Source organism: Polaromonas sp. JS666 (genome assembly GCF_000013865.1).
Classification (GTDB): Bacteria; Pseudomonadota; Gammaproteobacteria; order Burkholderiales; family Burkholderiaceae_C; genus Polaromonas.
Map to the genome: position 1 here is coordinate 4,237,971 of NC_007948.1, position 57,019 is coordinate 4,294,989.

50 protein-coding genes (2 of these 50 only partly in view) are annotated in these 57,019 nt (G+C 62.9%); 27 read left to right on the plus strand and 23 right to left on the minus strand.

All coding sequences use genetic code 11. From position 1 onward, the window contains the following. From BPRO_RS20155 to BPRO_RS28735, 5 genes are all read left to right on the plus strand, one after another. On the plus strand, nt 1-427 hold the end of the coding sequence (locus BPRO_RS20155; protein ID WP_041388971.1) for a CaiB/BaiF CoA transferase family protein. 809 nt of this gene lie to the left of the window's left edge; the window shows 427 of its 1,236 coding nt (coding positions 810-1,236); the start codon falls outside the window, past its left edge; the stop codon is at nt 425-427. Continuing rightward, nucleotides 424-1,365, plus strand: coding sequence for a hydroxymethylglutaryl-CoA lyase (locus BPRO_RS20160; RefSeq protein WP_011484921.1), 942 nt, complete (start codon nt 424-426; stop codon nt 1,363-1,365). The genes BPRO_RS20155 and BPRO_RS20160 overlap by 4 nt, the downstream gene beginning before the upstream one ends. After that, complete coding sequence (locus BPRO_RS20165; protein ID WP_011484922.1) at nt 1,362-1,754, plus strand: VOC family protein; 393 nt, start codon at nt 1,362-1,364, stop codon at nt 1,752-1,754. The genes BPRO_RS20160 and BPRO_RS20165 overlap by 4 nt, the downstream gene beginning before the upstream one ends. A gap of 31 nt (nt 1,755-1,785) precedes the next feature. Beyond that, nucleotides 1,786-2,760 carry a Bug family tripartite tricarboxylate transporter substrate binding protein gene (locus BPRO_RS20170; protein ID WP_011484923.1) on the plus strand — a complete coding sequence of 325 codons (975 nt, stop codon included), beginning with the start codon at nt 1,786-1,788 and terminating at the stop codon, nt 2,758-2,760. 268 nt (nt 2,761-3,028) lie between these two features. Beyond that, nucleotides 3,029-3,896, plus strand: a protein-coding gene (locus BPRO_RS28735; RefSeq protein ID WP_086003100.1) for an IS5 family transposase whose coding sequence is annotated in 2 segments (ribosomal slippage) — nt 3,029-3,450 and nt 3,449-3,896 — 870 coding nt in all. Because the reading frame shifts where the segments join, the coding sequence is not laid out codon by codon here. A gap of 202 nt (nt 3,897-4,098) precedes the next feature. Here the strand turns inward: BPRO_RS28735 and BPRO_RS20185 are convergent. After that, nucleotides 4,099-4,353, minus strand: coding sequence for an acyl-CoA-binding protein (locus BPRO_RS20185; RefSeq protein WP_011484924.1), 255 nt, complete (start codon nt 4,351-4,353; stop codon nt 4,099-4,101). A 211-nt stretch (nt 4,354-4,564) separates the two neighbouring features. Here BPRO_RS20185 and BPRO_RS20190 point away from each other — a divergent pair, with 211 nt between their 5' ends. After that, the gene (locus tag BPRO_RS20190) at nt 4,565-6,193 is read left to right on the plus strand and encodes a wax ester/triacylglycerol synthase family O-acyltransferase (protein ID WP_041390088.1); all 1,629 of its coding nucleotides are present in this window, start codon (nt 4,565-4,567) and stop codon (nt 6,191-6,193) included. A gap of 173 nt (nt 6,194-6,366) precedes the next feature. Further along, on the plus strand, nt 6,367-7,224 hold the full coding sequence (locus BPRO_RS20195; RefSeq protein WP_011484926.1) for a HEAT repeat domain-containing protein: 858 nt from the start codon (nt 6,367-6,369) through the stop codon (nt 7,222-7,224). A 51-nt stretch (nt 7,225-7,275) separates the two neighbouring features. Here the strand turns inward: BPRO_RS20195 and BPRO_RS20200 are convergent, their stop codons facing one another. Both BPRO_RS20200 and BPRO_RS20205 read right to left on the minus strand, forming a co-directional pair. Next, nucleotides 7,276-8,043, minus strand: a complete 768-nt coding sequence (locus tag BPRO_RS20200) for a type III pantothenate kinase (RefSeq protein ID WP_011484927.1) — start codon at nt 8,041-8,043, stop codon at nt 7,276-7,278. Between the two features lie 264 nt (nt 8,044-8,307). Further along, nucleotides 8,308-8,976 carry a helix-turn-helix transcriptional regulator gene (locus BPRO_RS20205; RefSeq protein WP_041388973.1) on the minus strand — a complete coding sequence of 223 codons (669 nt, stop codon included), beginning with the start codon at nt 8,974-8,976 and terminating at the stop codon, nt 8,308-8,310. 90 nt (nt 8,977-9,066) lie between these two features. Between BPRO_RS20205 and BPRO_RS20210 the strand changes: the two genes are divergently transcribed. Together BPRO_RS20210 and BPRO_RS20215 are read left to right on the plus strand one after the other, a co-directional pair. After that, nucleotides 9,067-10,371 (plus strand): sensor histidine kinase, encoded by a 1,305-nt coding sequence (locus BPRO_RS20210; protein ID WP_011484929.1) that lies wholly within the window; start codon nt 9,067-9,069, stop codon nt 10,369-10,371. A 40-nt stretch (nt 10,372-10,411) separates the two neighbouring features. Then, nucleotides 10,412-11,398: a response regulator gene (locus BPRO_RS20215; RefSeq protein ID WP_041388974.1), complete on the plus strand. Its 987-nt coding sequence runs from the start codon at nt 10,412-10,414 to the stop codon at nt 11,396-11,398. A 159-nt stretch (nt 11,399-11,557) separates the two neighbouring features. On the opposite strand, the gene cqsA is transcribed toward BPRO_RS20215, so the two are convergent. Continuing rightward, nucleotides 11,558-12,811, minus strand: a complete 1,254-nt coding sequence (gene cqsA / locus BPRO_RS20220; RefSeq protein WP_011484931.1) for an alpha-hydroxyketone-type quorum-sensing autoinducer synthase — start codon at nt 12,809-12,811, stop codon at nt 11,558-11,560. A gap of 272 nt (nt 12,812-13,083) precedes the next feature. Further along, nucleotides 13,084-13,527, minus strand: a complete 444-nt coding sequence (locus BPRO_RS20225; RefSeq protein ID WP_011484932.1) for a rhodanese-like domain-containing protein — start codon at nt 13,525-13,527, stop codon at nt 13,084-13,086. A 194-nt stretch (nt 13,528-13,721) separates the two neighbouring features. On the opposite strand from BPRO_RS20225, the gene BPRO_RS20230 reads away from it, so the two are divergent. From BPRO_RS20230 to icmF, 5 genes are all read left to right on the plus strand, one after another. Continuing rightward, nucleotides 13,722-14,666: a PPK2 family polyphosphate kinase gene (locus BPRO_RS20230; RefSeq protein ID WP_011484933.1), complete on the plus strand. Its 945-nt coding sequence runs from the start codon at nt 13,722-13,724 to the stop codon at nt 14,664-14,666. 114 nt (nt 14,667-14,780) lie between these two features. Then, nucleotides 14,781-15,902: a TRAP transporter substrate-binding protein gene (locus BPRO_RS20235; RefSeq protein WP_011484934.1), complete on the plus strand. Its 1,122-nt coding sequence runs from the start codon at nt 14,781-14,783 to the stop codon at nt 15,900-15,902. Between the two features lie 82 nt (nt 15,903-15,984). After that, nucleotides 15,985-16,605 carry a TRAP transporter small permease subunit gene (locus BPRO_RS20240; protein ID WP_011484935.1) on the plus strand — a complete coding sequence of 207 codons (621 nt, stop codon included), beginning with the start codon at nt 15,985-15,987 and terminating at the stop codon, nt 16,603-16,605. Then, a complete protein-coding gene (locus tag BPRO_RS20245; protein WP_011484936.1) occupies nt 16,602-18,554 on the plus strand; it encodes a TRAP transporter large permease in 1,953 nt (650 codons plus the stop codon). The genes BPRO_RS20240 and BPRO_RS20245 overlap by 4 nt, the downstream gene beginning before the upstream one ends. Before the next feature lie 146 nt (nt 18,555-18,700). Continuing rightward, a complete protein-coding gene (gene icmF, locus BPRO_RS20250) occupies nt 18,701-22,090 on the plus strand; it encodes a fused isobutyryl-CoA mutase/GTPase IcmF (RefSeq protein ID WP_041388975.1) in 3,390 nt (1,129 codons plus the stop codon). A 257-nt stretch (nt 22,091-22,347) separates the two neighbouring features. Here the strand turns inward: icmF and BPRO_RS30175 are convergent, their stop codons facing one another. The 3 genes from BPRO_RS30175 to BPRO_RS29755 form a co-directional block, all read right to left on the minus strand. Continuing rightward, nucleotides 22,348-22,512 (minus strand): hypothetical protein, encoded by a 165-nt coding sequence (locus BPRO_RS30175; RefSeq protein ID WP_198140952.1) that lies wholly within the window; start codon nt 22,510-22,512, stop codon nt 22,348-22,350. A 271-nt stretch (nt 22,513-22,783) separates the two neighbouring features. Next, nucleotides 22,784-23,617 (minus strand): aldo/keto reductase, encoded by an 834-nt coding sequence (locus BPRO_RS20255; RefSeq protein WP_041390090.1) that lies wholly within the window; start codon nt 23,615-23,617, stop codon nt 22,784-22,786. Then, complete coding sequence (locus BPRO_RS29755) at nt 23,614-23,826, minus strand: hypothetical protein (RefSeq protein WP_157045840.1); 213 nt, start codon at nt 23,824-23,826, stop codon at nt 23,614-23,616. The genes BPRO_RS20255 and BPRO_RS29755 overlap by 4 nt, the downstream gene beginning before the upstream one ends. Between BPRO_RS29755 and BPRO_RS20260 the strand changes: the two genes are divergently transcribed. Then, nucleotides 23,825-24,136, plus strand: coding sequence for a cupin domain-containing protein (locus tag BPRO_RS20260; RefSeq protein ID WP_011484939.1), 312 nt, complete (start codon nt 23,825-23,827; stop codon nt 24,134-24,136). The two genes, BPRO_RS29755 and BPRO_RS20260, sit on opposite strands and share 2 nt — an antisense overlap. Before the next feature lie 30 nt (nt 24,137-24,166). On the opposite strand, the gene BPRO_RS20265 is transcribed toward BPRO_RS20260, so the two are convergent. The 12 genes from BPRO_RS20265 to BPRO_RS20320 all read right to left on the minus strand — a co-directional run bounded on the left by BPRO_RS20265 (nt 24,167) and on the right by BPRO_RS20320 (nt 39,995). Continuing rightward, nucleotides 24,167-25,237 (minus strand): DUF6352 family protein, encoded by a 1,071-nt coding sequence (locus BPRO_RS20265; protein WP_011484940.1) that lies wholly within the window; start codon nt 25,235-25,237, stop codon nt 24,167-24,169. A 180-nt stretch (nt 25,238-25,417) separates the two neighbouring features. Next, entirely contained in the window at nt 25,418-29,065 is a 3,648-nt protein-coding gene (locus tag BPRO_RS20270) for a molybdopterin cofactor-binding domain-containing protein (RefSeq protein WP_011484941.1), read from the minus strand. Continuing rightward, on the minus strand, nt 29,062-29,559 hold the full coding sequence (locus tag BPRO_RS20275) for a (2Fe-2S)-binding protein (protein ID WP_011484942.1): 498 nt from the start codon (nt 29,557-29,559) through the stop codon (nt 29,062-29,064). Before BPRO_RS20275 ends, BPRO_RS20270 begins: the two co-directional genes overlap by 4 nt. Further along, nucleotides 29,556-30,710: an ABC transporter substrate-binding protein gene (locus BPRO_RS20280; RefSeq protein ID WP_011484943.1), complete on the minus strand. Its 1,155-nt coding sequence runs from the start codon at nt 30,708-30,710 to the stop codon at nt 29,556-29,558. The genes BPRO_RS20275 and BPRO_RS20280 overlap by 4 nt, the downstream gene beginning before the upstream one ends. A gap of 255 nt (nt 30,711-30,965) precedes the next feature. After that, nucleotides 30,966-31,724 carry an ABC transporter ATP-binding protein gene (locus BPRO_RS20285; RefSeq protein WP_011484944.1) on the minus strand — a complete coding sequence of 253 codons (759 nt, stop codon included), beginning with the start codon at nt 31,722-31,724 and terminating at the stop codon, nt 30,966-30,968. After that, nucleotides 31,724-32,503 carry an ABC transporter ATP-binding protein gene (locus tag BPRO_RS20290; protein ID WP_011484945.1) on the minus strand — a complete coding sequence of 260 codons (780 nt, stop codon included), beginning with the start codon at nt 32,501-32,503 and terminating at the stop codon, nt 31,724-31,726. The genes BPRO_RS20285 and BPRO_RS20290 overlap by 1 nt, the downstream gene beginning before the upstream one ends. Then, nucleotides 32,500-34,398: an ABC transporter permease gene (locus tag BPRO_RS20295; RefSeq protein WP_011484946.1), complete on the minus strand. Its 1,899-nt coding sequence runs from the start codon at nt 34,396-34,398 to the stop codon at nt 32,500-32,502. Before BPRO_RS20295 ends, BPRO_RS20290 begins: the two co-directional genes overlap by 4 nt. A gap of 152 nt (nt 34,399-34,550) precedes the next feature. Further along, nucleotides 34,551-35,750, minus strand: coding sequence for an ABC transporter substrate-binding protein (locus BPRO_RS20300; protein WP_369794715.1), 1,200 nt, complete (start codon nt 35,748-35,750; stop codon nt 34,551-34,553). Nucleotides 35,751-35,818: 68 nt separating this feature from the next. Continuing rightward, the gene (locus BPRO_RS20305) at nt 35,819-36,403 is read right to left on the minus strand and encodes an amino acid synthesis family protein (RefSeq protein WP_011484948.1); all 585 of its coding nucleotides are present in this window, start codon (nt 36,401-36,403) and stop codon (nt 35,819-35,821) included. Nucleotides 36,404-36,766: 363 nt separating this feature from the next. Then, the gene (locus tag BPRO_RS20310; protein WP_011484949.1) at nt 36,767-37,408 is read right to left on the minus strand and encodes an amino acid synthesis family protein; all 642 of its coding nucleotides are present in this window, start codon (nt 37,406-37,408) and stop codon (nt 36,767-36,769) included. A 22-nt stretch (nt 37,409-37,430) separates the two neighbouring features. After that, nucleotides 37,431-38,339 carry a UPF0280 family protein gene (locus BPRO_RS20315; RefSeq protein ID WP_011484950.1) on the minus strand — a complete coding sequence of 303 codons (909 nt, stop codon included), beginning with the start codon at nt 38,337-38,339 and terminating at the stop codon, nt 37,431-37,433. A 12-nt stretch (nt 38,340-38,351) separates the two neighbouring features. Further along, nucleotides 38,352-39,995, minus strand: a complete 1,644-nt coding sequence (locus BPRO_RS20320; protein ID WP_041388976.1) for a hypothetical protein — start codon at nt 39,993-39,995, stop codon at nt 38,352-38,354. 268 nt (nt 39,996-40,263) lie between these two features. Here BPRO_RS20320 and fdxA point away from each other — a divergent pair, with 268 nt between their 5' ends. From fdxA to BPRO_RS20375, 10 genes are all read left to right on the plus strand, one after another. Then, nucleotides 40,264-40,593, plus strand: a complete 330-nt coding sequence (gene fdxA, locus BPRO_RS20325) for a ferredoxin FdxA (RefSeq protein ID WP_011484952.1) — start codon at nt 40,264-40,266, stop codon at nt 40,591-40,593. Between the two features lie 34 nt (nt 40,594-40,627). Then, nucleotides 40,628-41,401, plus strand: a complete 774-nt coding sequence (locus BPRO_RS20330; RefSeq protein WP_011484953.1) for a ferredoxin--NADP reductase — start codon at nt 40,628-40,630, stop codon at nt 41,399-41,401. Nucleotides 41,402-41,612: 211 nt separating this feature from the next. After that, nucleotides 41,613-42,320 (plus strand): TetR/AcrR family transcriptional regulator, encoded by a 708-nt coding sequence (locus BPRO_RS20335; RefSeq protein ID WP_011484954.1) that lies wholly within the window; start codon nt 41,613-41,615, stop codon nt 42,318-42,320. Between the two features lie 67 nt (nt 42,321-42,387). Beyond that, on the plus strand, nt 42,388-43,593 hold the full coding sequence (locus BPRO_RS20340; RefSeq protein WP_011484955.1) for an amidohydrolase family protein: 1,206 nt from the start codon (nt 42,388-42,390) through the stop codon (nt 43,591-43,593). 544 nt (nt 43,594-44,137) lie between these two features. Next, nucleotides 44,138-46,666, plus strand: coding sequence for a DUF6600 domain-containing protein (locus BPRO_RS20345; protein WP_011484957.1), 2,529 nt, complete (start codon nt 44,138-44,140; stop codon nt 46,664-46,666). 417 nt (nt 46,667-47,083) lie between these two features. Continuing rightward, on the plus strand, nt 47,084-47,890 hold the full coding sequence (locus tag BPRO_RS20350) for an ABC transporter ATP-binding protein (RefSeq protein ID WP_011484958.1): 807 nt from the start codon (nt 47,084-47,086) through the stop codon (nt 47,888-47,890). A gap of 200 nt (nt 47,891-48,090) precedes the next feature. Beyond that, entirely contained in the window at nt 48,091-48,795 is a 705-nt protein-coding gene (locus BPRO_RS20360; protein WP_011484959.1) for an ABC transporter ATP-binding protein, read from the plus strand. Between the two features lie 101 nt (nt 48,796-48,896). Beyond that, nucleotides 48,897-50,090 carry an ABC transporter substrate-binding protein gene (locus tag BPRO_RS20365; RefSeq protein WP_011484960.1) on the plus strand — a complete coding sequence of 398 codons (1,194 nt, stop codon included), beginning with the start codon at nt 48,897-48,899 and terminating at the stop codon, nt 50,088-50,090. Between the two features lie 196 nt (nt 50,091-50,286). Next, nucleotides 50,287-51,171, plus strand: coding sequence for a branched-chain amino acid ABC transporter permease (locus BPRO_RS20370; RefSeq protein ID WP_011484961.1), 885 nt, complete (start codon nt 50,287-50,289; stop codon nt 51,169-51,171). Between the two features lie 306 nt (nt 51,172-51,477). Continuing rightward, nucleotides 51,478-52,449, plus strand: a complete 972-nt coding sequence (locus tag BPRO_RS20375) for a branched-chain amino acid ABC transporter permease (protein ID WP_011484962.1) — start codon at nt 51,478-51,480, stop codon at nt 52,447-52,449. A 104-nt stretch (nt 52,450-52,553) separates the two neighbouring features. Here BPRO_RS20375 and BPRO_RS20380 read toward each other — a convergent pair whose 3' ends face one another. Then, the gene (locus tag BPRO_RS20380) at nt 52,554-53,600 is read right to left on the minus strand and encodes a GlxA family transcriptional regulator (protein WP_011484963.1); all 1,047 of its coding nucleotides are present in this window, start codon (nt 53,598-53,600) and stop codon (nt 52,554-52,556) included. A 109-nt stretch (nt 53,601-53,709) separates the two neighbouring features. Between BPRO_RS20380 and BPRO_RS20385 the strand changes: the two genes are divergently transcribed. After that, the gene (locus tag BPRO_RS20385) at nt 53,710-54,348 is read left to right on the plus strand and encodes a cysteine hydrolase family protein (protein ID WP_041388979.1); all 639 of its coding nucleotides are present in this window, start codon (nt 53,710-53,712) and stop codon (nt 54,346-54,348) included. Nucleotides 54,349-54,503: 155 nt separating this feature from the next. Here BPRO_RS20385 and BPRO_RS20390 read toward each other — a convergent pair whose 3' ends face one another. Further along, nucleotides 54,504-55,346, minus strand: a complete 843-nt coding sequence (locus tag BPRO_RS20390; RefSeq protein ID WP_011484965.1) for a class II aldolase/adducin family protein — start codon at nt 55,344-55,346, stop codon at nt 54,504-54,506. A gap of 225 nt (nt 55,347-55,571) precedes the next feature. Here BPRO_RS20390 and BPRO_RS20395 point away from each other — a divergent pair, with 225 nt between their 5' ends. Beyond that, the gene (locus BPRO_RS20395) at nt 55,572-56,489 is read left to right on the plus strand and encodes a LysR substrate-binding domain-containing protein (protein WP_041388980.1); all 918 of its coding nucleotides are present in this window, start codon (nt 55,572-55,574) and stop codon (nt 56,487-56,489) included. 71 nt (nt 56,490-56,560) lie between these two features. On the opposite strand, the gene BPRO_RS20400 is transcribed toward BPRO_RS20395, so the two are convergent. After that, nucleotides 56,561-57,019 carry the 3' portion of an ROK family protein gene (locus tag BPRO_RS20400; RefSeq protein WP_011484967.1) on the minus strand. Its footprint extends 513 nt past the window's final position, so the window shows 459 of its 972 coding nt (coding positions 514-972); the start codon falls outside the window, past its right edge; its stop codon occupies nt 56,561-56,563.

Below are 57,019 nucleotides of genomic sequence, written 5' to 3' on the forward strand. Positions count from 1 at the left end.
CCGCGACGACCTGGGAGCCGACCCTCTGCTTTCCGACAACGCCGGCCGGGTAGCACGCGTCGCCGAAATCGACGAAGCCATCGGCCAATGGGCCGCGCAGCGCACGGTCGATGAGGTGCTGGCGGCGCTCGACAAGGCCTCGGTGCCGGCAGGCCGCATCTACACGGTGGCTGACATTGCCGCCGACCCGCACTACCAGGCGCGCGGCATGCTGGACAGCGTGCAGATGGCCGACGGCAGCACGCTGGCCGTGCCCGGCATCACGCCCAAGCTGTCGCTCACACCCGGCGGTCACCGGCGCAACGCGCCCGTGCTGGGCCAGGACACCGACGCCGTGCTGCATGAACTCGGCCTCACGCCTGAACAGATTCAGGGCCTCAAGGACAAAGGTATCGTTTCATGCACTGCTACAGGAGCCCAATCATGACAACACGGATCTTCTTCAATGAAGTCGCCACGCGCGACGGCTTCCAGATCGAGCCGACCTTCATCCCGACCGATACCAAGGTGGCGCTGGTCGATGCCCTGAGTGAATGCGGCTACGCCAAGATCGAGGTCACTTCGTTCACCTCGCCCAAGGCGATCCCGATGCTGCGCGACGCCGAAGAAGTCATGGGCCGCATCCGCCGCGTGCCGGGCGTAGAGTACACGGTGCTGGTGCCCAACCTGCGCGGGGCCGAGCGTGCGCTGGAGTCACGGGCCGATGAGCTTAACCTGGTCATGTCGACCTCCGAGACGCACAACCTGGCCAACCTGCGCATGCCGATGGCGCGCAGTTTTGCGGCGCTGTCGGACGTGATTGCGCATGTCGATGGCCGCACCCCCATCAACGTCTCGCTGTCCTGCTGCTTTGGCTGCCCGATGGAAGGGGATGTGCCGCAGGAGAGGGTACTGGACTGGGCTGCGCGCTTTGCCGACCTGGGCGTGCGCGGCATCACGATTTGCGACACCACCGGCATGGCGCACCCCGCGCAGGTCAGCCGCATGGTGGAGGCCTTGCAAGAACGTTTTGAGCAGTTGCAACTCACCCTGCACTTCCACAACACGCGCGGCATGGGTCTGGCCAATGTGCTGGCCGCGGTACAAGGCGGCATCACCCGCTTCGACGGCTCACTCGGCGGCCTGGGCGGCTGCCCCTACGCGCCCGGCGCCAGCGGCAACATCAGCAGCGAAGATGCCATCCACATGCTGGCCGCCATGGGCTACGACACCGGCATCGATTTGCCCAGATTGCTGGCAGTGGCGCGGCAGATGCCGCAGATCGTCGGCCACGAGGTACCGGGCCAGGTGGCCAAGGCGGGGCGCATTGAAGACCTGCATCCGGCGCCGGAATTTGTGGCGGCCCTGCGGGAGCAGTTCGCGTGACCGATCATCTGGATCATCTGGTACTGACCACGTCCAACGAAACCGCCTGCGTCGATTTTTATACCCGGGTGCTGGGCATGACGCTGGAAAGTTTTGTGGGTGGTACGCCCCCGGTAGAGCGCCGCGCATTCAAGTTCGGCCAGCAGAAAATCAACCTGCACATCAGAGGCGCCGAGTTCGAGCCCAAAACGCATCTGCCGGTGCCCGGTGCACTGGACTTGTGTTTCATCGCCAGCGTGCCCCTGCAGCAGGTGATGGAGCGGCTGGAGCGCGAACGCTGGCCGATTATCGAAGGGCCCGTTGTACGCACCGGCGCCACGCAAAAAATCCGCTCGGTCTATGTGCGCAACCCCGACCTCAACCTGATCGAGATTTCCGAGCTGGCCTGAACCGGCATCCATCACCATTCCAGGAGACAAAATGACTTTCATTTCCCGCAGAACCCTTGTAACCGTTGCCGGCCTTGCCGCTGCCTCATGGCTGAACCCGGTGCGCGCGCAGCTCGCAGGCAAGCCGGTCACCCTGATCGTTCCCGCGGCGGCCGGCGGCACCACGGACATCGCGGCGCGCATGCTGGCCGAACCGCTGGGGCGGATTTTGCAGACCTCGGTCGTCGTGGACAACCGGGGCGGCGGCAACGGCAACATTGCCGGCCAGACCGTCGCGCGCGGACCGGCCGACGGTACCAGCCTGCTGGTGCAGTATTCAGGTTACCAGTGCATCACACCGCTGATCCAGCCGGTGGCCGGCTTTGACCCGGCCACCAACCTCAAGCCGCTGGGCCATCTAATCGACGCGCCACAATTGATGGTGGTACGCGCTAATTTCCCGGCCGACAACTTCGCGGATTTTCTCAAACACGTCAAAGCCAATCCCGGCAAGGTCAACTACGCGTCCAGCGGCAACGGATCACTGCAGCATGTCACGACCGAGCTGCTGAAGGACCTGACCAAAACCTTCATGGTGCACATCCCTTACCGCGGCACGGGCCCGGCACTGAACGACCTGCTGGCCGGCACGGTGGACTGCACCATCACCACGCCGCCGCCACTGCTGCCACACATCCGTGCCGGCAAGCTGAAAGCGCTGATGGTGACCGGTCGCACGCGACTGGCCGCACTGCCCAATGTGCAGACCGCGACCGAAATGAGAGTGCCGCTGGTGGCGTCTTCCTGGTTTGCGGTCTACGGCCCGACGGGTCTGTCTGCGGACCTTCAGAATCGCCTCTCCCTGGCCATCCGGCAGGTGGTCGAATCGGACAACTTCAGGAAACGCGCCGAGGAACAGGGCGCAAAGGCGATCGCCATGAATGGCGCGGAACTGGATGCGCTGGGTAGCAACGAACGCAAGATGTGGGGACGCATCGTCAAAGTGGCCAATATCAAGGCTGACTAGATAAGGCCCCCACGCTTTTCACTGCGTGTAATGCGCTGCCCCCCGAGGGGGCGCTGCGCCTGCGGTCTGGCGAAGCCAGTCCCGCGGCCCCTGCTGGGGTGGAGAGCCTCCACGCTTGCTCGGGGCGGCCCCTCGCTGCGCGGTAGCGGCTTGGCTCAAGCCACGCTTGTCAGGGCGACTCCTGGCGCGTGGTCAAGGGCTTAGAAGTTATCCGTAAATAGTACACTCTCGTCCTGAGCCGTACTTCACACGGCGTCGGGGCGAATGTATGGCGACACGCAAGCGAGTCGAATCGTGGGTGGTGACCGATGAATTCTGGCAGCGTGTTGAGCCGTTGATTCCGGTGCGCGAGCGCAGCGCGGACAAGGCGTACCTGCGCAAGGCGGGAGCGGGGCGGCCACCCAAGCCAGCACGACAGGTGTTCGAGGCAGTCGTATATGTTTTGCGCACGGGCTGCCAATGGAAGGCGCTGCCCAAGGAACGCTTTGGCAGTGCCAGCGCGGTCCACAAGCGCTTCCTGGAGTGGGAGGCCGCGGGCGTGTTCGAGGCCATCTGGAAAGCCGGGCTTGCCGAGTACGACCAGATGGAAGGCATCGCTTGGCGATGGCAGAGCATCGATGGGGCCATGTTCAAGGCGCCCTTGGCGCAAGAGGCGGTCGGACGCAACCCGACCGATCGGGGGAAAAAAGGGGAGCAAGCGCCACCTGCTGGTGGACGGCCGTGGCGTCCCGTTGTCGCTCGTCGTGACCGGGGCCAATGAGCATGACGTGACGCAACTCGATGCTGTGCTGCAGGCCATCATGGTCAAGCGCAAGACGCCCAGCACGCGGCGCAGCAAGCACCTGTGCGCCGATGCCGGTTACCGAGGCCGGCGCGCGTTGGAGATCATCGAATCGCATGGCTATATTCCTCACGTCGTTGATCGCGCCAAGGAGGCCGATGCCAAGCGGCGCGACCCGACCAGGAAGGCTCGGCGCTGGGTGGTCGAGGTCTGCCACAGCTGGTTCAACCGCTTTCGCAAGCTGCTGGTGCGATACGAGAAGCTCGAACGCAGCTTCGTCGCGCTGAACCACATAGCCGCGGCCATCATCGCGTTCCGTAAAGTGACGCTCAAGGTAAACATAATTTACGGATAGGTTCTTAGCTCCAGCATGGTTCAGTTAAGGACCCGCAAAACTCCCTCCCCCTCCGGGGGAGGGTTGGGGTGAGGGCCAGCGGTGGCCAGATAAGCGCGGTGGCCCGACGCCCACGCCGTGAGCCCCCATCCCGGCCTTCCCCCCAGCGGGGGAAGGAGATGATCGGCACTGCGCGCGGCGTGCTCACTGAACCGTATTGGGCTCAGCCCAGCTCGGCAATCAGGTCGATGTACTGCTGCATCGCGTCATCCTGTGAGGTGCCCTTGAGGCTGTTCCACGCGTCCCACTTGGCGCGGGCCACCATGTCGCCGAAGCCGGGCTTCTTCTCGGTGTTGTCGCCCGTGCTGCCCTGCTTGTAGAGGGCGTAGATTTTCAGCAGTGTGGCGTTGTCGGGACGTTCGCTGAGGTTTTTCGAATCGGCCATGGCCTTCTCAAAGGCGGCTTTCAGATCTGACATGCGTGCGCTCCGTTTTTAGAAGTGGTGCACCAATGATGATGCTTGGGGTAACTGCCCGGTATCTTAGCCACCCGCTTGCCTGCAAAATAGGGGATTGCCCCCACGCTTTTCACTTCGTGTAATGCGCTGCCCCCCGAGGGGGCTAATTTTCCTTGGGGCGGCCCGGCGGAAAATTGGTAGCCCCGCTTGATTTATTCATTTGGAAAAGTTCATGGTCACACGCGTTACCGCCCAGGCTGCTGGCAGGAAAGCCACCCAGAACGTTGAAAAAAAGGTTCAGGGCAGCGCCCGGGAAGACGTTCAGGGAGGCGCTGGCAGCGTTCAGAAAAACCTTCAGGCCAATATCAGGCGGGCCGTCTCCGGCACGCTGGGCCTGTCGGGCGAGCGCATGAGCAAGGTCGACACCGCCTGGCTGCGCATGGACAGCGCCGCCAACCTGATGATGATTGTCGGCGTGTGGCAGCTGGCGCCGGGCGTCACGTACGCCGCGGTGTGCGAGCGCATCGAGGGCAGCCTGCTCAGGTACGACCGCTTCCGGCAGCGCGTGGTCGAGGATGCGGCGGGCGCCACCTGGGTGAACGCCCGCAACTTTGACCTCGCCCGGCATGTGGTGCTGGAAAAGCTGCCGCCAGCCACCAGGACCGCGCAGGGCCACCAACAGGAAGCGCTGCAGGACCGCGTGGCCGAGCTCGCGGCCCAGCCACTGGACCGCAAGCACCCGCTCTGGCAGATCCACCTGATCGAGGACTACACCGGTGCGGATGGCGTGAAGGGCAGCGCCATGATTGTGCGCATACACCACTGCATTGGTGACGGCATTGCGCTGATCTCGGTGACGATGTCACTGGTCGACGGCGGCGCACCGCCGCCCGAGCGCCGCCAGAAGGCTGCCGGCACCGGCAGCGCGGAAGACTGGATCACCGACACCCTGCTCAAGCCGTTCACCGACATCACCGTCAAGGCGCTGGGCGCGGTGGGCGAAGGCGCAGCGCGCTCGCTGGGCCTGCTGGGCAATCCGAAAATGGGCATGGCGCAGGGCCTGGAAAAAGGCGTGAGCGGCTCGCTCGACATGGCCAGGGTGCTGCTCCAGTTGGTCTCGGACTCGGCCGCGCTGGCCCTGATGCCGGACGATGCCAAAACCCGGCTCAAGGGCAAGCCCGGCGGCGCCAAGAAGGTCGCTTGGTGCCAGCCGATACCGCTGGACGAGGTCAAGGCCGTCGGCAAGGCGCTCAGCTGCTCCATCAACGATGTGCTCCTCAGCTGTGTGGCCGGGGCGATCGGCGAATACCTCAAGACCTGTGGCGACGATGTGGCGGGCCAGGAAATCCGCGCCATGGTGCCGGTGAACCTGCGCCCCCTGGAGCATGCCCACAAGCTCGGCAACCGCTTTGGCCTGGTGCCGCTGCTGCTGCCCATCGGCATGGAGAACCCGGTCGAGCGCGTGTACGAGGTGCGCCGCCGCATGGCGGCCCTGAAGGGCAGCTACCAGCCGCTGCTGGCCTTCAGCCTGCTGGCCGTGGCGGGCCTGCTGATCAAGCCGGCGCAGGACATGATGCTCAACCTGTTTGCCAAAAAAACGACGGCCGTGATGACCAACGTGCCGGGCCCGCGCGAAAAGCTCAGGTTCTGCGGCGCCACGCTGGAGCAAAGCATGTTCTGGGTGCCGCAGTCGGGCGACGTGGGGCTGGGTGTGTCCATCCTCAGCTACGGCGGCGGTGTGCAGTTTGGCGTGATCACCGACAGCCTGCTGTGCCCGGAGCCGCAGCGCATCATTGATGAGTTTGTGCCCGAGTTTGCCAAGCTGTCCATCGTGACGCTGATGCTGCCCTGGGGCGAGTAGTCCCCAAGACGGATTTGGTGAGGGCGATTCCGGCGTCAAGGCTCCCGGGCTCTCTTGCAGCACTGTTGCTGTTTTGCGAACCGCATGCGTCGCTTCATGCATTTGATGGATGACACCTTGCCGCAACGCCTTTACATTAGATTTGCATTCATACCAAAGGAGAGAGAAAAAGTATGCGCCGTCTCGTCTGCTGCTCCAGTGTCTTTCTTGCTGCAGTTTTGGCCTTGCCGGCATGGAGCCAGGCCCCTGCTGCCGTGGAACCTGCCAGTCCTCCACTACTAGAACATATTTACCAGCAGATTGAGAAGCGAGAGCGCCCCACGCAGTTGCCAGGTCTGTCCACATCGGCAAATTCGGCGCTGGCATCCAGCTCTCTCATTGACTTCATGGGCACCCGTACCCAGTTGCGCCAACTCGGACCCAAGGCGTATCCTCTTGCGCCCAGAATTGCGGAATTGCTGGCCAAGAGCGAGAAAAATCAATACGACCTCGCCTGGATACTGTTCGAAATGACGGTTCAGGAAGACGACAGCCAAGCCACCACGAACAACGCGATCGCCAGATACAGGGCCGAGAGCGGGTTTGGGAAGCTGGCGCAACTCGCAAAGCTAGGGAAAATCCGCTCATCGGCGGTGGTGCCTGAACTTCAGGCCGCCGCAACAGATTCCGCGCCGACTACCCGCTTGATGGCTATCATCGGGCTCGCCTATGCTGGCGCTTCAGTCCCCGACAAAGCCGCTGCGACCCTGGGGAAGGCGTTGAGCGACACCGAAAAGTTCAACCGTTCAGCCGCCGCAAACTCACTGCGCCTGTTGGGTAGCCGTGCCGAAACCGCGACTCCAGCCCTGATTGACTACCTGAAGACAAGAGACAACGTGTACCAGGCAGCAGGGGCCCTGAACCTGATGCCCATAGCGGCGGTCCGGCCTGCCAAACCCGAGCTGGAAAACATCCTCGGTGACAGCAAACTGACTGAGTTTCAAAAGCGCGATGTGGTGAATTTGCTGGTACGCATGGAAAGCGAAAAATAAGCGCTTGTTTGCCGGGTAGCTCCACGGCAGGCTGCCCTGTCGGCTGCCGCCTCAAGGCGCAAAGCGGCGCGAGGCGATTTCCAGCAAGCCATCAAAAATCAGGCTGTCCACCAGTTCGTACTTGACGGACATGCTGGGCGCCATCTTCCAGCCCGCGCCGCCGGTCATGATGCACTCGGGTGGCTCGCCGCAATGGCGGGTGATGTTTTCCACCATGCGCTGCACGGCGCCGGCAATCGCAAAGGTTCCCCCACTGGTCAGCGCGTCACTGGTGTTGGTGGGAAAGTCGCGGACCTCGCCGGTCGGCACATGCAGGCCGGCCGTGCCGGATTCGAGCGCGCGCAGCATGATGCCGTGGCCGGGCAGGATGATGCCACCGAGAAATTTGCCGGAGGCGTCTATGGCTTCGACCGTCACGGCCGTGCCGACCATGACCACGATGCAGGGCTTGCTGATGCCGCGGGCCAGCAGACGATGGCGCGCACCGATCATGGCCACCCAGCGGTCAGCGCCCAGCCGCGCCGGATGCTCGTAACCGTTGGTCAGGCCGGCCTCCTGCGGGCTCGACACCACCCAGCGCGGCACCACATCCCACAGTTCCATCTGCTCCGTCACGCGGCGTTTGATCGCGTCGCCGGCCACGATGCAGCCGAGAATCCGGGTCGGCGGCGACATCTCGCTCCACTCCTCCTCGGCGAGCCTGTCGATGTTTTCCAGAAACACGGCGCCATGCGCCAGCAGTCTGGCGCCGACGGCAGGGGCCTCGTACTGGGCCCATTTCAGGCGGGTGTTGCCCACGTCAAGCGCAAGAAAGGTCATTTGGCTGGATTATGAACAGATTTGCCACACCCCGGCCGCCTGTGGATCAAAGGGTTTACCAGTAGTCAGCCTCGGAGGCATGCGCCCGCGGCGGCGCCAGGCTCAGAGGCTGAGAGTTTTTTGGTCGTGCCCGAGTAGCGCGTCAAAACGTGCCCAATCGAGGCGCAAAGCACAGCCATAGCTCGGGCTATGGCGCGCATTTGCAACAACGAGTGGGTGCGTTTTGGCGTGATAAGCGGGTATGAACAAAAGATTCTCAGCCTCTCAGATCAGGCCAAACCAGCAGGCGCGCTGAATGGCCGCCAGCTTGTTGTCGACCTTGAGCTTGGCCATGGCATTGGAGAGGTGAAAGTTCACGGTGCGCTCGCTGCAAACGAGGATGTCGCCGCTTTCGCGCGCCGTCCTGCCCTGAAAAGCCAGGCTCAGGCATTCCAGCTCGCGCGGGCTCAGCGGGCTGCGCGCTTCGGCCAGGACGCGCTTGAGCAAGGGCCAGATATTGAGTGCCGACCAGGCCAGCAGCGCCGCCTCGCTGCGGTCATGCCACTGGCGCGGGCTGAAAAGATAGCATTCGAAGGCGCGCCCCACGGTCAGCGGAAACGCGATGCGCACGACGCTCTGGTAGCCGTGGCCCAGCCAGAGCCTGCGCCAGCGGCCCAGGTTTTCGAAGGCGGACCTTGAAATATCCTGCCAGGCCACGAGCGGGGCATCCGAATCACGCCATGGGGCGCCGAAGTCCCGGCTCTCCGCCAGCGCCTCGGCCGCATCCAGCAGGCGCGGCGGGTGCAAGGCCAGTACCAGCCGGTCCTCCTGGCCGCCAAAGGGATCCGGGCCCAGCACCATCAGGGCTTCCACCGAAAACTCGCGCAGGGCACACAGCCAGTCGCTGATCACACCGTCCAGGCTGACACTGTCAAAGTTAGCAGGTAGTTGCATTCGCTCGCCTAAAACAAAACAGGGACAATACAGGCAAATGCCAAACGCATTCCTGGTCAGCCCGCAAGTTTCGCCGGAGATCTTCTGCTCTTGAGAAAAGCTCGCGTCCCGCCATGGCTTTCCCGGCATCTTATTGCGCACGGGGTGCCCTCGCCCCTGGAGCCGATTCTGCACCCATCGCCGTGGCGGCTGCGCCTGATCGGCCTGTCACTGCTGCTCGGCAACCCGCTGTTTGGCTGGATCTGGTCCAGCTGGCTGGTCCAGCCCTACGAGAGTCCCTGGCTGCGCGGTTTGATGAGCGCGCTGGGCGGGGTCCTGATGCTCCCGCCGGTGATCAGCGATCTTTCCAGTCCGGTCACGCGCGTGATCGTTCCGGTGATCACCTGGATTGAACTTCCCTTCTTCTTCAGCTGGATGTACCTCAACAATGCCGGCGGCGCGGCCTGGCTGTCGAGCATGTGCGCGATGATTCTGATTTATTACCACCTGACCGACTGGCGAATCGCGACGGCGGGAACCGTCAGCGGCGCGCTGGTGGCCTGGGGCCTGCTCAACTGGCTGCCCCACCAGAGCGTTCCCCTCGCCGGCCTCGCCAACCTCGCCAACCTCGGCGCCGTTGATGCCGTGGTGATCGCCTTCAGCTGGGGCTGCGCCATATTGCTCGGGCTGTCGTCGGCCAACCTGCGACGTGAACATCTGGCCCACACACTGACCACCATTGGCATCATGGCGCATGAGCTGCGCACGCCGCTTTCGACAGCGGCGCTGATCGGGGACGCGATCCAGCTGGAGATCGAGCGCCAGCCAGATCTCCCAAGAGCCCAGCAATTCGAAAAACTGGCCGTGCGCCTGCATGGCCTGGTGCGTCACATGAACCACCAGATCGACACCCAGATCGCCAACGCCAAGCTGCTGCAGCTGCCACGCTACGACCAGCGCATTCTGGCCAGCAAGCTGGTCAACGAGGTCACCAGCAACTACCCCTTTCAGTCCACACGCCAGCGGGAATGCGTGCAGGTACTGATACGCACCGACTTCGTATTCCGCGCTTCCTTCACGCAGTTTTCCCAGGTGCTCGACAACATGATCAAGAATGCGCTGCACTCCCTGATGGCGGCCGACTCCAAATACCCCCTTGGCGCGCTGCGCATCGAGGTCGGCGTGGCGCGCAACCGCGGCCGTATCGTGGTGGCCGACGATGGCATGGGCATTGACCCCGCCTTGCAGGCGAAGATATTCAAGCCTTTTTTCTCCAGCAACCGCGGCACCGGCCATGGCCTTGGACTGGCTTTTTGCCAACAGGTGGTGCAAAGTGCAGGCGGCAGGATTCAGGTGAAATCAGAGTTTGCCGTCGGCGCGATTTTTACCATTGACTTACCGCTGGCAGGCAGCTGATACAGGGCTGAATTTGACAACACCAAGAAACCCGACAACCATGACCTTTGCACTCTATCGCCGCCCGGGCGGCGTTGTCTTTCTGGATGATGATCCGGACTACCTCGAAATGCTGGCGGAGGTCATGCCCCCTGACTGGCACGTGCAACTGTTCCTGCGGCCGGTGGGCTGCATCGACACGCTGATGCAGGAGCCCCCCCTGTGGGAAGCGGACGCATGGCGCCAGCAGGAAATCATCAACCGCTGGCGCGAGGGCGCCGCACTGCTTCCACAAATCCTGCAGTACTGGCGTGAGGACGGCACGGCACGCTTTGCCTTCACCCGGGTATGCGTGGTGGACTATTCCATGCCGGCCATGAGCGGACTGCGCGTTTTGAGCGAGCTGACCGGCTGGTCGGGCGCACGCGTGCTGCTCACCGGCCGGGCGGACGAGCAACTGGCCGTATCGGCATTCAATCGCGGGCTGATCGAGCAGTTCATCCCCAAACAGGCCCCCGGCATCCGCCAGCGCCTGACCGACGCCATCCAGGGCCTGCGCCGCCTTCCCGATCCACGGCACCAGCAGACCTGGCGCGCCACCCTGACGCGCGAGCAGCACGCGCTGCTGTGCACCCCGTCCATCGCCCAGGAGCTGGAAAGCCTGGTGCTCAGGCAGGGCTGGGTGGAACACGTCGTGATCGGCGCGCCTTTTGGCGTACTTGCGCTGGACGCCAAAGGCCACGTGAGCTGGCTGCAGCTGGAGCCGGCCGAAAACCTGCCGGAACTCGCGGAAATGGCTGAATCCCAGGGCTGGGATGCGCCGACTGTCCAGGACATCCGGACCGGAAAAAAACTCATTGACCTCGAGTTGCAACTGGCGCTGGGCGCCAGCCAGCCACCCCAGCCCCGCCAGGCATTTGCCATCGCTTCCGAGCCGCCCCTCCTGTACGCCGCTCTTTTTTCGGTCGACGAGGCCCTCAGCCCGGGGTTCATGAACAGCCATGAGCGCTTCATAGCGACCCGGGGCGAGAGAAAACTGCAGGACTAGTACTTTGACACAGAGGTATCGGAACACAATGAAAGCGATGGATTCGGGCCCAGGCCTAGGCGCAAACCGCAGACATAGCCGTAGCTATGGCGAGGATTTGCAACGACGGCATGGGTTCGAAGGCGCGCTTTCATGTTTCGATATTTCTGGGTCGGAGTACTAGATTTCAGCCTGGCCGGCGCGCGCACGCCGCGCAATCGGCCAGTCCCAGGGTTTGACGAGCGGCGCCACTTCCCGCGCTACCTTCTCGATCCGGTCCAGCTCCGAGGCTGTCAGGCCGGCATTGAGCGTCAGCCTGACCATGGCGCGGTTGCGGCTGGTGGCCGGCGCACAGAAGATGGCACCGAACAGCTGGCGCTCCTCGAGCCGGTCGCGCAGCACCATGGTGTCCGGCTCGGTCCCGGCCTCCAGCGAAATGATCTGCTGGCTGCCCTGGTGAATCGGGTAACCCATGTCCGACAGGCTGGCACGCAGGCGCTGCGTGTTGATATGCAAGCGCTCACGCGCCTCGTCGCTGGCGCGAATGACATCCAGCGTGGCCGCCAGTCCAGCGATTTCATGGGGCAGCAGGCAGGAGCTGAAGATATTGGGATAGCTGTGGTGCAGCACGTAGTAGCGCAACTCGGCCGGCACCGTGAAGAAGCCGGCCCGCCCCGCAAAGGCCTTGGCCAGGCTGGCGGTGATGAAATGCACGCGGTCTACCAGCCCGAGCTCGGCGCACAGGCCGGCCCCCTGCGGGCCATGGGTGCCCAGCGAATGCGACTCATCAACCAGGATGGTGCAGCCGTGCTGCTCGGCCACCTCCACCATCTCCACCAGCGGGCACAGGGCGCCGGTGGTGCTGTACACAGAATCCACCACCACCACGCCAGGCCCGTTGCGGGCAATCATGCGTGAGAGGTGGGCCGGGTCGTTGTGACGAAACGGATGGGCCGGCGCACGCGCGGCACGCACACCCTCCCAGAGCGAGGTATGGGCCAGGGTGTCGAGATACACCGGCGTCTTCTCGTCGGCAATGGCCTGCAGCAAACCGACGTTGGCGGCATAGCCGGACTGGCAGATGAAGCCATCCTCCTTGCCAATCCACGCGGCCATGGAGGCCTCGAGCCGGCGGGAAGGATGCGCATCGAGCAGGAAGGCGCCCGACTGGATCACGCTGTCATTGTCGCGGCGCAAAGTGGCAATCTGTGCGCTGACGATCTCGGGATGCCCGGAGATGTTGAGGTAATCGTTGCCATCGAGCCGAATGGAGTCGGGTCCCGGGTTGCGTCCGTGCAGAATGCACTTGCCGCCCCACTGAGTGTTCCAGTGCGGCATGAACTGCTTGTCCAGACGCTCGCGCAGGCCCGGCAGCAGCGGTGGTTCACGATAGATCTTGGGGGAAAGGTCTGGCTTGCGTTCAAGAACTTGCATGGGGTCGCTCCTTGGTAAAGAAACCCCATTGAAAGCGCTATCACAAATTGATACGCCCTCTACCCTGTCAGAACTGACAGGGTGCGGCCCCAGACTGACCGTTCAGCCGATTTTTTGTTAACTATCGACCTACAGTCGAACAGAGACCAAGACCTTACTCCTGCAATTTGTGTCACAAAAAGTTGTGCTTGCGCCACGCTTTCCAGGCACCTTTTGTGCACTCCTTCACGCTCCTTCACATTCTTCGCAACGCGCCCGTCCGGCACGCCCTCTCAGTTTTGCCGCCAGGGCAAGCCCCGAAAACGCCAGCCGCCCTTGCGGCCCCGTTGCGCCTGCTCATCGGCATCACCTTCAAAGCCTTCCAGGATGTTGTAGGCCTCTATGCCCAGTTCGGTGGCGCGTTTTGCGGCCGCAATGGAGCGCACCCCGCTGCGGCACAGCAGCACGGCTTTCTTGCCGGCCGGCACCGCGTTTTTCAGGCCTTCGTCGAAGTGCGGGTTCATGGCCATGCCTGGCCACTGCTTCCAGGCCAGTGCGACGGCGCCCGGCACGTAGCCCACCCATTCGCGCTCGGCGTCGGTACGTACATCCACCAGCACGGCTTCGCCGGACTGCATCCATTGATAGGCAAGCTGTACCGGAATGTCGCCGGCATAACCCGACACGGGCCGCACCCCGGTGGACGTGGCAGCATTCGATGAGGCAACGGTAGTCATGACGCAACTCCTGTGTTTGATGTCGGTTCCCGCACGGCCCGCCCAAACGGGACTGGGCTCAGCGGGATTCAAACCAAGTTTATTCGCCCCGCGCAGACCGCGAGGGTGGCGGGGTGAAAAGCATCGTCCCGTGCGGCATGAACGCCGCTTGCGATGCAGAATCAGGCTCATCCCGAAGCCCACCGGAGACCATGATGCCCACCACCCGCCCCCGCTCCCGCGTTAGCGCCCGCGTTGCTCCCCAGTCCCTGGCCCAGCTCACGGCCCCATGGCAGCCCCCGCTGGCAGGCACGACATCTGGCGGCAAGAACGCAAGGCGGGCAAAAGGCCGCGCCATGGCTCACTTCGACCCGGCGGCCCAGCCTTTTTCCAGCGGGGACAAGCAGCGCGACAAGGAAGCGGTTGAAGCGCTGGCCGTGGAGCTCGATGAACTGCAGAACCTGTTCTATGCGGACAGGCGCCACAAGCTGCTGGTGATCCTGCAGGGCACCGACACCTCCGGCAAGGACGGCACGCTCAGAGGCGTGTTCGGCCGCATCAGCCCGCTGGGCGTGCACACCACCTCCTGGAAAGCCCCCACCGAGGACGAGCGCGCACACGACTACCTGCGGCGCATTCACCAGATGGCGCCCGGTGCCGGCGAGATTATGCTGTTCAACCGCAGCCATTACGAGGATGTGCTGGTGCCCGTGGTCAATCGCTGGATCACGCCGGCGCAGACTGCGCAGCGCTACCAGCACATCAACGACTTCGAGCGCATGCTCAGCGAGAACGGTACCGTGATCCTGAAATTCATGCTGCACATCAGCTTTGAGGAGCAGGGCCGGCGGCTGCAGGAGCGCATTGACGACCCCACCAAACACTGGAAGTTCAGCATGGGCGACCTGGAAGCACGCAAGCAATGGAAGCTGTACCAGCGCGCCTACCAGGACCTGCTGAACGCCACCAGCACGCCCTGGGCGCCGTGGACGGTGGTGCCGGCCGACTCCAAAACCCATCGCAACCTGATGATCGCTACGCTGGTGCGCAGCAGGCTGCAGCAGCTGAACCTGCGCTACCCGCCCCCCGTCCCGGGGCTGAAAAATCTGAAGGTTGACAGAAAGCTGACGAGCTCCGCGCCAGACCGGAAATCACTTTGAACCTAATTAGATGCAATCAAAGGCTTACTGTCGGTAAAAACCCTCTTCCGCGCAGCCCGTCAATCGCAAATGATCCTTAGGTAGGTAATGTTTTTAACAACAGGAGACACGTTGATGACCGATAGCAAGACCCCCCGCCGCCGCAGCCTGCTCAAGGGCGCAGCAATGGCCGCCGGTGCCGGCGCCATGTCCGCCCCCATGCTGGCGACCGCGCAAACCACCACCACGCTGCGTTTCCAGAGCACCTGGCCCTCGAAGGACATCTTCCACGAATACGCCAACGACTTTGCCAAGAAGGTCAACGACATGGCTGGCGGCAAGCTGAAAATCGAAGTGCTGCCCGCTGGCGCGGTGGTGCCTGCATTCCAGCTGCTGGAAGCCGTCAACAAGGGCACGCTGGATGGCGGTCACGGCGTGGTGGCCTACCACTACGGCAAAAACTCGGCGCTGGCGCTCTGGGGTTCCGGTCCCTCCTACGGCATGGACCCCAACATGCTGCTGGCCTGGCACAACTACGGCGGCGGCAAGGCCATCCTGGAAGAAATCTACAAGTCGCTCAACATGGACGTGGTGTCCTACCTGTACGGCCCGATGCCGACGCAACCGCTGGGCTGGTTCAAGAAGCCGGTGACCAAGGTTGAAGACATGAAGGGCCTGAAGTTCCGCACCGTCGGCCTGGCCGTCGACATCTTCACCGAGATGGGCACCGCCGTCAACCCGCTGCCGGGCGGCGAAATCGTGCCGGCGCTGGACCGCGGGCTGATTGACGCGGCCGAGTTCAACAACGCCTCGAGCGACCGTCTGCTGGGCTTTCCCGACGTGGTGAAAAACTGCATGCTGCAGAGCTTCCACCAGAGCGGCGAGCAGTTCGAGATCCTGTTCAACAAGGGCAAGTACAACGCCTTGCCACAAGAGCTGCGCTCCATCATCGACTACGCCGTCCAGGCAGCCAGCGCCGACATGAGCTGGAAGGCTGTGGAGCGCAATTCGCAGGACTACATCGAACTCAAGAAAGCCGGCGTCAAGTTCTACAAGACACCCGACGCGATCCTGCGCGCCCAGCTGGCCGCCTGGGACAAAACCATCGACAAGAAAGCCAAGGAAAACGCGCTCTTCAAGAAGGTGCTCGACTCCCAGAAAGTCTTTGCGCAGCGCGCGGGCCAGTGGCAGAACGACTACACCGTGGATTTCAAGATGGCCTATAACCACTACTTCGGCCGGGGCAAGAAAGCCTGATCGAGGCAGTGGCCTCGGAGGGGCACCTGAGGGTGCCCTTTGTTTTTTCGGGACCGCCATTCGGGCGGCGCAAGGAGTCGCAATGCAATCGTTTTTACTGGCGGTGGACCGTTTTTCCACCTGGATCGGCAAGACCTGCGCCTGGAGCGTGGTGGCGCTGACGATGCTGATCAGCTGGGAAGTGTTCAACCGCTACGTGCTCGGCCGGCCGCATGCGTGGGTGCTCGACGCGCAGATCATGCTGTACGGCCTGCTGTTCATGATGGCGGGCGCCTACACGCTGAGCAAGAATGGCCATGTGCGCGGCGACGTGCTCTATGGCTTCCTCAAGCCGCGCACCCAGGCCATCATCGACCTGACGCTTTACATCGTCTTTTTCCTGCCGGGTATCGTCGCCCTGACCTGGGCCGGCTGGACCTATGCCAACGAGTCGCTGGCGATTCGCGAGCAGACCTTTAACGCGGACCCGATCCCGGTTTATCCCTTCAAATTTGTGATCCCTTTTGCCGGCTTAGCGCTGCTGTTGCAGGGCATCGTGGAAATCATCCGCTGCATTCTGTGCATCCAGACCGGCGCGTGGCCGGTGCGGGAAGGCGACGTGGAGGAGGTGGACGTGGAAAAACTCAAGGAAATGGTGCACGTGAAAGACGACGACATCGCCGCGCTCGATCGGGATCTGGCGCTCAAGGAGAACAATAAATGAAAATTCGCAAGGAGCTCTGGTTCGGCCTGACCTTCATGGTGCTGGTGGTAGTCGGCGCCATCGGCCTGCTGCTCAGCGTAGAGAAAATAACCAACGGACACCTCGGCCTGCTGATGCTGTCGCTGGTCGTGATGGCCATCATGCTGGGTTTTCCTACGGCTTTCACGCTGATGGGCATGGGCATGATTTTTACCTGGCTGGCCTACGACAGGGACACCACCAGAACGCTGGACCTGATGGTCCAGGCGGCTTTCAAGACCATGTCCAACGACGTGCTGATCGCCATACCGCTCTTTGTCTTCATGGGTTATCTGGTCGAGCGGGCCAACCTGATTGAAAAGCTTTTCAAGAGCCTGCATCTGGCCATGGCCAGGATACCGGGCTCGCTCGCCGTGGCAACCCTGGTGACCTGTGCGATTTTCGCCACCGCGACCGGTATTGTGGGCGCAGTGGTCACGCTGATGGGGCTGCTGGCGCTGCCCGCCATGCTGCGCGCCGGCTACAGCGTGCCGCTGGCTGCCGGCGCGATCACAGCGGGCGGCTGCCTGGGCATTCTGATCCCGCCCTCCGTGCTGCTGATCGTTTATGGCGCCACGGCGGGCGTTTCCGTCGTGCAACTGTATGCCGGTGCGTTTTTTCCCGGCCTGATGCTGACCGGCCTGTACATAGGCTATGTCATTCTGATCGCCAAACTCAAGCCCCAATGGGCGCCTCCGCTGTCGGCCGCCGACCGCGTGGTCACGCTGCCCCCGCTGACGCAGAAGTTGACGGACAGCACCGCCACGCATGCGCTCACGAGCCTGTTCAGCGCGCTGAAGGGCAAGCGCAATGCCGAGGTACCACTCGGCCACATTGTGCGGCAGCTCACGATTGTGGTCCTGCCGGGCCTGCTTTTCCTGCTTGTTCTCCTGACCAGTTACCGGGCGGTCACCACGGTTGACGCCGAAGCGGTCTATGACATCCAGCAGATAGGCGCCTACAGCGCGACCGAATCTTCAGCCACCGACACCGGCGGTTTGCAGGAGCCTCCGGCAGAAGGCGGCCTGCAAGAGCCTCCTTCATCGGACGGCGTGCAGGAGCCGCCCGGCACCGCTGCTGCGCCCGCCGCACCCGCACCCGCACCCGCACCCGCGGCCGCCAGCATCGCCGAGCCACCCGCGGCCGACCAGGCCCCGGCAGCAGGCGCGAGCACCCGTGATGCGCCCACCTGGTGGTGGGTCACATTTGCCATCCTCGGCGCCCTGGTCACCCTGTTCTACCTGTTCCTGAGCTTTGCGCGGCTCGAGATCTTCAAGATGCTCCTGTCCTCGTTTTTCCCGCTGATGATCCTCATCATCGCCGTACTGGGCTCCATCGTGATGGGACTGGCCACGCCGACCGAGGCAGCGGCGATGGGCGCGCTGGGCGGTTTCGTGCTGGCGGCAGCGTACAGGCGGCTGACGCTGTCGGTGGTCAAGGAGTCGGTGTTTCTGACGGCCAAGACGTCCGCCATGGTGTGCTGGCTGTTTGTAGGCTCGGCCATCTTCTCGGCGGCTTTTGCGCTGCTGGGCGGCCAGGAACTGGTGGAGACCTGGGTTCTCGGCATGAACCTGAGCAAGACGCAGTTCCTGGTCATGAGCCAGGTGATTATTTTCATTCTGGGCTGGCCGCTGGAGTGGACGGAAATCATCGTTATTTTCATGCCCATCTTCATCCCGCTGCTCGACAATTTTGGCGTGGACCCGCTGTTCTTCGGGTTGCTGGTGGCGCTGAACCTGCAGACAGCCTTCCTGAGCCCGCCGGTGGCGATGGCCGCGTTTTACCTCAAAGGCGTTGCACCCAAACATGTCACGCTGAACCAGATATTTTCAGGGATGATTCCATTCATGGGCATCCAGATTCTGGCCATCGTGCTGTTGTACCAGTTCCCGCAGATCGGACTGTGGCTGCCGCAACTGCTGTACAAATAAGCAGCTGACGTTGCCGTTTTTGAGACCTGGGGCGCGCAAGCGCCCCTTTTTTCTGGCAGAAGAGATAAGATTGACGTTTACGTAAACGTCAACTCAGCCAAGGATCGGCACCGTCCTTGACATGCACCAGCTTCCCGGAGATCCGCATGACCGACCTGTCCGCAGAATACAAGGCCCTCGCCAGTTACCGCCCCACGCACAAGGTGCGCTTTGTCACGGCGGCCTCGCTGTTTGACGGTCACGATGCCGCCATCAACATCATGCGGCGCATCCTGCAAAGCATGGGCGCCGAGGTGATCCACCTGGGCCACAACCGCAGCGTGGAGGAAGTCGTCACGGCCGCGCTGCAGGAGGACGCACAGGGCATTGCCATCAGCTCCTACCAGGGCGGGCACGTCGAGTACTTCAAGTACATGGTCGATCTGCTCAAAAGCCGTGGCGGTGAACACATCCAGGTCTTTGGCGGCGGTGGCGGTGTCATCGTGCCGCCCGAAATCCGTGAGCTGCAGGCCTATGGCGTCACGCGCATCTACAGCCCCGAAGACGGCCAGAAGATGGGGCTGGCGGGCATGATCGGCGAGATGGTGATGCGCTGCGACCAGGACCTGACCGGCTTTGCTCCCAAGGACATCAAAGCCATTGAAGGCCATGGCGAGATGAACTGGCGCGCGCTGGCGCAACTCATCACCGCGCTTGAAAACGAGAAGGCCAATCCGGCGCTAGTGGAGGCCCTGCGGGCGCAGGCTGCCACCAAAAAGATACCGGTACTGGGCATTACCGGCACCGGCGGCGCCGGCAAGTCATCACTGACGGACGAGTTGATTCGCCGTCTGCGGCTGGACCAGAACGACCGGCTGCGCGTGGCCGTGATCTCCATCGACCCGTCCCGCCGCAAGAGCGGCGGCGCCCTGCTCGGCGACCGCATCCGCATGAATGCCATCAACCCCTGGACTGTGGCGTCTTCGCAAGCTCAAGCCGCCGGGCCGGCTTTGCCGGACGGCAGGCGGGCGGCCCCCTCGGGGGGCAGCGAACCACACGCAGTGGGGAGCGTGGGGGCTCGTGTCTTCATGCGTTCGCTGGCTACCCGCGAATTCGGCAGCGAGATCAGCAAGGCGCTGCCCGAGGTGATTGCCGCCTGCAAGGCCGCGGGCTTTGACCTGATCGTCGTCGAAACGTCCGGCATTGGCCAGGGCGATGCCGCCATCGTGCCGCATGTCGATGTGCCCATGTATGTGATGACGCCCGAGTTCGGCGCGGCCAGCCAGCTCGAGAAAATCGACATGCTGGACTTTGCCGAGTTTGTGGCCATCAACAAGTTCGACCGCAAGGGCTCGCTCGATGCCCTGCGTGATGTCTCCAAGCAGGTGCAGCGCAACAAGGAAGCCTGGACCACGCCGGCCGACCAGATGCCGGTCTTTGGCACCATGGCTGCACGTTTCAATGACGACGGCGTCACCGCGCTGTACCAGGCGCTCAAGCCGCGCCTGGCCGCGCTGGGCCTGCCGCTTGAGCAGGGCGGCCTGCCGGTGGTGGAAGTCCGCCACAGCACCAATCAGACGCCGGTGGTCCCCGCAGCGCGCACGCGTTACCTGGCCGAGATCAGCGACACGGTGCGCGGCTACAAGAAACGGGCCCGCGAGCAGGCCAGGCTGGCCCGCGAAGTCCAGCAACTGCAGGCCGCCGCCGCCATGCTCAAGGTCGACAAGCCCGATCGCGCGCCCGCCGCCGAGGCCGCGCTCGACCTGGCGGGCCAGCGCAAGGCGCGCATGGATGCCGATGCGCGGCGCCTGCTGGCCCAGTGGCCCGACATGCAAAAAGCCTATGCGGGTGATGAATACGTGGTGAAGATCCGCGACAAGGAAATCCGCACGGCACTCACCACCCAATCGCTCTCGGGCACCACCATCCGCAAGGTCTGCCTGCCCAAGTATGAAGACCACGGCGAGACGCTCCAGTGGCTGATGCTCGACAACGTGCCCGGCAGCTATCCCTACACGGCCGGCACCTTCGCCTTCAAGCGCGAGGGCGAAGACCCGACCCGCATGTTTGCCGGCGAGGGCGATGCCTTCCGCACGAATACGCGCTTCAAGCTGCTGAGTGAGGGCATGGCCGCCAAGCGCCTGTCCACCGCTTTTGACTCGGTGACGCTGTACGGTAACGACCCCGCCGTGCGCCCCGACATTTACGGCAAGGTCGGCAACTCGGGCGTGAGCATTGCCACGCTGGACGACATGAAAGTGCTCTACGACGGCTTCGACCTGTGCAGCCCCAGCACCTCCGTGAGCATGACCATCAACGGCCCGGCGCCGACCATCCTGGCGATGTTCATGAACACCGCCATCGACCAGAACCTGGAGAAATTCAGGGTCGACAACGGGCGCCAGCCCACCGACACCGAAGCCGCCAAGATCCGCGAATGGGTGCTGGCCAATGTGCGCGGCACGGTGCAGGCCGACATCCTGAAGGAAGACCAGGGCCAGAACACCTGCATCTTCTCGACCGAGTTCAGCCTGAAGGTGATGGGCGACATCGCAGAGTACTTCGTGCACCACAACGTGCGCAACTTCTACAGCGTTTCCATCAGCGGCTACCACATCGCCGAAGCCGGCGCCAACCCGATTTCGCAGCTGGCCTTCACACTGTCCAACGGCTTCACCTTCGTTGAAGCCTACCTGGCGCGCGGCATGCACATTGACGACTTCGCGCCCAACCTGAGCTTTTTCTTCAGCAACGGCATGGACCCGGAGTACACCGTGATGGGCCGCGTCGCGCGCCGCATCTGGGCGGTGGCGATGAAGGAAAAATACGGCGCCAACGAGCGCAGCCAGAAGCTCAAATACCACATCCAGACCTCGGGCCGCAGCCTGCACGCGCAGGAAATCCAGTTCAACGACATCCGCACCACGCTGCAGGCCCTGATTGCCATTTACGACAACTGCAACAGCCTGCACACCAACGCCTTTGACGAAGCCATCACCACGCCGACCGAAGAGTCGGTGCGCCGCGCGATGGCCATCCAGCTCATCATCAACCGCGAATGGGGTCTGGCCAAGAACGAGAACCCCTCGCAGGGCGCTTTCATCATCGAAGAGCTGACCGAGCTGCTGGAAGAAGCCGTGCTGCTGGAGTTCGAGCGCATCGCCGAGCGCGGCGGCGTGCTGGGCGCGATGGAGACCGGCTACCAGCGCGGCCGCATCCAGGACGAGTCGATGCACTACGAGATGCTCAAGCACACCGGCGAGCTGCCCATCATCGGCGTCAATACCTTTCGCAACCCGCATGGCGAAGTGGTGCAGGACAAGCTGGAGCTGGCGCGCTCGACCGACGAAGAAAAGCAGAGCCAGCTGAAAAGGCTGGAAGCGTTCCACCAGCTCCACGCCAGCGAATCACCGGCCATGCTCAAGCGCCTTCAGCAGGCCGTGATTGAAAACCGTAACGTGTTCGAAGTGCTGATGGAGGCCGTGCGGGTCTGCTCGCTGGGGCAGATCACCAATGCGCTGTTTGAGGTGGGCGGGCAGTACCGGCGCAATATGTGAGCGGGCGCAGGCCGGAGTTCGCGGCCAAATTTGCTATTTTTCAATAGCACAAGGCACTGACAGCTCCTGGGCCGGAGGCATCCATGCCTGCTGATTTTTCAAGCGGCGCACGCCGCTGAAGTCATGGCTGGCCTCCTGGCAGCCACCCCTCTGCGCAATCTCCCCGGCAGCGGCCAAAAATAAAGCCGGGCTCCTGCACTGGGCAGAAGCAACCGGCTGCTAGCCTGTTAACCAGACCTCAGGAAGACCGGGAGGGCTTAGCCGCCCTTTTTGGGGCGCTTGCCAGGGTTCTTCTTGCTGCGGGTAGCGGTACCGCGCTCCAGGCTGACCTTCTGGCCACGGCCAGAGGTGAGGGTGTAGCCTTTGGGGGGCACGGGTTTGGGGGCGCAGATGTCGGCTTCGACTTTGATTTTTTTAGGCATGGAAGACTCCGGTTAAAAATGGCTGAACCTGCAATTTTATGCCACCCTGCGGCAGGGCCCGGAAGCCCGGGCGCATAAGCACCGCCGGGCTTTTATTTGCCCCGTCGCCGCCAGTGTGGTGTTGCACGCTATCCGGCACCTAAAACCGCGTCTTTTCGTCCATGGCGGCGTTGCAAATCCGCGCAATAGCGGGGCTATTGCTGTGGTTTGCGCCTTGCCCTGACCAAAAATTCATCGGTTTTATGGGTGCCGTCAAGCATGCAACACCACACTAGATCATTTCAAGCGCGATGGGGCCGGACGGCGGACGGAAAAGCGCGTCAAGTTCCGCGAGCTGCTCGCCACTCAGCGCCATGTCTGCCGCGGCGATGTTTTCCGTCAGCCGGTCCGGGTGGCTGGTCTTGGGGATGGCCATGACGCCGTCCCGGGCCAGCAGCCAGGCCAGCGCAGCCTGCGCGGGCCGCATGCCGTGGCGCTGCGCGAAGCCGGTCAGTCCGGGCTGGCGCAGCAGCCGGGACTGCTCGATGGGTGAGTAGGCCATCACCGGGATGTGGCGTTCGTGCAGCCAGGGCAGCAAATCCCATTCAATGCCGCGGCGCGTCAGGTTGTAGAGCAGCTGGTTGGTCTGCACGCCGTGGCCGCCGGGCAAGGACCACAACTCCTCCATGTCGGAGATATCCAGGTTGCTGACACCATAGTGGCGAATCTTGCCGGCTTGCTGCAGGGCCTGAAAAGCGCGCAGGGTTTCGGCCAGCGGAACATTGCCGCGCCAATGCAGCAGGTACAGATCGATGCGGTCGGTTTTCAGGCGGCGCAGACTGCGCTCGCAAGCCGCCTGCGCGCCAGCAAACGAGGCATTGTGCGGATAGACCTTGGTGACCAGAAAGGCCTCGTCGCGACGCCCCTGGATCGCCTCGCCCACCAGCGCTTCCGCCAGGCCTTCGCCATACATTTCGGCGGTATCGACGAGCGTGCAGCCCAAATCAAGGCCCCGCCTGAGCGTGGCGAGCTCCTGGGCTCGCCGCCCAAGTGTCTCCCCCATGCACCAGGTACCCATTCCCAATGCCGGCACGGCTTCGCCACAAGGCAGCAATACGCTTTTCATGACAGCCATGGTAGCGCCGCATCGCGCCGTACCGGCTCCGGGACAAGAAATATCCGGCCTGCGCGCGCCGAACTGATTAATGCGTTGGCGGAATCAATCCCGCCCGAAGAAATCATGGTTTCGTTGGCGCCCCACCGTAGCATTGCGTTGGCTTTCAATGCGCAACCCGCAACCGCCGCAATCATCACGATAACGATGGAGACGCCCATGAAGATCATCCGCAGCAAGGACTTCACCGCAGACCGCGCTTGGGGCGCCATGACGGTCGCCAACATGAACGGCATCACCACCCGGCTGCACTGGACCGACCAGCCCTACAAGTGGCACGTCAACGATGGCGAAGAGGTTTTCGCCGTGCTGGATGGCCGGGTCGAAATGCGTTACCGCGATGCCGGCGGCCAGTGCTCGGTCATGCTGGAGACCGGCGACATTTTCTTCGCCAGCGCGGGCACCGCCCATGTGGCGGCGCCTGTGGGTGCCGCGCGGGTTCTGGTGGTGGAAGTTGAGAACAGCGACTGAGGAAAAGGCAGGAGCAAAGGCACCTTGCGGTCACGAAGCCGCGGACAGCGGGAGGTTCACCAGCAGGTTCTGCGGCTTCAACCTGACCACGCCATCGGCGCTCATCATGAGCCCCAGGTAAACCGGCTTGCCCGCCACGTCGGCACGCATCTCACGCGGATCCGCGAACTCCAGCCGGAACAGGCTCACCAGCCGCTGCAGGCGGTCGGGGGCGACGTCCCGGCCTTCATACAAATCGTTGAGCAGGGCCGTCGCCTCCGCATCCAGCCCCACATGCCAGCGCCAGGCTTCGTCGTCCACCTTTTGCACGGGTGTGATGGTGACGGCCACCCCCAGAAAATGCCGCACCCATTTTTGCAGCACGCTCGCCAGCGCCTTCAGGCCCGAACGGGCCCGGGTCATGGTCAGTACCAGGCCGTGGCTCAGGTCGTTGCTGACTTCGTGGGTCAGGTCGAGCAGATAGGCGTAGCGATCCACCTGCTGCCAATAGTCGGGCGCATTGTCATCACTGAGCACGCGCACCTCGACATCGCGTAGCGGCGCCTTCGCTTCCGCGAGAAAGCGCCCGATATCGCCGAGGCCGCCCGTCTCGTTGAGCAGGTCCAGCGTTTCACGGTCGCCGCTCAGCACCTGCCCGCCCTCCGTGCTGATGCGCTGGCTGCGAAACAGCATCTCGCCAGCGCGCACTTCGTAGGCATCGGTGGAGTCATCCAGCAAGTTGCGCGTGATGGCCTGGGCCAGCAGGTCGATGAAAAGCGGCGGTATGTTGATCTGGCCCATGCCGTCGCGGGGGAAGAGACTCAGGTAGTAGGCTTCCAGCGTGCCGGCAGCCAGCAGGCCGTCGCGAAAGCGCAGAAACAGCCTGTAGCTGTCGCGGGCATCGGCATCCTGCAAGGCCTGTAGTTCGGGCTCAGCCACCGGGCGGGATGGTGCGGCGAGCAAAGCCTCGTGCAATGCGCGCTCGGCAGTGCAGGATTCCGGCACCAGCGCCAGCTCAGGGCGGCTCAGAAACAGGCGCAGGTAATCGTCGGCAGGTACCAGCCAGCCGCAGGCATTGCGGTGGAGCGTGCTGAAGCCGCAGGACGGCCAGAAGTTTTGCATGAAGCAATCGTCTCACATCACACGGCTTGCCAGATTGCCTTATTTTTGAGCAGCATGCCTGGCCCGAAAAATACGGGCCCGCCCCTATTTTCATGACCCCTCGCTACGGCGACGGGCCCGCTTGCCATCCCGCCGGACCGGAAGCGGGAGCAAGGGCGAATTTCCTGGCGTCCTCGCGCCCTAATGCTCATCCACTGCGCCGCGCAGGCGTGACACCGTCCCCGGCAAGTCTTGCCAGGCGGGTTCTGCCGGCGCGTAGCGGCTGCGCATGTACGCAGCCAGCGCTTCAATCTGGGTGTCGTCCAGGCTGTGGCGGAACGCCGGCATGAAGCCGATGTCCGCTGCGGCGGGAGACCGGATCCCACTCAGGATCACGCGAATCAAATTGTCGGGCCGCTCACTGTGCAGCTTGCTGTTGAGGGCCAGCGGCGTATTCACGCCCAGCAGCCTGGGCCCTTCCCCGTCGTGGTGACAGGATGCGCACGCGCCGTTGAACAGGCGCTGGCCCGGGCCCAGCAAACCGCCAGCAGACTTCTGCGCGGACAAGACCACCTGCCTGGCGCGCTCGGCACTCGCAGGCTCGGACGCAGGTTCGGTAAAAGACGCCAGATAGGTGGCCATCGCCCGGATGTCCTCGTCGGGCAATACGGACAACTCCTTGACAACAGGCCCCATCGGGCCGGCGGCAATACCATGCTGCGGGGTGTAGCCCTGGCGAAGATAACGGTACAACTCTGCGGCAGTCCAGGGCACGGGTGCACGCGACAGCGCCGTCAGCGCAGGCGCTTCCCAGCCATCGACCATGGCCCCGCCCAGAAAGGCTTTGCCGCCGCGCTCGGCGCCAAAGGCATTGCGCGGCGTATGGCAGGCCCCGCAATGGCCCAGGCCGTTGACCAGGTAGGCGCCGCGGTTCCACTCAACCGTTTGGGTCGGGCTCACCTGGTACGGGGCCGGATCGTGGAACAGTGCATTCCAGCCTGCCATCAAAGGGCGCACGCTGTAGGGAAAGGTCAGCCGGGTGGCCGGTGGCTCCGAGCGCACGGCAGGCTGGGCCATCAAATAGGCATACAGCGCGGTCAGGTCTTCATCGCTGGTTTTGGCGAATGCCGTATAGGGAAACGCCGGATACAGATGGTGGCCGTCGCGCGAAATGCCCTCACGCATGGCGCGCTGAAAGGCGCTGAACGACCACAGGCCTATGCCGGTATCGACATCGGGCGTGAGGTTGGTCGTGACAATCTTGCCGAAAGGGGTGTCCATGGCCCGTCCGCCGGCGTTGGGGATGCCGCCCGGCGCCGTATGGCACACCACGCAATCGCCCGCGGCAGCGAGTTGGCGGCCCCGCTCCAGGGTGGCCGCCGTGTAAATGGACGCACCGCTGGGCAGCACCGGCGCAATTGCCGGGCGCCAGCCCACCAGGGCCGCAGCCACGCCAAAGATGCCGGCCAGCAATGCGCCAGTCCTGGACCACCAGCCCCGCCCTTTGGGCCATGCCGCGCCCTCCGGCGGGCGGGCCAAGGGCCGTCCCGTCAGTGCGGGTGGTGCCACCGGCTCGCTTTCTTGCGATGGGTTGAGCGCAGCACGAACCACTTCCGGTGTAAACGGCGGCTGGCGAAAGCGCACGCCGGTGGCATCAAAGATCGCATTGGCGATGGCCGCAGTGCCCGGCACCGAGGCCGATTCGCCGGCACCCAGCGGGGGCTCGCCGGGGCGCGCCATGGTCACGACCTCAATCACCGGCACGTCCCTGAAACTCAGTATGGGGTATGCGCCCCATTCCAGGCTGGCCACGGTATTGGTTTTCGGGCTCAAGGTGACCTGCTCGGTCAAGGCGCGGCTGGTGGTCTGCACCACATTGCCGTGAATCTGATGCTGGACCCCGGCCGGGTTGATCAGGGTGCCGGCATCGTGCCCCACCACGACGCGCCTGACATGAACCTCGCCCGTTTTGCGGTTGACCTCGACATCGGCGACCCAGGCGGCCCAGGCAGCGCCAAACCCCGGCCATTTGCTGTGCATATAGCGGGCATAGGCGACGCCCTGGCCATGCACGATGTCTGCCGGTTCTCCTTGCCGCAAGGCTTGTTGCTGCGGCTGCGTATGAACCCTCCAGCCGGCCCGCTCAGCGGTTGCCCGCACCAGCTCGGCGGCACGTGGCTCTGTCAGATAACGCAGGCGAAACTCCACCGGATCAACGCCAGCAGCGGTGGCCAGCTCGTCGATATAGGACTCGTGCGCAAACGAGTTGGGCAGCGCAGAGACCCCGCGCAGCCACGAGGCGCGCAGCATGGGCGGCATGTCATTGACGGTGACGCGCAGGTTGTCGTAGTCGTACGGCGGGCGGGCGGTGCGGTCGCCCATTTCATAAGCCTGCGCGACCGGCTCTATGGTTCTGGTGAGCAGCAGCGCCAATGTGGGGGCACCGTTTGATGGATACGAGGTCTGAAAGTCATACGCTGCGACCGAACCGTCTTCGTTCAGTCCGCCATTGACCTGCATCAGCTGGGCAGCACCCTTGGGTTCCCAGGCATGTTCCTGTTCGCGCGTCAATTGCACGCGCACCGGGCTGCCGACCGCACGCGACAGCAAGGCGGCGTCCGCGGCCACATCGTCGGCACAGTTTCGTCCGTAGCAGCCGGCGGCTTCCATGCGGATGACGTCGATGTCGACATCCGCAAGGCCCGTCAGGCGCGACAGGTCGGCCCGCAGCACATGGGGGTTTTGGCTTCCGGCCCATACCGTCATGCGGTCCTGTTGCCAGTCGGCGACCGCGCACGAAGGCCCGATGGAGCCGTGCATCTGGTAGGGCCAGACATAGTTGCGTGGCATGACCTGCGTTGCGCCCGCCATCGCGGCATCCACATCGCCTTCGTCGACGAGCTTGCGCTGCGTCGCCGGGTTGCTGCGAATGGCGTGTTCGAGGTCGTTGAGGTTGGTCAGGCCCGGCCAATGCTTCCATTGCACAGCCAGCTCACGCAGGGCCTGTTCGGCGTGTTCCTCCCGCTCCGCGACAATGCCGACGAAGTCGCGAATCACGACTACCGCGCGAATACCGGGAATATGCGCAATCGAGGACTCGTCCACCGACTCCAGCGTGTTGCCGATGAAGTCGCCATGGTCCGCACCGGCATACGGCGGGCGAACGACCCGGCCGTGCAGCATGCCCGGCACGCGCATGTCGTGCACAAAGGTGAGTGCGCCGGTCGCCTTGGCCGGGATATCAAGCCGCGCGGTGCTGGTGCCGACAATCCGGTGATCTTCCGGGGCTTTCAGCGGCGTATCCAGCGCCAGGGAAAGTTCCACGTGCTGCAGTGCCAGCAAGGGCCCGTAAGCAAGCGATCTGGCGTCGCCACCGTTCCCGAAGACGACGCCATCGCGCACGCCCAGCGTCGCCCTGTCCACCTGCAGGTGCTCGGCAGCACGTGCCACCAGCCAGGCGCGCGCCTGCGCCGCCGCCGCCCGCAAGGGTATGGCGTGAATCTGTATCGACGCGCTGGCAATGGTGGCCCCCTGGTTAGGCGCGCGTGCTGTGTCGCCCAGCACCATGTTGACGCTGTCCAGCGTGACATCAAGCTCCTCCGCCACGATCTGGGCCAGCGCGGTACGGATACCGGTGCCGAGGTCCACATGGCCGTTCAAGGCCGTCACGCTGCCGTCGTCCCACACGGCAATCAGTATCTCGACGCCTTCCAGCGGATTGGCGCTTACCAGCGCAGGTTGACCGTTGACAGTCGGCGGCGCTGTCGGCGGCTCGCGGGTCACGAGCAGAACGCCCTCAGCAACGTGAAAATCGGCCCGTGTGAGCGGCGTGTCGGCGCGGCGAATCATGTCGCTCCCCCGCGCGAAAGGTTTTGCGCCATAAGCTCCGCCGCGCGCCGCACGGCCTTCACAATCTCCAGATGGGTACCGCAGCGGCACAAATTGCCCGACAGCTCGCGGCGTATCTCGTCTTCGCTCGGATCCGGGTTGCGCGCCAGCAGCGCCACGGTCATCATGATCATGCCGCTCAGGCAGTAGCCGCACTGGGCGGCCTGCTCGTCAATGAACGCCTGCTGGACCGGGTGCAGTGCCGACAGCGAACCCAGGCCTTCCAGCGTGGTGATTTCCCGGCCGGCCACCCCGCAGGCCGGGATCACGCAGGCGCGTGCCGCTACGCCGTCAACCAGCACGGTGCATGCGCCGCATTCGCCCAGGCCACAGCCATATTTGGGGCTGTTGAGTTCCAGGTCGTTGCGCAGCACTTCAAGCAGGGAAACCTGCGCTGAAACAGCCAGCGTGCGCCTCACCTGGTTAACGCCGAGAGTCACGACCCTGGATGTCATCGAATCAAAGTGCCTGCTGCGGTGTACATCTCAAGCTCCACGAAGCTGGAGCCGTTGTGGTTTTTCGGGCTGTAGTCGACCCGGAAGTCGCCCAGATCCAGATTGCCGAATCCTTCCAGCGCCGCTATAAAGTGTTCCCGGGTCAGAGCGCGCCCCGCGCGGCGCAGCCCTTCGACGAAAGCCTTGGCCGCAATATAACCTTCAAGCACGGTGTAGTTGTCGCCCGACCCCGCCGACGTGCCCAGCGCCTTGCGGTACTCCTTGACGACGCCGTAACGCTCCAGTGTCGGCGACGGGACGATGCTGGCCGTGATGACGCCGCGCAAGGCGCCGTTCAAGCGGGCGGCCGAGGCCTTGGCGTCCGCCAGGCCAACCGAGATGGTGTAAAGCGGTGCGCCCAAACCGGCGGCACGCACATCCCTGATCAGCACTTCCGTCATTGTGCCGGCCATGATCATGATGATGACGTTGGGCGACGCTTCCTTGATCTGCGCTGCAATGTCGGCGGCACTCGTCGCGGCAATGGCCATGGGAATTGTTTTGACGACCTGTAGCTTCTCGGCCTTGATGAGCTCGAGCAGGGTGTCCAGGTTGGACTTGCCGAAAACGCTGTCCTGGTAAACCACGGCCACCTTGTCGTTGCCGACCACTGCCAGCTGCTGGGTAATCCGGGCCAGTTCGGTTTTGTAGCTCGCCCTCACGTGAAAAAGATAGTGGTTGTGCTTGAGCCGGATGGAAGTCGTGCCCACCAGGGGCGCGAACATCGGAACCTTGGCCTCCTCGGCGAGCGGCATGGCCGCAATCAAATTGGCCGTGGCCACATAGCCGATCAGCGCAAACACCTTGTTTTGCTCGATGAGAAGCTTGGTGTTTTCGACCGTGCGTTTGGGATCGTAGGCGTCGTCCAGCGCTGTCAGCTGCAGTTTGCGCCCGTGCACGCCACCGGCCTTGTTCGCCTGCTCGAAGTAGAGTTCGATACCGCGCCGGTAGTTGTTCCCGGTCGCGGCAACCGGCCCGCTAAATACCGCCGATTGCCCGACCGCAATGGCCGTGTCGCTCACGCCAGGCTCGGCGCGGACAGGCAACACGGCGGCCAGGGCCAGGACAAACATCACCCAGTTCCACCGGACCACTCGCGACATCATGTTCATGAGGTTTACCTTTTTGTTTTAACCAATGTTCACGCAGTGATTGGCCCGCGCGTTGAAGAACTGTTTTTTGGGGGCCACGGCCACGGGGTCCTGCACCACGAGCGGGCGCATCGTGGTTCAGGCCAGATCTTCGAACTCAATTCGCTGACGCTTATTCAATTTCTAATTCGATGCGAGATTAGGCGCACCGCCGCAGACAGTGCTGTAGCACGACAAGGCGGGGCAACGACATATCGCATCGAATTAGAAATGGAATTAGACGCTGAGGTAGGCGCGGCGCACCTCGTCATTGCCCGCGAGATCGGCCATGGCGCCCTCATAGCGGATTTGCCCTTTTTCCAGCACATAGGCGCGGTCGGACACCAGTTCCGCAAAATGCATGTTCTGTTCGGACAGCAAAATGCTGACGCCCTGGGCCTTCAACTCCAGAATCATGTGCACCATTTGCTCGACGATCACCGGCGCTACGCCTTCAGACGGCTCGTCGAGCAATACCAGGTAAGGGTTGCCCATCAGGGTGCGCGCCACCGTCAGCATCTGCTGCTCGCCACCGCTCATGCGGCCACCCGGCCGGCCCGGCATCTCGCCCAGGTTGGGAAAGAGCTTGAAAAGACGCTCTGGCGTCCAGACAGGTGCTTCGCTGCCGTCGGGCCAGCGGCGAGGCGCCTGTCGCCCCACTTCGAGGTTTTCCGTCACCGTCAGGTCGGTGAAGATGCGCCGGTCTTCCGGTACAAAGCCGAGTCCCATGCGGGCCGCATGATGCGGTTCACTCTTTGAGATATCGCGGCCTAAAAATGACACACTGCCGCGCCGCTTGTCGAGCATCCCGATCAGGGCCTTCAGCGTCGTGGATTTTCCGGCGCCATTGCGCCCCATCAGGGCGACCACCTCGCCGCGCCGGACATCGAGACTCACGTCAAACAGGATTTGGGCCGCACCATACCAGGCCGACAAGCCCTTTGCCTCCAGCAAAACCCCATCTTTCTCCAGTAAAACTTCTTTCGCAGTGGTCATCACGCCGCTTCCTTTTCCGGAATTTTTTTCTCGAACGTTTTACCGCTGCCAAAATAAACTTCCTGGACTTTGGGGTGATCGCGGATTTTCAGGGGTTTTCCTTCCGCAATCAGCCGGCCCCGCGCCAGCACGATCATGCGATCGGCATACGCGAAAACCACGTCCATGCTGTGTTCGGTAAACAGCACCGCCATGCCGCGATCGATGACCAATTGCTTGGTCAAAGCCATCAAATCGTTGCGCTCCCTGGACGCCATGCCTGCCGTCGGCTCATCCATCAACAGCAGCTTCGGATCGTTGGCCATGGCCATGGCGAGCTCCACGCGCTTGACGTCGCCATAAGCCAATACGCTGCAAGGCCGGTCGGCCTGGGCTTTCATATTGACCTGCTCGAGCAGGAGGAGGGCCTGGTCACGTTTGTGGTCGGCAGCCCGGCGCCACATCGAAAACAGCTTGTGGTCCGACGACAGCAAGGCCATCTGGACGTTTTCCACCACCGTCAGCGATGAAAACGTCTCTGCGATCTGGAAAGTCCGGCTAACACCGCGCCGCCAGATGTCGCGGGGTGCCAGGCCCACCAGCTCCTGCGAGTCCAGCTGGATGGAACCGGCATCCGCGCGAAGCTGGCCGTTCACCATGTTGAAGGTCGTTGACTTGCCGGCACCGTTCGGCCCGATCAGGGCCAGCAGTTCACCCGCCGCCAGCTCAAAACTGATGCCATCGACCGCCTTGACACCGCCGAACGATTTACCCAGGCTAGACACTTTGAGCAAACTCATGATTGCACCTTTTTTGCATCGCGCCGATTCGACACCAGCTGTTTGACAAAGCCTGCGATACCCTGGGGAAACAGCAGCACCAGCATCAGGATGATGGCCCCCAGCATGGCGCGCCAGTAATCGGTGTTCCGTGCCACCGTGTCGTGCAGCCAGGTGAAGGTGACTGCGCCGACCACCGGGCCCAGCAGCGTCTGCACACCGCCCAGCAGGACCATCACCAGACCGTCGATGGATTTGCCCACGTGCAGGCTTTCCGGGGAGATGCTGCCTTTTGAAAATGCGTAGAGCGCGCCGGCCAGGCCCGCGAAAGAGCCCGCCATGACAAAAGCCACCCATTGCATGCGCTTGACGTTGATACCAATCGCGTCAGACCGAAGTACGGAGTCGCGCGCGGCGCGCATTGCGTAGCCAAAGGGTGAATACAACATCCTGTGCATCAAAAGTACTCCGCCCACCACCAGCACCAGGGTCAGGTAGTAGTAGATCCGTTTGTCCGCCAGCCAGCCGGCCGGCCACACGCCGGTCAGCCCGTTGCTGCCGCCGGTGAACGCATCCCATTGGTAGCAGATCGCCCAGGTAATTTGCGCAAATGCCAGGGTCAGCATCGCCAGGTAAACGCCGGACAGCCGGACGCAGAACCAGCCGTAGACGAAGGCACCCAGCGCCGCCAGCGCAGGGGCGACGAGCAGCGCCACCTCCATCGGCAGGTTCAGGCTGCGCACCAGCAGCGCGGCACCGTAGGCACCCAGGCCAAAGTAGGCCGCATGCCCGAACGAGTGCATGCCGGCCGGCCCCATGATGAAATGCAGGCTGGCCGCAAACAGCACGGCAACCAGCAAATCAATCAGCAGGACGGTGACATAGGGCGACTGCGCGGTGAGCGCAGGCATCAGGATCAGCAGCGCCAACAGGGCTGCGCCGCCGTACTTGTAAAGGCGTTCCGGCGGACGCAGCGGCTCCTCGGCCGTGCCGGCATGGTGGCTAGCCGCCTGCGCTTTGCCGAACAGGCCCCATGGCCGGGCGACCAGCACGGCGGCCATCACCAGAAATTCCACCACCAGGGTGAGCTTGGAAAAGGAAATGCTGATGCCGGCAATTTCAACCAGGCCGAGCCAGATACAGATGGCCTTGAGTTCAGCGATCAGCAGTGCCGCCACATACGCCCCCGGAAGGGAGCCCATGCCGCCGACCACCACCACCACAAATGCGGCGCCTATGATGTTCAGGTCCATCTCCAGATTGGCAGGCTCGCGCGGAAGCTGCAGCGCCCCCCCCAGGCCGGCCAGAAGCGCACCCAGCGCAAAGACGGCGGTGAACAGCCAGGCCTGGTTGACCCCGAGCGCACTCACCATCTCCCGGTCCTGGGTGGCGGCACGCACCAGGGTTCCCCAACGGGTTTTCGTCAGCAGCAACCAGAGCAAACCGAGGACGACGGGTCCGGCAACGATCAGGAACAGGTCGTACGAGGGAAATTGCCGTCCGAGAATGGAGACCGAGCCGGTCAAACCGGGCGCCCTGGGGCCCAGCAGTTCTTCCGCACCCCAGAACCAGAGCACCCCGTCCTTGATCACCAGGCCGAGCGCAAACGTGGCGAGCAGCTGAAACAGCTCCGGTGCATGGTAAATGCGGCGCAGCAGCAAGACTTCCACCAGCGCACCGAGGACGCCCACGGCCAGGGCCGCGAGCAGCAAGGCCGGCCAGAACCCCAGGGTGCTGCCCAGGGTGGCCACCAGCGAATAGGCGACATAAATGCCGACCATGAAAAACGAGCCATGCGCGAAATTGACGATGCGCGTGACACCAAAGATCAGCGACAGCCCGGCCGCCACCAGAAACAGCGACGACGCACCGGCAAGGCCGTTGAGCAGCTGGACGATAAAGCCTGAAAAGCTCATGGATAACCTTTTACTGCGGAAGATATGGACGACCGGCAAGCGCTACGACGAACATGATGACTTTGCGAAACGGACGACGGCAAACCTGGCGGCTGACACCCGCGTGCTTGAGCTGCGAGTGCCAAGCGGCGTTTCGCGGTGCATTCGCCTTGTTAGTCAGCGGCGCGCAACTTCTTCACTTCTGCGTTGCCAGGCTGAAACTTCGCACCGTCCATGTAGCGGTAGTCGACCATCACGCCTTTTCCCCCTTCGTTTTTGGTGCGCCCGACATAGATGCCCATGGTGGACTGGTGATCTTCCGGACGGTAAACCACAGGGCCGAAGGGCGTTTTCACCTGCAGGCCGCTGAAGGCTGCAATCAGCTTTTCCGTGTCGGTCGACCTGGCTTTTTTCATGCCTTCGGCCAGGGACTTGATGGCGCTGTACCCAACGACGGAGCCCAGGCGGGGATAGTCTTTGTATTTCCCGTGGTAAGCCAGAAAGAATGCCTTGTGCTCCGGCGTCTGGATGCCGTACCAGGGGTAACCGGTGACGACCCAGCCATTGGGCGTTTCGTCCTTCAGAGGATCAAGGTACTCGGGCTCGCCGGTCAGCAGACTCACGACTTCACGGCCCTGGAACAGGCCACGGGTGTTGCCTTCGCGAACGAACTTCGACAGATCGGCACCAAACAGCACGTTGAAGATGGCATCAGGTTTGGCGTCAGCGAGGGCCTGCACCACGCTGCCGGAATCGACCTTGCCCAGGGGTGGCGCCTGCTCGGCGACGAACTCCACATCGGGCTGGGCCGCCTTCAGCAGCGTTTTGAAGGTGGCCGCTGCGGACTGGCCGTACTCATAGTTGGGGTACACCACCGCCCAGCGCTTTTTCTTCATTGCCGCAGCTTCCGGAACCAGCATGGCCACCTGCATATAAGTCGAGGTGCGCAGGCGGAAGGTATAGCGGTTGCCGTTTTGCCAGACAATTTTGTCGGTCAGCGGTTCCGCGGCCAGGAAGAAAAACTTCTTCTGTTTGGCAAAGTCCGTCAGCGCCAGGCCAATGTGGGACAGGAAGGAGCCGGTCAGCACATCCACCTTCTCACGTGAGACAAGTTCCTCGGCCGCACGCACCGCGTCACCCGGATTGGCGTTGTCGTCCCGGATGATCAGCTGCACCTTCTTGCCGTTGACGCCGCCGGAGGCGTTGATTTCCTCGACAGCCAGCTCCATGCCTTTCTTGTAGGGCTCCAGAAAGGCCGGCTGGGCCTTGTAGCTGTTGATCTCGCCAATCTTGATGACGTCTTGTGCCTGAGCGGTCACCAGCGAGGCCATCAGACCAAGACAGGTCACGGCGCTCAGTATTTTGTGTTGCATGTTCATAAAAACTCCTGCTTGTCGTGGATCGGATTACGTGGATCGGATTAATTTGTGATGCGCCCGGCTTACCGGAGTCCATCTTCACCTTTGATTTCGTGGACCTGCAGTCCGCCCACGCGCGCAAGGGGTCGGCCGCTGTCTGTCACAACGACAGCGACCACAATTTCATTGGCACGCGGTGCATCGGCAACGCGCGCCTCCATTGCATCGAAGTGGCTGCGCACAAAAGCCGCGTCCTTATGCCCGAGCGGAACGTCGATCGCGGTGCCGAGGCCACCCCGCTTTTTGCTGGAAGGCACCAATGCGGCTCCTTTTTCAACCGCCAGACGCAGCGGCGCACCCAGCCTGGGATGCAGGATGGCAGCGGCATGCTCAAGCTCGCCGGCTTCGCCGACAATCGCCGCCTTGCCATAACTGTGCGCCTGGCCAGGCGAGATACCCAGGGCCTGCACGCACTTTTGCCCCAGCAGACCACCCAGCTCTTCGCCTATGGCGATCAACTCGTCAAGGTTTTCCGTGTAAGTCCCGGCGAAAGGGTTGTCGATCACCGCCATGGCCAGCGCCTTGCGCGTTGGCGGATCAACGGCCCTGCCCATCTCGACACGGGTCTCATCGACCTGGACAATGATTTTTCGAATCCTGGCTGTCATGGTTTTTCCTTGAATCTAGAAACCGCAGTTGGACGTGCCCGAGTGGGCCGTCATGGGGTGGGCTGGCAAGGCGAGACGTAGCCCCCACGCTTGTCGCTTCGCGTACTGCGCTGCCCCCCGAGGGGGTTGTGCTTGCTCGGGGGCGGCCCTTCGCTGTGCACGACGCTGCGGGCTGATGCCCGCAAGGAGGAGCAACGCCGCCAGCGCGCGCCAGGGCGGCTCAATCGGGTGCGTAGCGCTGTCACCTAAAAGATGAGTGTTTGCGTGAGTGAATAAGCGTATGTTCATGCGGCCTTTCCAGCGGTCAATGAGTGGTCAACTGCGGTTTCTAGGTTGAATGTTGTCGTTGGGTGCGATGCCGCGTCAGCGCAAACCGTCCCACTTGCTGATGGCGCTGGCAGCCAGCCCGCCCACCCGCGCGTGGATGCGGGGGCCTGTGCTCATCGCAAGAATGAAGACGATTTCGTCCGGCAGGGGTGCGCCCGGAACACGCACTTCGATGGCATCGAAATGACTGCGCACGTAACTGGCGTTGACATGCGTCAGCGGCACATCCAGCGCAGCGCCTGGTCCGCCCACTTTTTTGGTTGACGGCACGATAGACAACGCATTGCCGGGCTGCCCGGTTTTTTCTTCGGCCTGTCCCTTGGCATAGGCATTTCGGTCACCTTTCCAGCCCAGCAGCTCACGCATCGCGTAACCCCCCGGCACATGCCAGAGCGCACCGTGCTCAAGCTCTCCCGCCGCGCCCACAATGGCACCCTTTCCGTAGCCCTCGATGCGGTCCGCCGGCACATCCATCGCCGCGCGCAGGCGCTGGGCCATCTCGAGACCGACGGGCTGAAGCTCATCCATCATCGGCAAGATGTCAGGCTCATAGCGCCCGGCGAACGGATTGGTCAGCACGGCGGCAATCGCCCCGCGCAGCAGTGGCGTTCGCGCCACCGGACCAAATTCGTGCTGAATTTGCTCCACGTGCGTAAAGATGCGTCGTATGTCAATCATCGCTTTGAGTCCATCTGTTTCATTAAGCAAATACCGAACCAACCTGCATGTCGGTTCGCCGGTTTTCCAACAATCCCAGGGCCGTATTGCCTGTGGTCGTTATCTGATCCTGGCAAACCAGCGCGGCGGACCAGATCAGCCCTGCGGCGCGCAACTCCTGCGCCCGCCTCAGGCCCGCGCGCAAGGCCTGCTCCACCAATGTCGGCTCGAGCGGCGGAACATCCACCGTGACGGGTATGGAGCCCAGGTCGGTGTCGTCCTTCAGTTCGCAGGCGGGTCGACGCACAATACGCGCGTCAGCCACATCGACGGCATTGGCAATGACGGTTGCAGCGGCATCGGCCTCGGAGGCCGTGCGCGCCAGAACCGTGACGCTGTCGGCGATTCCCAGTGAAAAACTCCGGCCGCGCCAACCGCTGGTGGCGACCCCGCGGACCGGCAGCACGCTGGCGACCTCAAATTGACCGTCCGTACGGATGCCGTCCCGAATTTCGTCCAGATCCAGGCGGGCGAGATTGGCATAGAGACCGATTCGCACCGACTGCGATGGCGCAAGGTGCAAGGCGATGTCGCCTCCGTTGTTGATCCATGCCCGCGTCACGCCGCTTTTTGAGTAACACGCAACGAGCTCTTGCGCGACCGCGCCGGCAACCGCCGCCATCGGGGTGATGAAACGGCTTTGGTACGGCTGGCATGCATGCCACATGCGCCGGGCGATGGGGCCCCGCAGCGGGCAAGCGCCGCGCACCGGGCGCCGCAGAACAGCCAGCTCCTGCACCAATTCATCGAGGATGCCGGTGAAGCGTTTCCACGCATCGGCATGGGCCATTTCCAATGATGCCGGGCTGCCGCTGGCGCCAATGATGATGTCCATCGGGCCATGCTGGAAATGCCAGCGGCCATCGGCCAGTTGCGTGCGTTGGGCATCCATGGCTGTTGCGTTTCAGCCGAGCAAGGGGGGTCGCGCCAGCGGCCACGGATTGGCCGGGGACAATTGCACCCACTCTCGCGCCGAGGGCGCACCTTCGTTGTGCCAGGCACCCCGGCGCAGTGCATCTTCCAGCGTGCGCACATAGTCCATGTGGCCACCCAGCACCCGGTAGTCGTCAAGCTTCATGCTGAATTCAATGGGCGCAACGATGGCGGGCGTGGGTACGGTTCCGAAGCTGTTGTCCGGCATGCGCATGACGTCGGCCATCACGGTGATGCCACCACCAGGCCAGACGTAGGCAGGGGCACCGCCGCAGGTGACATTCACCAGCGCGTTCTTGATGGCACGGGTCAAAAGAACCGGGTTTTCCGTGACGCCGGCGCGCAGGCTGCCGCCGGCGCCACCAAGGAAAAGCACGGTGGACAGGGATGGCTCGCAGTTCTCACCGATACGCTCAACGATGCGGCGCACTTCGGCCGGCATTTCCTGCTCCACGGGATTGAGCGCTTCATCGAGAACGTACCAGCTCGCATGCTCGCCGGTGGTGGAGGTCATCAACAGGCGCAAGCCCGGCCACGCCACTTCGGCGTCCCAGCTTTCGATGATTGACAACGGATCGGCGATGTCGGTGCCGCCCCAGCCCGTGCCGGGATTGGCGACCTGGAAATAGCGTCCTGGCGTGGATTTTCGGCCCCGCATCCTGATCCCCGAGGCACGCATGTCCAGGCAACGGCCCGCCTGGTGCTCGGTCAGCACACCCGTGATGTGATCGTCGACCACCACCACCTCGTCCAGCTTGCCGAACAGCTGCTTCGCGAAAATTCCGATGGTGGCCGACCCGCAGCCCACCCGCATGCGCTTTTCCTCCACCCCGTTCACGACAGGCGCGCGGCCCGCCTGTATCAATATCTGGGAGCCGCCGTCAATCGTGAACTCAACCGCCTGCTTGTTGCCAAGCGCCTTCATCATCTCGACTGTCACCCGACCCTCTTTTTTGCTGCCGCCGGTCAGGTGATGCACACCACCCAGCGACAGCATCTGGGAGCCGTACTCCGCCGTCGTCACGTGGCCGACAACCTCGCCCTTGACGCGCACATTGGCCTGCTCCGCACCGAGGAAGCGGTCGGTGTCTATCTTCACCTTGAAACTGCAGTAGCTGAAAATTCCTTCCGTGACGACGGTGACCAGGTCGACCCCCGCCGCCCTGGAAGACACGATGAAAGGGGCTGGCTTGTAATCGGGGTAGGTCGTCGATGAGCCGACGCCGGTGATAAAAACCTCGTCGGCCAGCAGGAGGTCTCCGCTCCACTCCGGCGCCGCTGCAGCAGCCGGCACACCTTCTGGCGGCGGGGCTTGCCCGGCCGGATTACCGACGGCCACGCGCCCGGCAAAAGGAACAACATGAGCCTCTTTGTCGGCCAGGGTACGACGCAACAACAGCACGGGATCGACGCGGACCAGGGTGCCGCCGCGGTTCGCGTACCTGTCGCATGCGCCGCTGCGGCCGTCCGAAATCTGGCAAAGCACAGGACAGGCATTGCACTCGATCTTTTCGCTGTTCATCCGCTCGTTGCGCGGCCTGGCCCTCTCCATGACCTGGAGAGGGTCGGGCATATCCATGCCCGGCAGTCCGTCCGTCTTTGTGTGTTCGGTCATCGTTTTGCCTTCTTGCTACCAGCCCACGTATCCAGGACCTCGCTCCATATGTAGTGCACGCTTAACTCAAATGTTGTATTTGCTACATTTAAAATCAATGTAGCGCATACGGATTTCCGATGCAATGGTGTTTACGCATCACTTTTGAATTTATTTTAAAAATGTTGTGCTCACTACATTTAAATGTTGCATTCACTACATTAACGTGGCACATTGTTGCCATTGGACGGCCGCCCGCCACCCTGGCCAACGCCATGAAGGAGCACCTATGACCCATGTAGTAACTGATGCATGCATCAAATGCAAATACACCGATTGCGTGGATGTCTGTCCGGTGGACTGCTTCAGGGAAGGTCCCGACTTTCTGGTGATTGATCCGGACGAATGCATTGACTGCGCCGTCTGCATTCCGGAGTGTCCTGTCAATGCCATCTATGCGGACACGGACACACCCGGACAGTTCCAACCCTTTTTAGAACTTAACGAACGCCTGGCCAAGCTGTGGCCCACCCTCTCCAGGCGCACCGCGCCCCTGCCGACGGCGGAGCAATGGAAAGACAAAACCGGTAAGCTGGCGAGCGTCAATCTCGATCGCTGAAAACTTCAACCCAACCACCCAGTAGTCCATCACCATGAGCGCATTTAACGAAGAAACCGTCCTGTCCGTCCACCATTGGACCGACAAGCTGTTTACCTTCACCACCACCCGCGATAAATCCTTGCGCTTCAGCAACGGCCACTTCACGATGATAGGCCTGCGGGTCAACGACAAGCCGCTGCTGCGTGCTTACAGCATCGTGAGCCCGAACCACGAGGAGCATCTTGAGTTTCTCAGCATCAAGGTGGCCGAAGGCCCCTTGACATCGCGGCTTCAGCATATCAAGGTCGGCGACGCTATCATCGTGGGCCGCAAACCTACCGGCACGCTGGTCATTGACTATCTGCTTCCGGGCAAGCGGCTGTATCTGCTCTCAACCGGAACCGGCCTGGCCCCCTTCATGAGCATCATCCGCGACCCGGCGACCTACGAACAGTTCGAGCAGATTGTTCTTGTGCATGGCGTGCGCCAGGCCGACGAGCTGGCGTACCACGACCTGGTCGTTGAGCACTTGCCGCAGCACGAATTTCTCGGGGATCTGGTGTCCCAGCAGCTTCTTTACTACCCCACCGTGACGCGGGAAGCCTACCGGAACATGGGCCGTGTCACCGACTTGATAGAAAGCGGCAAGATGCTTGCCGACCTGAAACTGCCGGCGCTGGATCCGGCGCATGACCGCGTCATGATTTGCGGCAGTCCGGGCATGCTCAGGGACCTGAAACACATGCTGGAGAAAAACGGCTTCCACGAGGGCAACACCTCCAGGCCCGGCGACTTTGTCATTGAGCGCGCTTTTGCCGAGCAATGAAGAATATAGCCCCCACGCTTCTCGCTTCGCGTAGTACGCGAGGCCTTGCAGGCCGCGGCTTGCGAGACGCTTCGCCTCTGTCGCCTGTCCAAACCTGCTCAAGCAGGTTTGGAGCCGCAGGCTCCAGCCCCTCGGGGGCTGTGCTTGCTTGGGGCGGCCCTGCGGAAAATTTTCTCCTGACAAAAAGTAAATCGCTACCGGGAGTTCACGCATGACAGTGAAGGCAGCCATCACGGCCAAGACCGCCAAACCTCGTTCATCGGCCTCCCGGCGCGCGCCGGCCAAGCGGCCCGGCGTGCGCGAGCAGGCGGCGCAAACCACGCGCGACAACATCCTGCGCGCGGCCACCAAGGTCTTCGCCCGTTACGGCTACGAGGGTGGCAGCGTGGAGAAAATCTCCCAATCGGCCAAATCGTTCGACCGGATGATTTACTACTACTTCGGCAGCAAGGAAGGCTTGTTCATCGAGGTACTGGAAGACATGTACCGTCGGATGAACGATGCGGAGCTGGAGCTGACGCTGGACATCGAACAGCCGGTGGAGTCCCTCAAGGAGATCATTCGCTTCGTGGTTTCTTATTACAACAAGAATCCTGAATTCATCACGCTGCTCAATACGGAAAACCTGCATCGAGGCAAACATATCGCGAAGTCGATGCGCGCCAGGGAATATTCGTCTCCGGCCATAGCGATCATCAGCCAGCTGCTGGAAAGCGGTGTTCGCAAAGGCGTGTTCCGCGCCGATATTTCCGCGCGCAATGTCTACTTGCTGATAGCGGCGACCGGTTATTTCTACGTCTCCAACCGCCACACCCTGTCGGCCTTTCTGGGGGAAGACCTGCAGGCACCCGAGGCCCTGGCCCAATGGCAGGCCTTCATCACCAGTACCGTGCTGCGCACTGTCATGCGGAATCCTTGATTTGCGCACGCCGACACGCATGAGCATGCCGGCGATATCACCACACCATCTCTTCAAAGGACTGTCCATGGCAGAAGCAGCATCGACCGGCAAATCAGGAAAAGTCGTCATCAGGAATATCGGCTTGCTGCTGTCCGGAGACATCGACAAACCCATCCTGGATGCGGACACCATTGTCGTGAACGATGGCCTGATCGTGGCTGTCGGCAAGGCCAAGGACTGCGACATCGCGCATGCGCAGACCGTTATTGACGCGCACCAGACCTGCGTCTGTCCGGGTTTGATAGACAGCCATGTCCATCCGGTATTTGGTGACTGGACGCCACGGCAAAACCAGATTGGCTGGATCGACTCCACCATGCACGGCGGCGTCACCACGATGATCTCGGCCGGAGAAGTTCATCTTCCCGGGCGGCCCAAGGACATTGTTGGCCTCAAAGCGCTGGCCATTACGGCGCAGCGCGCGTTTGACAATTTTCGCCCCGGTGGCGTCAAGGTTCTTGCCGGCGCACCCATCATCGAAAAAGGCATGACCGAGCAGGATTTCAAGGATTTGGCCGAGGCCGGCGTCACGCTGCTTGGCGAGGTCGGCCTGGGTTCCGTCAAGGCGGGCTACGAGGCCAAGGAAATGGTGGGCTGGGCGCGCAAGTACGGCATCCAGAGCACCATCCATACAGGCGGCCCCTCCATTCCCGGCTCCGGCCTGATTGACAAGGATGTGGTGCTTGAAGCCGATGCCGACGTCATTGGCCACATCAACGGCGGGCACACGGCATTATCGGAGGCGCATGTCTGCGAGCTGTGCGAAAGGTCCTCTCGCGCCATCGAGATTGTCCACAACGGCAATGAAAAAGTGGCGATCGCGGCCGCTCAAGCCGCGCTGCAGCTCAAATGTCCGCACCGTGTCATTCTGGGCACCGATGGCCCGGCCGGATCAGGCGTGCAACCCCTGGGCATGTTGCGGCTCATCGCCCTGCTCTCAAGCCTGGGAAACATTCCGGCCGAATTGGCGCTCTGTTTTGCCACCGGCAATACCGCGCGCATTCGCAATCTCAATTGCGGGCTGATCGAAGTCGGTCGCGCCGCTGACTTCGTGTTCATGGACAAGGCCCAGCATTCTGCCGGGCTTGACCTCCTGGACAGCATTCAATGCGGTGACATTCCGGGGGTGGGCATGGTGATGATTGACGGCATGGTGCGCTGCGGCCGCAGCCGGAACACCCCGCCGGCCACACAAATCCCCGGTGTTCAACACCACACCGTTCCCGCCTGACGCCGTTCAACGGGTGGAATCCGGGAGCGCATGGCCATCGGGGCTGACCGCGGCATACTGTCGCCCTGCCGCTGGCCAGTTGCGCCAGCCAACTCAAAGGGGCCGGGAAGCATGTTCAGGCGCTGAAAGACAGCAAAGTCATTGTGGCGATTAACAAGCCCCGAAGCACCGATTTTCGGCATGACTGATTGCGGCCTGGAGGCTGCCCTGTTTTCTGCCGTACCTGGCCCCACGAACGCGCTGTAGAACGCTGTAGAAGCTCGCAGGCACGGTGACCTGCGAGGCACTGGCCTCGTGCTGAAAACATGTGCCATCTCAGACAGATGCGGCCGGCCCCCCTTGCCCACGAACCGCGCATTACATCCTGTTTCAGAGCCGCACATAAATGGTGCAATCTTTACCCGCGCTTAACTGTCCAACCTTTTACTCGCGCGTTGTGATAGTGAGGGTCGTGCCTGCAAGCCCGCCAGGGGCGATACACGGTACCCATGCCACGAGCGGGTTTCCCCGTCGCGGCCATCACGACAGGAAGAGAGTGCGCAACATGACACCATTTCCGGCTTTTTTACCAGGCCTGCGGCTCCAGCTTTCCCGCGCTTGCCGGAGGTTTCCGGCGCTTGTCGCGGCCGGGCTGCTGGCCATGCTGCAGGCCACAGCCTGGGCGCAGGCGCCCGGCTCATACATCGATCCGCCCGGCCGCGTGGCCCGGCTCAATCTGATGGAGGGTGCCGTGAGTTTTTCACCGGCCGACATCGCCGCTTCCCAGGACGCCAGCGCCTGGACGCCCGCCACGATGAACCGGCCGCTGACGCGTGGTGACCGCTTGTGGACGGGCCCGCGTGCGCGCGCCGAACTGCATATCGGTTCGACCGCCGTACGCATGAACGAGCAGACCAGCCTGGACTTCCTGGCGCTGGACGACGACGTGGTCCAGTTGCGCCTGGCCCAGGGCACCCTGAGGCTGCGCGTGCGCACCCTGTTTGAGGGCCAGCGCCTGGAGGTCAATACACCCAATGTGGCCTTCGTGATTTCGCAGCCGGGCGACTACCGGCTGGACGCCAACCTGGCCACCGACACCACACGCGTGGTGGTGCAGTCCGGCGGCGGCACCGTCTACGGCGACAGCGGCCTGCCTGTCACGCTGGCCAGCCAGCAGCAGGCCAGCTTCACCGGCACGCAGCTGACGCCCGGGGCACCGGGCTCCACCGTGCTCGACAGCTTTGACCTCTGGGCTCTGGAGCGTGACCGGCTTGAAGACCAGTCGGTATCGGCGCGCTATGTGCCCCGCGAAGTCACCGGCTACCAGCAGCTCGACCTGTATGGCGACTGGAGCCAGGACCCGACTTACGGTGCTGTCTGGCTGCCCCGCGTCGTGCCAGTGCACTGGGCGCCGTACCGCATGGGCTACTGGAGCTGGATAGCGCCCTGGGGCTGGACCTGGATTGACGACGCCCCCTGGGGATTTGCACCGTGTCACTATGGCCGCTGGGCGCTGATCGGTCAGCGCTGGGCCTGGGTGCCGGGCCGGCTGACAGCGCGCCCGGTGTACGCACCCGCACTGGTCGTCTTTGTGGGCGGCAGCAGCGGCGGTGTGAACTGGAGTATCTCCATCGGCTCGGGCGGGACGCTACAGCCCGCTCTAGGCTGGTTTCCGCTGGCCCCGGGCGAGGCATTCAGGCCGATTTACCGGGTGAGCCCGCGCTACGTGACGCAGGTGAACCAGAACATCGTGGTCAACACCACAGTCAACGTAACCAACATCTACCGCTACCAGCGCCAGCCCGCTGCCGTGACGGTGGTGAGTGCTGATGACTTTTCCCGCGGTCGGCCCGTGCGCGGCAACCCTGCGCTGAACCTGGCCGAGCTGAACCGGGCGCCGGTGGTGGTCGACCGCAGCGCAATACCCCAGCGCCCCGACGTGCAGCGGCCCCGGCTTGCCGCAGCGGCTGCGCTGCCGCCCGCGCCGGTGGTCACGCAGCCCGTGGTACGCGGCCGGGAAGAGCGCCGCGAGGAGCGCCGGGACGAACGCCGCGACGGCAGGGCACAGCCTGCCTTGCCGGCGGCACCGGCAACCCAGGGCTTGATCGGCGCGCAGCCGCCGGCACGACCCGGGCAGATCACCCCGCCCGCCTTGCAGGACCGCAGTACCGCCGACACAGAACAACGCGCCCGGCGCGAGCAGCAACAACTGCAACGTGACCAGGAACGCCAGCAGCGCGAAGCCGCACGGCCACAGGATACGCAGCGCCGGCCAGGCGAAGAGTCACTGATTCAGCGCGCCCAGCGTGAACGGCAGCAGGGCGGCATGCCCGCTGCCAGCCCGGACGCACGGACCGCGGCAGAACGCAATGCCATCGACACGGAGCAACGCGCCCGGCGCGAGCAGCAGCAACAACAACTGCAACGTGAGCAGGAACGCCAGCAGCGCGAAGCGGCACAGCAACAGGAGGCTCAGCGCCGGCAAAACGAAGAATCACTGATTCAGCGCGCTCAGCGTGAACGGGCCGCCGCAGCGGAACGCAGCGCCGTCGAACAGGCGCAGCGGGCACAACAGCAACTCCAGCGCGAGCAGGAGCGCCAGCAGCGCGAAGCGGCACAGCAACAGGAGGCGCAGCGCCGGCAAAACGAAGAGTCGCTGATTCAGCGCGCCCAGCGTGAACGGGCCGCAGCAGCAGAACGCAGCGCCATCGAACAGGCGCAGCGGGCACAACAGCAACTCCAGCGCGAGCAGGAGCGGCAACAACGGGAGCTGATCCGCCAGCAGGACCAGCAGCGCCGGCAAAACGAAGAGTTGCAGGGGCAACGCGCCCTGCGCGAGCAGGCGCAGCGGGCACAAGCAGCGCAAGCACAGGCACAGGCACAGGCACAGGCGCAGCAACGCGCACAGAGGGAGCAGCAACGCCAGGCCCACGAACTGCAGCAACAGCAACAGCAACAGCAACTGCAACAGCAGCAACTGCAGCAGCAGGAACAGCGCAAGGCCCAGCAACGGAAACAGGCACGTGAGGCGGACGCGGCCAACGCACCCGCCCCCCGGCCGGAGGGCTTGCCCGGCCGGTTCCGGGAACAGTAACCCACCGGCCTCATGATTCGTCACGGCCCTGGATTGCTCCAGCGTTAACAGCATCAAGCGGTCCTGCCCACCGGACCCGGGCCGCTTCCGGTTCAGGATTTTGAGCACGATGCCGCCCATGACGCCTTCGCCCGCGTCTGGATCTGGAAGCGGCCGACCCCGGCAGGAGGCGGCAGGTGAAGGCAGTGAAGGCGTCTGGTTCTGGACGGCCGGCGGGTCACTGGAGAAATTTGCGTGACGCACCATCCCACCGGACAGATTCACTCGCCTTCACCGGCAGCGAAACCCGGGTTGCCCATCACGCAAAACTACCTAAGGGTTTTACCCGGTATCGCCGCCGCAACCGGATAGCTAGTATGACCAACTGTCTTTCATCGGACCCCGGTTTGTGCCCGCCTGGCCGGCCACACCGACTCCATGAGTTCACCCCATCACCTGCCGGAGAGCAATTTGTCAGTGGAGTTCATTCTTGAAACGCGAGGGTTGACCAAGGAATTCAAGGGATTCGTTGCCGTCAACAACGTGGACCTGAAAGTCCAGCGCGGGCATATTCACGCGCTGATCGGACCCAACGGCGCCGGCAAGACCACCTTTTTCAACCTGCTGACCAAATTCCTGCACCCCACCTCCGGCACCATCACCTACAACGGCACCGACATCACACACGAGCAGCCGGCGCAAACCGCGCGGCGCGGCATTGTGCGCTCCTTCCAGATTTCGGCCGTGTTTCCCCACATGACGGTGCTGGAAAACGTGCGGGCAGCGCTGCAGCGCAACCTCGGCACCTCGTTTCATTTCTGGAAAGCCGAGAGCACCCTGTTCCACCTGCACGAGCGTGCCCGGGAGTTGCTGGCCGAAGTCGACCTGAGCGGCTTTGCCGATGAACTGACCGTGAACCTGCCTTATGGCCGCAAACGTGCGCTGGAGCTGGCCACCACGCTGGCGCTCGAACCCGATCTGATGCTGCTGGACGAGCCTACCCAGGGCATGGGCCATGAAGACGTGGACCGCGTCACGCAGCTGATCAAAAAGGTTTCCGCCGGCCGCACCATCCTGATGGTCGAGCACAACATGAATGTGGTGTCGTCGATCGCCGACCGCATCACGGTGCTGCAGCGCGGCGCCATCATTGCCGACGGCCCCTATGCCGAGGTTTCGGCCAACCCGCTGGTGATTGAAGCCTACATGGGCACGGCCGATACTGCACTGCAGGGAGCGCATTAGATGTTGGCCCCCACGCTTTTCACTTCGTGTAATACGCGAGGCCTTGCAGGCCGCGGCTCGCGGGACGCTTCGCCTCTGTCGCCTGTCCAAACCTGCTCAAGCAGGCTTGGAGCCGCAGGCTCCAGCCCCTCGGGGGCTGAACTTGCTCGGGGCGGCTCTTCGCTGCGATCGTTGACCCCTTCAGCACGCCGGAGTCCTGCATGACCAAAGAGCTCCTCAAAATCGAAGACCTGCACGCCTGGTACGGCGAGTCGCACATCCTGCATGGCGTGAACCTGACCGTGAATGAAGGCGAGGTAGTGACGCTGCTGGGCCGCAATGGCGCCGGCCGCACCACCACTCTGCGCGCCATTGTCGGCATGACCGGCGCCCGCAAGGGGTCAATCAGGATCAATGGCGAAGAGGCGATCAAGCTGGCACCGCACAAGGTGGCCCGCCTGGGAATTGGCTACTGCCCCGAGGAGCGCGGTATTTTCGCCAGCCTGTCGGCCGAAGAAAACCTGATGCTGCCGCCCAACATTGCGCCCGGCGGCATGAGTGTTGCCGAGATCTACGCCATGTTTCCAAACCTGAAAGAGCGTGCGGCCAGCCCCGGCACGCGCCTGTCGGGTGGTGAGCAGCAGATGCTGGCCGTCGCCCGCATTTTGCGCACCGGCGCCCGGCTGTTGCTGCTCGATGAGATCTCAGAAGGCCTGGCACCCGTCATCGTGCAGAAGCTCGCCGAGATGATCCTGGCCCTGAAGGCCAAGGGCTACACCATCGTGCTGGTCGAGCAGAACTTCCGCTTTGCCGCGCCGCTGGCCGACCGTTTCTATGTCATGGAGCATGGCCGCATCGTCAAGCAGTTTGCCCAGGCCGAGTTGTCGCAAAACATGGGCATGCTGCAGGAATATTTGGGGGTGTAGAGCGGTTCACCGCCTGCCTCCCGTTTTCCCCATGCCCCGATTTTTGTCATCCATTTTTGCTTAGCCGGTTCCGATCTCACCACCTCAAGAAGGAGAATTTCATGAAACTCAAGACTCTTATCGCCGCCATGGCCATCGGCCTGGGCGCCGCCGCTTCGGCCCAGAACACGGGACCGGTCAAGATCGGCTTCATCACCGACATGTCCAGCCTCTACGCGGACATCGACGGCCCGGCCGGCGGTGAAATGATCAGGTGGGCGGCCCAGGACTTCGGCGGCAAGGTGCTGGGACGCCCGATTGAAGTGCTGACGGCCGACCACCAGAACAAGGCCGACGTGGCCAGCTCCAAGGCCCGCGAGTGGATCGACAAGGACGGCCTGTCCGCGCTGATCGGCGGCACCAATTCGGGCACGGCACTGGCCATGTCCAAGGTCGCGACTGAAAAGAAACGCCCTTTCATCGTGATTGGGGCTGGCTCTGCCCGCCTGACCAATGAAGATTGCACGCCCTACACCATTCATTACGCCTACGACACGGTGGCGCTGGCCAAGGTCGCTGGCTCGGCGCTGGTCAAGGCCGGCGCCAAGAACTGGTTCTTCCTGACCGCTGACTACGCCTTTGGCCATTCGCTGGAGTCCGATTCCGCCACGGTCGTGAAGGCCAACGGCGGTACCGTGGTGGGCACGGTGCGGCATCCGCTGAACGCTTCCGACTTCTCGGCCTTCCTGCTGCAGGCGCAAACTTCCAAGGCGCAAATCCTGGGTCTGGCCAATGCCGGCGGTGACTTCACCAACGCCATGAAAGCGGCCAAAGAGTTCGGCATCACCAAAAGCATGAAGATTGCCGGTCTGCTGGTGTTTATCAACGACGTGCACAGCCTGGGCCTGGCCAACACCGAAGGCCTGCAACTGGCCGACAGCTGGTACTGGAACCAGGACGACGCATCACGCAAATTTGCCAAGCGCTTTTTTGACAAATACAAGCGCATGCCGTCGAGCCTGCAGGCTGCCGACTACTCGGCCGCATCCAACTACCTGAAAGCCGTGCAAACCGCCGGCACCACGGATGCTGACAAGGTGATGAGCACGCTGAAAACCATGAAGTTTGACGACTTCTACAGCAAGGGCCAGATTCGCGCCGACGGCCGCATGATTCACGACATGTACCTCTACCAGGTCAAAGGCACCAAAGAATCGAGCACACCGTGGGACTACTACAAGATGGTGGCCAAGGTTCCCGGTGACCAGGCGTTCACGACGGTTGCCGAGTCCAAATGCGCGCTGGTCAAGAAGTAAGCTGACTACTGGCCGGTCGCGCGTGCGATCGGCCGCTTTTCTGTATTCTCAAGGCAAGAACCTAGAAACGGCAGTTGACCGCTCATTGACCGCTGGCAAGACCGCATGAACACACCTTTATTCGCTCACGCACGAGTTCACCTTTCGGGTGGCAGCGCGTCCAACCGCCATTTCTAGGCTCAACTGACGGGCCTCCATGGAAATTTTCGGTATTCCCCATCAAGCTTTTCTGGGCCAGCTGCTGCTGGGCCTGGTCAATGGCGCGTTTTACGCCATGCTCAGCCTCGGGCTGGCAGTCATCTTTGGCCTGCTGGGCATCGTGAACTTCGCCCACGGAGCGCTCTACATGCTGGGCGCTTTTGCGGCCTGGATCATGCTCGACAAATTCGGCCTCAACTACTGGGCTGCACTGGTGTTGGCCCCGCTGACAGTCGGCGCGCTCGGCGTGGTGATTGAACGCCTGTTCCTCAAGCATCTGTACAAGCTGGACCCGCTCTATGGGCTGCTGCTGACCTTTGGCCTGGCGCTTATCGCGGAAGGCATTTTTCGCGAGCTGTATGGCGTGTCAGGCCAGAATTACAACGTGCCGGAACTGCTGTCGGGGGCCACCAACCTCGGCTTCATGACTCTGCCGAATTACCGGGCCTGGGTGGTGCTGGTGTCGCTGGTGGTTTGCCTGGGAACCTGGTTCCTGATTGAACGCACACGGCTGGGCGCCTACCTGCGCGCCGGCACGGAGAACGCAGCACTGGTGCAGGCCTTCGGCATCAATGTGCCGATGATGGTGATGCTGACCTATGGCGCCGGCGCGGCGCTGGCGGCGCTGGCCGGCGTGCTGGCCGCGCCCATCATTCAGGTCAATCCGCTAATGGGCTCCAACCTGATCATCGTGGTGTTTGCCGTGGTGGTGATCGGCGGCATGGGCTCGATTCTGGGCTCCGTCATTACCGGCCTGGCCCTCGGCCTGGTTGAAGGCATGACCCGGGTGTTTTACCCTGAAGCGTCCAATATTGTGGTGTTTGTGGTCATGGTGCTGGTGCTGATGGTTCGCCCATCGGGCCTGTTTGGCAAGGAGGCATAGGTGTTGGCCCCCACGCTTGTCGCTTCGCGTACTGCGCTGCCCCCCGAGGGGGCCGCTGCGCCTGCGGTCTGGCAAAGCCAGTCCCGCGGCCCCTGCCGGGATGAAGAGCCCCCACGCTCGCTCACTGTGTGTAGCTCTCTGCCCCCCGAGGGGGCTGAACTTGCTTGGGTCGGCCCGGCGCTGCCTTCGTTGGCCCCCACGCTTTTCACTTCGTGTAATGCGCTGCCCCCGGGGGGCGCTGCGCCTGCGGCCCCTGCTGGAACGGGAACCCCGCGCTCGCCACTTGGCGGTTCGATGGATATCTGAATGAATAACGCACAAAAATTGACCCGTATCACCTACCTGGCCCTGCTGGCGCTGGCGCTGGTGGCGCCCGTGATCGGGCTGTACCCGGTGTTTGTCATGAAGCTTCTGTGCTTTGCCCTGTTTGCCTGTGCTTTCAACCTGCTGTTGGGTTTTACCGGCTTGCTGTCCTTCGGTCACGCCGCATTTTTTGGCTCGGCCGCCTACGTCACCGGCTGGTTCATCAAGTCGCAAAGCTGGACGCCTGAACTGGGCATTCTTGCCGGCACGGTCGCGGCCGGCTTGATTGGCCTGGTCGTCGGCGCGGTCGCCATCCGGCGCCAGGGCATTTACTTTGCCATGATCACACTGGCGATTGCACAAATGGTGTTTTTTGTCTGCCTGCAGGCGCCGTTTACCGGCGGTGAAGACGGCTTGCAGGGCGTGCCGCGCGGCCGCCTGTTGGGCCTGCTCTCGCTCGAATCCGACACCACCATGTATTACTTTGTGGTCGCGGTGTTCGTGCTGTGCTTTTTGGGCATCTCGCGCATCGTGCACTCGCCATTTGGCCAGGTACTCAAGATGATCCGTGAGAATGAACCCCGCGCCATTTCACTGGGCTACCAGGTAGACCGCTACAAGCTGCTGGCCTTTGTGCTGTCGTCCGCCCTGGCCGGGCTGGCAGGCTCGCTCAAGACCCTGGTAATGGGTTTTGCCACGCTGTCGGATGTGCACTGGTCCATGTCGGGCGAAGTGATCCTGATGACCCTGCTGGGTGGCGTGGGCACCTTCTTTGGCCCGGTCTTCGGCGCCGGCATCGTGATCTCGCTGCAAAACCTGCTGGCCGACAAGGTCGGCTCATGGGTCACCGTCATCATCGGCGCGATCTTCGTGGTCTGCGTGCTGGCCTTCCGCAAGGGCGTGGTGGGTGAGTTGCAGGCTTTCCTCGATCGCCGCCGTCAGGCCTCAGCCGAGGCCGCCCCGCCGCCGGCCTGAACCGCCGAGCAAGTGTCTTCTGCGGCACAAGCCGCAATTGCTACTGTTTTTATAGCAGTCAGGTCCCGTCATATATAGGCCCACAGCCATTTCCAAAAAGACTGCTACCTGCCCCGAAACTCACGCCGGTAGGTGGAGGGCGATGTGCCCAGCGTCGTCGCGAAGTGCTGCCGCAGGGACACCACGGAGCCAAAGCCGGCATCGATGGCAATCTGGTCCATCGAGCGGTCGGTGGCCTCCAGTTGCCGCTGCGCCAGCGCCAGCCGCTGGCCGGTGAGCCACCGGCCCACCGTGGTGCCGGTGATCTGCCGGAAGTGCCGCGTGAAGGTGCGCCGGCTCATGAAGGCCCGATCGGCCAGCGCATCGAGGCTGTGCGGCTGGTTCAGGTTTTCCTGCACCCAGGCCAGAATGACTGAAAGCCGGTGGCCGGTGCTGGTGGCAGGCACGGGCCGCTCGACGTACTGGGCCTGCCCGCCCTGCCGCTGTGGCGCCACCACCATGCGGCGCGCCACGCGATTGGCCACCTCCGCACCGTGCTCGCGGCGCAGCAGATGCAGGCAGCAGTCAATGGCGGCTGCGGTGCCCGCAGACGTGAGCACGTCGCCGTCGTCCACATACAGCACATCCGGCTGGAGCTGCACCTGCGGGTAACGCGCGGCGAAAGCGGACGCCAGGGCCCAGTGCGTGGCGGCGGGCCGGCCGTCCAGCAGGCCGGCCTCGGCCAGGACAAAAGCGCCCAAGCATAAGCCGATGATGCGCGCGCCGCGCCGGTGCGCCGCCTGCAGGGCCTTGAGCAAAGCCTCGGGCGGGCGCTCCATGGGGTCGCGCCATGACGGCACCACCACGGTATCGGCTTTGGCCAGCACGCCCAGGCCGTGTTGCACAGCAATGGTGAAGCCGGCTGTGGTTTGCAGCATGCCCGGCTTGTCGGCGCACACCAGCAGCTTGAACCGCGGCAGGTCGGCACCCGAAAAATCGTTGCCGAACACCATGCACGGCACGGACAGGTGAAAGGGGCTGATGCCGTCAAAGGCGACCACCGCAACGGTGCGGATCCCGACTACGGAGCCGACTGCCTGGCTGGCCGCGCTGCCGGCTCTGGCCTTGCCCGGGGCTTTGCCGAATGTCTTTTTGGGCGCTTTGGATGACATGGCCCGATTCTATCGACTATTGACATTTGGGCCACTTTCACCAAAACACCGCCAGCCCAACAATCACCTCCATCAACCACCTGTTTCAACTTTTGAAGGAAAACACACCATGTCCAGCACTGATGCAACATCTCCACGCCGCGCCCTTGTCGTCATCGATGTCCAGATGGAGTATTTCACCGGCGGCCTGCTGATTGAATACCCACCGGTGGAGCAGACGCTGCCCAATATTGGTCGCGCGATGGATGCGGCCCGTGCGGCGGGCATCCCTGTCGTGGTGGTGCAACACAGCGAGTCCGCTACCGCGCCGCTGTTTGCCAAGGGTTCGGCCCAGTGGGCCTTGCATGAGACCGTTGCGAGCCGCCCGCGCGACCACTTCATCGAGAAAGCCTGGCCCAACGTCTATACCGGCACCGACTTTGCCGGCTGGCTGGAGAAAAACAGCATCGATACCCTCACGGTGGTCGGCTACATGACGCACAACTGCGACGCGTCCACGATTTTCGAGGCCACGCACCGGGGCCTGCACGTGGAGTTTTTGCACGACGCGAGCGGCTCCATCCCTTATGCCAACGAAGCCGGCCTGGCCAGCGCGGAAGAAATCCACCGTATCTTCAGCGTGGTGTTTCACACGCGCTTTGCCGCTGTCGGCTCTACCGATGACTGGGCCGTCGCCGTGCAAGCCGGCCAGGCGCTAAAGAAAAGCAATATTCTGGTGTCGAATCAGGCGGCCATCGCGAGGAGGTAGTTTCCGGCATACCGGACGACCGGCATTTTTTTAATAGCGGCTCCCCCCCCCCAAAACCGCAGCCTTCAATCCTGCTTGACTGGGCACCGGACATGCCCGGGTCTTCCAGCAGGCGCACTTCACGCTTTTGCCTTTGGCCCGGATTCAACCGGTCATCAGTCAAACATGTCCGGCTGGGTTTTGACCAGGTGATCCCAGATCGGCTGGAAATGCAGCCAGCCGATGTATTCGCTGCCCACATGTTCACGGCTGTAGCGGGCGCGCTCCGGCGTCACCAGGCGCGGGGCAATGCCGGCTGCGTCGATCATCAGCTGTTGCTTGCAGCAGCGCTCCAGCGCGATGAACCAGAAGGCGGCCGCCTCGATGCTGTGGCGGCTGGCCGTGAGCAGCCCGTGGTTCTGGTGGATGGCCGCCTTGACACCCTTGAAGGCCTGGGCCACCTTGTGCCCTGCCTTGACTTCCACGGCCACCTGGCCCGCCTCATCACCAATGACCACATGGTCTTCGAAGAAGGCTGCCGCATCCTGGCTGATCGGCTCGAGCTTTTTGCCGAGTGAGGCAAAAGCGGTTCCGTAGACGGTGTGCGCGTGGCACATCGCGACGATATCCGGATGCGCCTCATGCACGGCTGAATGCAGGACAAAGCCGGCGCGATTGATCGCGTGGCGGCCCTCAACGACCTGGCCGCTGTGATCGGCCAAAATCAGGTTGGACACCTTGACCTGGGAAAAATGCACGGCCATGGGATTGGTCCAGTACAGGCCGGGGTTCTCCGGGTCACGTACCGTCAGGTGCCCGGCAAAACCGTAATCGAAACCCTGCAAGGCAAACGCACGGCACGCGGCGACAAGCCGCTCTTTCAGGTGCTGGCGCTCCTCGGCGGCATTTGAAAACCGGGGGGTTGACGGATAAATCAGGCCAGCCTGCTCCGGTTGGTAGATGGAAATTCGCGCTTCATCCAGCTGGACATCGCGGCTCGCTTCAAGCACTGCAGACATTTCTTGCTCCTTTTGAGTTTGGGTCTTAAGGTCTTTGGTCTTTGGTCTCTGTATCAATCTCATGGAAGGCGTCTTGCGGTTTTCACATCGAACCAAGGCCAGAGGACTCCGCTGCATACCGCGCACCCGTCTTTTCGGTGAGGCCATGTTCGCGCTCTTTTCAGACGTTGACAAACGATAGATGTTCATGAAAAGATGAATTTCATTCATGAATCAAGAAACACTATGAGACGCGCCCCGAATTTCGTCTTGCTGCGGGCGTTTGAGTCTGCGGCCCGGCTGGAAAGCTTTACGCTTGCCGCGCGTGAATTGCACCTGACCCAGTCGGCGATCAGCCACCAGGTGCGAGAGCTGGAGGACTATTTCGGCCGACCCCTCTTCATCCGGCGCAACCGCCGCGTCGAACTGGTGGCCGAGGGGCGGCGGCTGCTTGACAGTCTTTCGCGGGTGTTTGATGTCATCGAGGCGGCCTGCGACGAGGTGGCGCTGGCGCCGCGGGCACAGGTGCTGGCGCTGCATTGCGCACCCAGCTTTGCCGCCAAATGGCTGGGGCCCCGCCTGCCTGAATTCATGCAAGCCCATGCCGACATCACCATCCGGTTGACCTCGGGCGCAGAGCCTGTCGACCTCACCCGCATGCGGGAGATCGACGTGGCGATTGCCTATGGGCCCGTGCAGGAACGGGCGGGCGTGCTCTCCATCGCCCTGGGGCGCGAGCGCATCGTTCCCCTGTGCTCGCCGCAACTGGTGGATGGCACGCGCCCCATCCGCCAGCAAATCCGTGACCTGGTCCTGATCGACTCCCAGCTCAGCGCCATCACCTGGCCCGGCTGGTTTGCGCGCAACGGGCTCACGCTGCCTGCGCGGCCCCGGCCGTCGTTCGACCGCGCGGCGCTCTCCATTTCTGCCGCTGTCGACGCCATGGGTGTCGCCCTGGAAAGCGTCCGTCTTGCCGAGCGCGAAATCTCCCGCGGCGAACTGGTTGAACTGGGAAGGGACGTTTTTTTCCCCATTGCAGAGGAAACCCACTTTGTGTCCTGCCGGGTGAATGAGCAGCACACGGAAAAGGTCCGGCTTTTCCGTGAATGGCTTTTCAAGGCGGCAGGCGTCGATGTGGGCCGGGGCAACGCGCCAATTCCTTGAAGGCGGATACCTGGGGCGATTTTGAGTCGAGCCCCAAGGCCGTCACGCTGACCCCGACGGAGTGCTGTGGGCTAACTGACCAGCGCCAGGGCCCCGAAATCGCCGACCCGCTCACCGAGACCGGCGGGCACCAGCGTGCATCCGCTGGTCAGCGCCGGCAGTTTGCCGGCAATCTGCGCCTGCAGGCGCGGCAGCAGGTAGTCGCGGTGATGCCAGAACACGCTGCCGCCCAGGCTGATGCGCTCCAGGTCCAGCGTGATGATGAGGTTGTACAGCGCACGTCCCATGACACGGCACAACTCATCCACCAGGGCGACGGCGGCCGCGTCACCCGAGCGCGCCTGCGCCAAAATGCTGGCCGCATCCGCGGCGCCTCCCGAGGAGAAACGCCTGGCGATGGCATTGCCGGCCACCAGTCCTTCGAGATCGCCGATGTTGCCGCAGCCGCACAGCGCATCGTCGTTGTCGCTGACAAACATGTGGCCGGCATGGCCCGCATTGCCGTGCTTGCCGCGCAGGACGCGGCCGTC

What these genes read in the sequence shown, in the direction of transcription:
- BPRO_RS20160 (WP_011484921.1), top strand. Translation starts at nt 424, where the DNA reads ATGACAACACGGATCTTCTTCAATGAAGTCGCCACGCGCGACGGCTTC.
- BPRO_RS20170 (WP_011484923.1), top strand. Translation starts at nt 1,786, where the DNA reads ATGACTTTCATTTCCCGCAGAACCCTTGTAACCGTTGCCGGCCTTGCC.
- BPRO_RS20185 (WP_011484924.1), bottom strand. Translation starts at nt 4,353, where the DNA reads ATGTCAGATCTGAAAGCCGCCTTTGAGAAGGCCATGGCCGATTCGAAA.
- BPRO_RS20190 (WP_041390088.1), top strand. Translation starts at nt 4,565, where the DNA reads ATGGTCACACGCGTTACCGCCCAGGCTGCTGGCAGGAAAGCCACCCAG.
- BPRO_RS20195 (WP_011484926.1), top strand. Translation starts at nt 6,367, where the DNA reads ATGCGCCGTCTCGTCTGCTGCTCCAGTGTCTTTCTTGCTGCAGTTTTG.
- BPRO_RS20200 (WP_011484927.1), bottom strand. Translation starts at nt 8,043, where the DNA reads ATGACCTTTCTTGCGCTTGACGTGGGCAACACCCGCCTGAAATGGGCC.
- BPRO_RS20205 (WP_041388973.1), bottom strand. Translation starts at nt 8,976, where the DNA reads ATGCAACTACCTGCTAACTTTGACAGTGTCAGCCTGGACGGTGTGATC.
- BPRO_RS20215 (WP_041388974.1), top strand. Translation starts at nt 10,412, where the DNA reads ATGACCTTTGCACTCTATCGCCGCCCGGGCGGCGTTGTCTTTCTGGAT.
- cqsA (WP_011484931.1), bottom strand. Translation starts at nt 12,811, where the DNA reads ATGCAAGTTCTTGAACGCAAGCCAGACCTTTCCCCCAAGATCTATCGT.
- BPRO_RS20225 (WP_011484932.1), bottom strand. Translation starts at nt 13,527, where the DNA reads ATGACTACCGTTGCCTCATCGAATGCTGCCACGTCCACCGGGGTGCGG.
- BPRO_RS20230 (WP_011484933.1), top strand. Translation starts at nt 13,722, where the DNA reads ATGCCCACCACCCGCCCCCGCTCCCGCGTTAGCGCCCGCGTTGCTCCC.
- BPRO_RS20235 (WP_011484934.1), top strand. Translation starts at nt 14,781, where the DNA reads ATGACCGATAGCAAGACCCCCCGCCGCCGCAGCCTGCTCAAGGGCGCA.
- BPRO_RS20240 (WP_011484935.1), top strand. Translation starts at nt 15,985, where the DNA reads ATGCAATCGTTTTTACTGGCGGTGGACCGTTTTTCCACCTGGATCGGC.
- BPRO_RS20245 (WP_011484936.1), top strand. Translation starts at nt 16,602, where the DNA reads ATGAAAATTCGCAAGGAGCTCTGGTTCGGCCTGACCTTCATGGTGCTG.
- icmF (WP_041388975.1), top strand. Translation starts at nt 18,701, where the DNA reads ATGACCGACCTGTCCGCAGAATACAAGGCCCTCGCCAGTTACCGCCCC.
- BPRO_RS30175 (WP_198140952.1), bottom strand. Translation starts at nt 22,512, where the DNA reads ATGCCTAAAAAAATCAAAGTCGAAGCCGACATCTGCGCCCCCAAACCC.
- BPRO_RS20255 (WP_041390090.1), bottom strand. Translation starts at nt 23,617, where the DNA reads ATGAAAAGCGTATTGCTGCCTTGTGGCGAAGCCGTGCCGGCATTGGGA.
- BPRO_RS20260 (WP_011484939.1), top strand. Translation starts at nt 23,825, where the DNA reads ATGAAGATCATCCGCAGCAAGGACTTCACCGCAGACCGCGCTTGGGGC.
- BPRO_RS29755 (WP_157045840.1), bottom strand. Translation starts at nt 23,826, where the DNA reads ATGGGCGTCTCCATCGTTATCGTGATGATTGCGGCGGTTGCGGGTTGC.
- BPRO_RS20265 (WP_011484940.1), bottom strand. Translation starts at nt 25,237, where the DNA reads ATGCAAAACTTCTGGCCGTCCTGCGGCTTCAGCACGCTCCACCGCAAT.
- BPRO_RS20270 (WP_011484941.1), bottom strand. Translation starts at nt 29,065, where the DNA reads ATGATTCGCCGCGCCGACACGCCGCTCACACGGGCCGATTTTCACGTT.
- BPRO_RS20275 (WP_011484942.1), bottom strand. Translation starts at nt 29,559, where the DNA reads ATGACATCCAGGGTCGTGACTCTCGGCGTTAACCAGGTGAGGCGCACG.
- BPRO_RS20280 (WP_011484943.1), bottom strand. Translation starts at nt 30,710, where the DNA reads ATGAACATGATGTCGCGAGTGGTCCGGTGGAACTGGGTGATGTTTGTC.
- BPRO_RS20285 (WP_011484944.1), bottom strand. Translation starts at nt 31,724, where the DNA reads ATGACCACTGCGAAAGAAGTTTTACTGGAGAAAGATGGGGTTTTGCTG.
- BPRO_RS20290 (WP_011484945.1), bottom strand. Translation starts at nt 32,503, where the DNA reads ATGAGTTTGCTCAAAGTGTCTAGCCTGGGTAAATCGTTCGGCGGTGTC.
- BPRO_RS20295 (WP_011484946.1), bottom strand. Translation starts at nt 34,398, where the DNA reads ATGAGCTTTTCAGGCTTTATCGTCCAGCTGCTCAACGGCCTTGCCGGT.
- BPRO_RS20300 (WP_369794715.1), bottom strand. Translation starts at nt 35,750, where the DNA reads ATGCAACACAAAATACTGAGCGCCGTGACCTGTCTTGGTCTGATGGCC.
- BPRO_RS20305 (WP_011484948.1), bottom strand. Translation starts at nt 36,403, where the DNA reads ATGACAGCCAGGATTCGAAAAATCATTGTCCAGGTCGATGAGACCCGT.
- BPRO_RS20310 (WP_011484949.1), bottom strand. Translation starts at nt 37,408, where the DNA reads ATGATTGACATACGACGCATCTTTACGCACGTGGAGCAAATTCAGCAC.
- BPRO_RS20315 (WP_011484950.1), bottom strand. Translation starts at nt 38,339, where the DNA reads ATGGATGCCCAACGCACGCAACTGGCCGATGGCCGCTGGCATTTCCAG.
- BPRO_RS20320 (WP_041388976.1), bottom strand. Translation starts at nt 39,995, where the DNA reads ATGACCGAACACACAAAGACGGACGGACTGCCGGGCATGGATATGCCC.
- fdxA (WP_011484952.1), top strand. Translation starts at nt 40,264, where the DNA reads ATGACCCATGTAGTAACTGATGCATGCATCAAATGCAAATACACCGAT.
- BPRO_RS20330 (WP_011484953.1), top strand. Translation starts at nt 40,628, where the DNA reads ATGAGCGCATTTAACGAAGAAACCGTCCTGTCCGTCCACCATTGGACC.
- BPRO_RS20335 (WP_011484954.1), top strand. Translation starts at nt 41,613, where the DNA reads ATGACAGTGAAGGCAGCCATCACGGCCAAGACCGCCAAACCTCGTTCA.
- BPRO_RS20340 (WP_011484955.1), top strand. Translation starts at nt 42,388, where the DNA reads ATGGCAGAAGCAGCATCGACCGGCAAATCAGGAAAAGTCGTCATCAGG.
- BPRO_RS20345 (WP_011484957.1), top strand. Translation starts at nt 44,138, where the DNA reads ATGACACCATTTCCGGCTTTTTTACCAGGCCTGCGGCTCCAGCTTTCC.
- BPRO_RS20350 (WP_011484958.1), top strand. Translation starts at nt 47,084, where the DNA reads ATGAGTTCACCCCATCACCTGCCGGAGAGCAATTTGTCAGTGGAGTTC.
- BPRO_RS20360 (WP_011484959.1), top strand. Translation starts at nt 48,091, where the DNA reads ATGACCAAAGAGCTCCTCAAAATCGAAGACCTGCACGCCTGGTACGGC.
- BPRO_RS20365 (WP_011484960.1), top strand. Translation starts at nt 48,897, where the DNA reads ATGAAACTCAAGACTCTTATCGCCGCCATGGCCATCGGCCTGGGCGCC.
- BPRO_RS20370 (WP_011484961.1), top strand. Translation starts at nt 50,287, where the DNA reads ATGGAAATTTTCGGTATTCCCCATCAAGCTTTTCTGGGCCAGCTGCTG.
- BPRO_RS20375 (WP_011484962.1), top strand. Translation starts at nt 51,478, where the DNA reads ATGAATAACGCACAAAAATTGACCCGTATCACCTACCTGGCCCTGCTG.
- BPRO_RS20380 (WP_011484963.1), bottom strand. Translation starts at nt 53,600, where the DNA reads ATGTCATCCAAAGCGCCCAAAAAGACATTCGGCAAAGCCCCGGGCAAG.
- BPRO_RS20385 (WP_041388979.1), top strand. Translation starts at nt 53,710, where the DNA reads ATGTCCAGCACTGATGCAACATCTCCACGCCGCGCCCTTGTCGTCATC.
- BPRO_RS20390 (WP_011484965.1), bottom strand. Translation starts at nt 55,346, where the DNA reads ATGTCTGCAGTGCTTGAAGCGAGCCGCGATGTCCAGCTGGATGAAGCG.
- BPRO_RS20395 (WP_041388980.1), top strand. Translation starts at nt 55,572, where the DNA reads ATGAGACGCGCCCCGAATTTCGTCTTGCTGCGGGCGTTTGAGTCTGCG.